The following is a 57,091-nucleotide window of genomic DNA, read 5'->3' as shown; positions in this document are numbered from 1 at the left end:
AAGGCGTCGCCGATCGCGTCGACGACCGGTCGGCGCACGGTCAGCGGCCTGGCTTCGGTGGGGAGCATGATGATCAGGTCGGCGGTGCGCATCGCCTCGGGACCGTGTTCCACCGAGAGGAGCAGGCCGAGATCGGTGCGCAGGGCGCCGCCCTCGCCGGCGCAAACGGTGAGGGAGAAGCGGGGTAACCCCAGGTGGGACCGGTCGGCGAAGACCTGGCTCACCGCGCCTAGCGCGAACGAGCTCACCCCCTCGGTGGCGAAGACGACCACGCGGAAGGGGCCGCCCGAAGCGGCGGCGGACGGGCGGTTCGGCGGGCGATGTCTCTTCTCCGGGTGGCATCGGCCGACGTCGGACCGCCGCAGCTGCGTGATTCCGGTCACCGGTGGTTCCTCTCACGTGGAGTCGGTTCCGTACGGTGAACGCGCGAAATCGACGCCCCCGCACGATCGCTCCGCTGAGCCTAGGAAGGCCGGGTGGCCGGTCGCTGTACCGCACCTGGAGCCCCTGCTTCCGCACGCCTCCACGAGCCGGCCCGCTGACCTCGGACGATGCCCGTCGATCGCGGCCCACCGGCAAAAGTCGCCGCCACCGGCAGAACCAGGGGTCACGGACGACGGGATCGAGAGGGCTGTCTCCGGTCACGAGCCGGCGCGTCGCGCGTTCCGGATCGGCCGCTCCCGCGAACCGGGAGGCACCTTCCCGGCCGGAAAACCCCGGGCGAAGCCCTTCATGATCACCTAGACTCGTCTCAGGCAGGCGGTGGTGCGACGATCGGACGCTCGACGACGGCGCCGAGGTGCCGGCGGGAGGCTCCATGACGTTGGGCGAGTTCCTGCTCGCGCATCGCGAGCGAGCGGGCATCACCCAGCGGGAGCTCGCCGACCAGGCCGGCATCAGCGTCCGCACGCTGCGCGACATCGAGCAGGGCGTGGCCCGGCGCCTTCACACCCGATCCGGACGCAAACTGGCAGAGGCGGTCGGTCTGTCCGCCGCCGAACTCGACATGCTCCAGGCGGCCGGCCCGCCTCCGACGCGGCCGACCAGGGAAGCGGTTCTCCGCGTCGACCTCCTGGGGCCGCTGACGATCCGCGCGCACGGGCGCGACGTCGACCTGAAGCCTTCCATGCAGCGCCGTCTCCTCGGCCTGCTCGCGCTCCAGGCCAATCGCGTCGTCACACACGCCGAGATCGTCGACTTCCTCTGGGCAGAGGAGATCCCCGGCACCTACCTGAACCTGGTGCACACCTACGTGTCGCGTCTGCGGCGGTTCTTCGACGGAATCGGCGCGGGGGAGGAGCTGATCAGCCGCACCGGCGCCGGCTACCGCCTCACCCTGGCGACCGGGCAGAGCGACGCGCTGACGTTCGCCGACCTGGTGGACAGGGCCTCGGCCCACCGCGTCGCGGGGGAGCCCGAGCAGGCGGAGGACGCCTACGGTACGGCGCTGTCGCTGTGGCGAGGGCAGGCGCTGGCCGACCTCGCGCCGCTCGCGCCGCACCACCCGGACGTCGTCGCGCTGTCCCAGCGACGTCTCACCGCGGTCCTGGAGTACGCCGGCCTGGCCCTGGACCTCGGGCACCACCAGGCCGCGCTGACCCGGCTGCGGGAGATCGTCCACGCCGAACCGCTGCACGAGGGCCTGAACGCGCTGATCGTGCTCGCGCTGGCCGGGTCCGGGCAACGGGCCGCTGCGCTGCGGCTGTTCCAGGACCTTCGGCGCCGGCTCAGGGACGACCTCGGCATCGAGCCGGGCCCCGAACTGCGGGACGCCTACCTCAGGACCCTCCACAACGGAGCCGGGCCCGCCGCGCCGACGCCCGCCCCTCCAACGCACACCCCTGCGACGCCCGCCTCTCCGGCGTCCGGCCGTGAAGCGGATCATGTTCCGGCCGGGCTTCCGCCGGACATCGCCACGTTCACCGGCCGCGAGCGTCAGATCGGCGAGCTGGACGCCTATCTCGCCGCCGTGGACGGGCATCCGGCGGCGGCCAAGGTGTCGGTGATCAGCGGCATGGCCGGGGTGGGCAAGACGGCACTCGCCGTGCACTGGTCCCATCACGTGCGTCACCGCTTCACCGACGGACAGCTCTTCTACAACCTGCACGGCTATTCCGACAACGCCGCCAAGACGGCCGCGGACGCGCTGACCGGCTTCCTGCTCGCCCTCGGGGTGGCGCCGGCGGCCGTCCCGTTCGATGTCGACGCTCGGGTCTCGCTGTTCCGGTCGATGACGGCGAACCGCCGGATGCTGCTGGTGCTCGACAACGCGACCAGCCCCGAGCAGGTCCGTCCGCTCATCCCGGCGAGCCCCCACAGCGCGGTCGTCGTCACCAGCCGCAACGACCTGTCCGGCCTCACGGTGTACGACGACGCGCTGATCGTGCACCCGGACGTGCTCACCGACGAGGAGGCCGTCGCCCTGCTGACGAAGGTGGTCGGCGCGCGCGCCGGCGGGACGTCTCCCGAAATGATCCGCGACCTGGCCCGGCTGTGCGCGCACCTGCCGCTCGCCCTGCGTATCGCGGCGGCGAACATCAGCCGGGGCGCCTACGGCACGGTCGAGGACTACGTCACCGCCCTCCGCGAGGGCGACCGGCTCGCCGAACTGGCGATCGGCGACACCAGGAACACGGCGGTGGAGACGGCGTTCGCCCTCTCCTACGCGGCGCTGCCGCCGCGCGCGGCCCGGCTGTTCCGATTGCTCGGCCTGGTGCCCGGCACCGACTTCACCCTCGGCGCTGCCGCCGCGCTCAGCGGTCTCACCGCGACACAGGCCAGGCAGGAGGTCGGCAGGCTGGCGGCCGCCCACCTGCTCGACCGGTACGCGCCCGGCCGTTACCGCTTTCACGACCTGCTGCGGTTGTACGCCGCCGAACGTGCCCGCGACGAGGAGACGCCCGAGGACCTGGCGGCGGCCGGGCGGCGCCTGTACGACTGGTACCTGCTGAACGTCCGGGCCGCCGTCGAGCGGAGCCACCCCCACTGGGCCAGACTCCCGCTGGCCACGACGCCCGAGGGGGTGGTCGCGAGGTCCGAGGGCGTGACGGCGGGGGACGTGCCGTCCGAGGCCGTGACGGCCGTCGCGTTCGCCGATCTCGCCTCGGCGGCGGCATGGCTCGCCGCCGAGCATCACAACCTCGTCGCCGCCGTCCACCAGGCGGCCAGAACCGGTCCACGGCGCTCGGCGTGGCTGCTCGTCGACGCGATGCGCAGCCATTTCTGGGCGAGCGGCAACACGAGCGACTGGCTCTCGTGCGCGCAGACGGCCGCGACGGCCGCCCGCGAGGAGGGGGACGTACCGGGAATGGCCTCGGCCACACTGGCCCTGGCGAACGCGCACGTGTTCCTGGAACGAGATGACGCGCTCCCGTTGTACACCCAGGCCCTCGCGCTCGCCGACCAGGGCGAGTGGAAGGAGGGCATGTCCTCCATCCGGAACAACCTGGCCGGCCACTACCTGCGCGCCGGGCAACTGGACGACGCCGCCAGAAGCCTGCGCGAAGGCATCAAGCTTGACGAAGAGGACGGGCGGTCAGCCTGGCTGGGCGTCAAGCACGTCAACCTCGCCGCGGTGTACGCCCCGCTGGGCCTTCTGGACGCCGCGTACCGCCACCTCACCCAGGCCCTTGAACTCCACTCCGACCCCGACGGCATGATCGCGCTCAACCTCGGCGAGGTCTGCCATCTGCAGGGAAGGCTCGACGAGGCGCTCGAACACCTCACCCGGGCGCATGCCCGCTGCGTGGAGGCGGGATCCCAGGCCGTCGAGCTCCCCTGCCTGGTCGTCCTCGCCGAAGTCCACTGCGACCTCGGCCGATACGACGCGGCGACGGCCCTCGCGCGACAGGCGCTGGACCGCGGCCGCGACAGCGACGACCGCCTCGCCGAGGCGATGGCCCACAACGCTCTGGGCAGGCTCCACGAGCGCACCGGCCGCCACGCCCAGGCCGTCGACCACCACCGCCGCGCGACGGAACTGGCCGGCGAGGTCCACTGGCTCGTCAGGACGGCCGGCCTCATCGGGCTGGCGAACGCGGCCCGCGGCCTCGGCAGGGCCGACGCCGCGTCCCACGCCGAGCAGGCTTTTCGGATCGCCCGCGAGCGGTCCTTCCGCATCATGGAGGGGCTGGCCCGTACCGCCCTCGCCGACATCGCCCTGACCGGCGGAGACCCGGTCGAGGCGGTCCGGCAGGCGCGGCTCGCTCTGGACGTCCACCGCCGCACCGGCCACCGCCTGGGCGAGGCCCGCACCCTCGCCACCCTCGCCAACGCCGCCCCCGACGCCCTCGGTTACCGGGAGCAGAGCGCGCGGCTGTTCCACGAGATCATCCCAGGATGAAACCGTGCGGACGATACGGCCGGCCGGTCATGACCGCCCGCCGCGAGCCCCGTGCTCGTGCCGCCGCCGTTCAATGCTCGGTCATCCGGACAGAGAGGTCCCGTAGAGCCGGTCGAGTGCGGCCCAGTGCCGGGTGGCGGCCGCCTCGTCGTAGGTGGGGTTGTCCGGTACGGCGAAGCCGTGACCGGCTGGGTAGATCTCCACAGTGTGGTCGACCCCGGCGCCGCCCAGCGCATCGCGCAGCAGGCCGGCCTGTTCGGTGGTGAAGGAACCGTCGTTCTCGGCACCGGCCACGTAGACGGTGGCGGTGATGCGGCCGGCCGCCAGGTGCGGGCTGGAGGGGTCGTCGGCGACGGCGAGCCTGCCGCCGTGGAAGGACGCCGCGGCCGCGATCCTGTCGCCGAGGCCGGTCGCGGCGATCAGGGACATGCGCCCGCCCAGGCAGTAGCCGGTGGTGCCGATCGCGGTCCCGGACACCTCCGGTCGGGCCAGCAGGAAGTCGGCGTAGGCGCCGGAGTCGCTGACGATCCGATCGTTGGTCAGCACACCGGCCAGCTTGCCCATCCGGGCCCGCTCCTGATCGTCGGTGAACAGGGTGGCCACGTCGAACGGCGCCCACTGCCCCGCCCGGTAGTAGGTGTCGGGGATGAGTGCGACATAGCCCATGCCGGCCAGCCGGTCACCCATCCGCAGGAAGGTCTCCCGCGTTCCGCCCGCGTCGGGGAAGACCAGCACGCCAGGCCAGGGGCCGTCCCCGTCGGGGAGGTGCAGGGTCGCGTCGCTGTGGCCATCGGGTGTGGGGATCTGGGTGTCTACGCGTGGCACGCGGCCGCCTTCCACGAGTCGTCGAATCCGATCACTGGACGCTAGCAGGGCCCGGGATCGTGCGACGTGAGAGGGGCGGGTCTCACGCGGCTCACGCCGACGGTCGCGCTGATGGTCCGCGTGCCGTCCGGCGTTCGCGGGGTGACCTGGCTTAGGGTGGCAGTGCCCACGACACGTGATCACCGGTGGTGCAGGTCGATCTCCCCCTTGCTGTGATAGCCGAGGTCCAGGAGAAGCCCATGTCCCACAGACATGCCACCACCGGGTGCGTCCTAATGATCACCGCGGTCGCCCTGAGCGCCGTCCCGGCCGGGGCGGACGGCCGGGGAGCGGGCCTCCGGGCCACGGTGCCTCCCCCTCCGCCACCGCCGGGCATGCTGGAGGCACTGCAGCGTGACCTGGGGCTCAGCATGAAGCAGGCCCAGGCCCGCCTGATCAACGAGGTTCGCCTGACCCCGATGGAAGCGCGGTTCCGCCGCGAGCTCGGTGACCGCTTCGGCGGCGCGTGGCTGCGGGGGACCACCGCGCAGACCCTGGTGGTGGCCACCACCAGCCCCGCCGACATCCCGCGGATCATCGCCGCGGGCGCCCAGGCCGAGGTCGTCACCAAGTCGCTGGATCAGCTCACCAAGATCAAGCACAAGCTCGACCAGGCTCTCCCCGTGAAGCCGCCGGTGGCGAGCGTGCGTTACGTGGACGCCAAGACGAACAAGGTCGTGATCCTCGCCCAGAAGCCCGAGGCCGTCGACACCCTCATCGAGGGTACGGGTGTGGACAAGTCCGCGGTGGTGGTGCTGCCGTCCACCGAACAGCCCCGGCCGCTGGACGACCTGGTGGGCGGCACCGCGTTCTACATCGGCATCACCGACCGCTGCTCGGTCGGTTTCCCGGTGCGGCACGGGACCCAGAACGGTTTCATCAGCGCCGGGCACTGCGGCAAGGCGGGCCAGACCACCACCGGATTCAACCGGGTCGCCCAAGGCGTCTTCCAGGCCTCCACCTTCCCGATCGCCGACTACGCCTGGGTCCTGGTGAACGCCAACTGGAAGCCCCGCCCGGCGGTGGACGACGGGTCGGGCGGCACCGTGCCCGTCGCCGGTGCCAAGGTGGCCATCGAGGGCGCCTCGGTCTGCAGGTCCGGCTCCACCAGCGACTGGCACTGCGGCCTCATCCAGCAACGCGACGCCACCATCACCTACGCCCAGGGGAACGTCTTCGGGATGACCCGCACCAGCGTCTGCGCCGAACGCGGCGACTCCGGCGGTTCGTTCATCTCCCTCGACCAGGCCCAGGGCGTCGCCTCCGGCGGTTTCGGGGACTGCGGCTCGGTCGGCACCACGTACTTCCAGCCGATCGGCCCGATCCTCGCCGCCTACGACCTGACCCTGGTCACCACGGCCGATCCGCCGCCGGCCGGCGCGGCATCCGCACCGGCCGGCGGCGGCTGACCACCGGCCCGATCCTCCGGGCGAGACATCAGAAGGCCGTCACCGCACCCAGGGTCTTCGTCAGCTCGCAGTTGTTGGTGAAGGTCCGCAGCGACAGGACGAAGTGGTCGTCCCAGACGCCCACCGACGAGACCGTCACCGGTTGGTACTCCGCGGAACACACCAGGAGCCTCGGAGGTTTGATCCTCTGCAGATCACCGGACACCGGTTGCAGCAGCGAGCATGCCTCCTGCGTTCGCGGGTGTGTCCCCCCTCCTCGCGGTGAGCACTGCAGAACCACGGACCGCGACGGCGGCACCAGAATCGGACCCTGGCCGACCACGAGTACCAACGCCCTGGCCTGCGGCGCCGGCGCCGGCGCGCCCGGCTTGGCGGCAGAGCCACTTGGCGGCGGCTCAGTGCCGGATCCGGCGTTCGCGGCCGGCAGGCCGAACCCGGCCGCCGCGGCAGAGCCCGCGACGAGACAGGCCACCCGCACCAAAAGACGTCCCACCACATCCCCCGATCGTGTGATGTCCAACTGCCCCCCAGTTTGACGCGCGGCGCCCCCCAGGAAAAACAGCAACGCCACGACCGTGAGCCAACATTGCACCTGATCAACGGCAACATCACCAGATGCCGACCAGGTTCACTCCATACCGCTCCCTGGTCGAATCGCCACGACGTTTCGCCAGTGGTGCACGGTCCACGTGATTCTTTGCGGCTCTTAAAGATCGTTTTGGTGTCGTCTCGGGCAGACCCCTGACCGCGCGGTCTCGAAGATCGGTTCTGCGCGCTCACGCGCCGGTCGGCGCAGGCCGGCCGGACCGACGAGAGCTTGGACGCGCCTCCGGCCGGCGGTGCACCCGAAGCCGGCGTTCACGAAAGGAAGCCCATGGCGACAAGAGGTCTCACAGGCGCCGTCCGCGGGGTCACCTCACCATCCCGGCTGGTACGCGCCTTGGTTCTGACCTGTGCGACCAGTGTCCTGTTCGGTGTGGCCGGGCCCGTCGGCGCGAGAGCGGCCACGCCGCCGCCCGTACCGCTGGGGGCCGCCGCCGCCTTCGCGGTCCTCGCCGGGTCGACGGTCACCAACACCGGCCCCACCACGGTCAACGGTGATCTCGGGCTGAGCCCGGGCACCTCGGTGACCGGCTTTCCCCCCGGGCATGTCAGCGGAGCCGCACACGTGGCCGACGCCGTCGCGCTGCAGGCCAAGAACGACCTCTCCACCGCGTTCGACGACGCCACCGCGCGCCCGGTCACCGCGACCGTCCCGGTGGAACTCGGCGGCGGCACCAAGACACCAGGCGTGTACGACTCTCCCGCGGGCACGTTCGGGATCACCGGAACGCTGACCCTCGACGCCCAGGGCGACCCGAACGCCGTGTTCATCTTCAAGGCCGCGTCCACACTGATCACGGCGTCGGCGAGCGACGTGACCCTCGTCAACGGCGCGCAGGCGTGCAACGTGTTCTGGCTGGTCGGCAGCTCCGCCACGCTCGGCACCAACTCCACCCTGCGAGGGAACATCCTGGCCCAGGCTTCGATCACCGTCACGACCGGCGTCATCGTGGAAGGCCGGGCCCTGGCACGCACAGCCGCGGTGACACTGGACACTGACACGATCACCCGCCCGAGCTGCGGCGAGTCGGCCACCAGCACCGCCATCACGCTGACGTCTTCTGCGAACCCCACACCGGTGAGCCAGCGTGTCAGCATCGTCGCCACGGTGAAGACCACGACCGGCACGGCGATCCCGACGGGCCTGGTGGTGTTCACCGACGGCCAGAAGACCATCCTCGGCGCCGTCGCTCTCGACGGTACGGGGCGCGCGGTCCTGAACATCGCCACGCTTCCCGCCGGGATCCATCGGATCAAGGCCGTCTATGTCGGCACGGCCGCGTTCGTCGGCAGCTCTTCACCGGCGATCGTTGAGTACGTCCTGCCGGGCTGATCGCGTAAAAACCTACTAAACAAGTAGGTCTTGACGGGAATGTGCGGGTTGTGTTGAGGTGAGCGTGTACATCGCCCCAGAAAGGCGGCCCCTCATGCCCGTCGAGTTCCTCGGCATCGGCGGGACCGACGACGGCTCCGAAACCTCGCCGTGCTCCGGTCCCTCGTTCGACAAGCAGTACACGCTCCGCCGCGCCCTCAAGACGTCCGCCACACTCGACCAGAAGCACCACGCCTTCACGGTGATCCCCCTGGTCCGGGAGGGGGTCGCCGGACGGGACCGCGACAGGGCGGCCGTACCCGGCTCGGTGGGATCATGACGCTCTCCGGCACCCAGGCGGCGCCGGCCGCCCGGCGGGACGAGATCTCGCTCAGGGTCGTCCCGACCCGCCATCCGCTGCGCTGGGCGGCGAGCGCCCTCGCCCTGCTGCTGTTCGCGATGGCGGCCAACTCGCTCTTCACCAACCCCGCGTGGGAGTGGGAGGTCGTCGGGGAGTACCTGTTCGCCCCCTCGGTCCTGCGCTCGGTGGTGCTCACCCTTGAGCTGACCGCGCTCGGCATCGTCCTCGGGTTCGCCCTGGGCACCGTGCTGGCCCTCATGCGCCTGTCGCCCAACCGGCTGCTGTCGTCGGTGGCCTGGGGGTACGTCTGGCTCTTCCGGTCCGTCCCGTTGATCCTGCAACTGCTGTTCTGGTACAACCTGGCGCTGCTGTACCCGCGGCTGTCGTTCGGGGTCCCCTTCGGGCCCGCCTTCTTCGACGTCGGCACCATGGACCTCATCGGCCCGCTGACCGCCGCGGCCCTCGGCCTGGCGCTGCACCAGGCCGCGTACGCCGCCGAGATCGTGCGGGGCGGGCTGCTGTCGGTGGACCCGGGCCAGCGGGAGGCCGCGGCGGCGCTGGGCATCCCGCGCGTGCGGCGGCTGTTCCGGATCATCCTGCCGCAGGCGATGCGGACCATCGTGCCGAACGCGGGCAACGAGATCATCGGCCTGGTCAAGGGCACGTCCGTCGTCTACATCATGGCGCTGCCCGAGCTGTTCTACCAGGTGCAGGTGATCTACATGCGCAACGGCAGGGTGATGGCCCTGCTCCTGGTGGCGGCCGTCTGGTACCTGGCCCTGACCACGGCGCTGTCGGCCGCGCAGTTTTACGTCGAGCGCCACTACGGCAGGGGACGCTCGTGACGGCGATGGTGGAGCTGCGCGACGTGCACAAGAGTTTCGGCCCGCTGCACGTGCTGCGCGGAGTGAGCCTGAGCGTGCGGCAGGGCGAGGTGGCCGTGATCCTCGGCCCGTCCGGATCGGGTAAGTCGACGTTGCTCCGCACGATCAACCATCTGGAGAAGGTGGAGTCGGGCACCGTCGAGATCGAGGGCGAGCTGCTCGGCTACCGGCGGTCGGGCGACCGGCTGCACGAACTGCACGAGCGGGAGATCCTCCGGCAGCGTACGAAGATCGGGTTCGTCTTCCAGAACTTCAACCTCTTCCCGCACCTCACCGTGCGGCAGAACGTGGCCGAGGCGCCGCTCTCGGCCCAGAGGCGGCCACGGGCCGAGGTCGACGCCCTGGTGACCCGGCTGCTCGACCGCGTGGGCCTGGCGGAGAAGGCCGGCGCCTACCCGCGCACCCTGTCGGGTGGCCAGCAGCAGCGGGTGGCCATCGCCCGGGCGCTGGCACTGGAGCCCAAGGTCCTGCTGTTCGACGAGCCGACCTCGGCGCTCGACCCCGAACTCGTCGGCGAGGTCCTGGAAGTGATGAAGGACCTGGCCCGCAGCGGCACGACCATGCTCGTCGTCACCCACGAGATCGGCTTCGCCCGCGAGGTGGCCGACACCGTCGTCTTCATGGACGCCGGCCTGATCCTCGAACAGGGGCCGCCGTCCCAGGTCCTCGACGGTCCCCGCCACGAACGCACCCGCGCCTTCATCGGCAAAGTCCTCTGACCCTAGGAACCCTCATGCGCCTCTCTCCCAGGCGGGCCTCCGTCATGCCCGCACTCCTCCTGGCCCTCGCCGTCGCCGCGTGCGGCACCGAGCCGGCGGTCCCGCCCAAGGCCGCCGGGACGAACGCCGCCACGAACGCCGCGAACGTGGCGGGCAAAAAGATCAACACCGGCCCCGACCAGAACCGCGTACGCGCGGAGAAGGTCGACGCCATCGCCGCGAAGGTGCCCCCCGCCGTCGCGGCGGACGGCAAGCTCGTCGTCGGCTACAGCGGCGAGGGCGCCCCGCCGCTGAACTTCCTCGCCGACGACGACACGACGTTCATCGGCGTGGAGACCGACATCGCCCAGCTCGTGGCCGACGTCCTCGGCCTGGAACTGAAACCGGAGATCAGCTCCTGGGAGAACCTCTTTCTCGGTGCGAAGTCCGGGAAGCTGGAGGCCGTCTTCAACAACGTCACCGTCACCGAAGAGCGCAAGGACCTCTACGACTTCGCCACCTACCGCGTGGACCAGCTCGCCTGGCAGGTCCCGGCGAACAGTCCCATCAAGGCGATCACCAAGCCCGCCGACATCGCCGGGCTGCGCGTCTCCGTGGGGTCGGGCACCAACCAGGAGAAGGTCCTGCTCGACTGGGACGAACAGAACAAGGAGGCCGGTCTCGCACCGGCCGAGATCCAGTACTACACCAAGTACGGCGACGCCCTGCTCGCACTGAAGTCGGGCCGCATCCAGGCCTACTTCGGGCCGAACCCGACCATCGCCTACAACATCGCGGTGAGCGGCGACTCCCGTATCGTCGGCACCGCCTCGGGCGCGGGCCCCGACCTCCAGGGCCTCATCGCCGCGATGACCAAGAAGGACAACGGCCTGGTCAAACCCCTCAACGAGGCCCTCAACACGGTCATCAAGACCGGAAAGTACCAGGAGGTCCTCGCCCGCTGGGGCCTGTCCAACGAAGCGATCCCCACCTCCCAGATCAACCCCCCCGGCCTCCCCCGCCAGTCAAGCTGACCCCCGGGCACGCGCGGTCAGGGCCCGCGTGCAGGTGGTACCGACCGGCGCGTGGCGTTCGGGCACCGGCTGGTCGCGGTTGTTTATCGAATGTGCAATTCGACGTGGAAGTGGGGGGAGCTGACGCTTAAGTATGGGTTCGGGGTCTCCCAGGCAGCCAGGAAAGGACGCCTATGACCACGGGACTGGAGGCGGACGCCGGTCAGGACGACATCCAGTTGTCGCTCCTGGCGGGGGAACGCGCGCTGTACGCGCAGGGTGACCTCGGTACCGGACGCAAGTGGTTCGACGTCGCCTACCGCGAGGCCGAGCGACGGAACGACGCGGTGGCGATGGCGTACGCCGTCCTGGGCCTCAGCGGGCTGTGGGTGCACGAGCACCGGACGGCCGTGGACACCGCCCAGGTGCGCGCCAGGCAGCGGCGCGCCCTGTCGCTGATCGACCCGCGGAGCACGCTGGCGTTGCGGCTGCGGGCCAGGCTGGCCGCCGAGGAGGTCTTCCTCACGGGCGCCCACGAGGGGATCCTCTCCATGGTCGCCGAGGCGAGGAGCTCGGGCGACGCGGTGGCGCTGGTCGAGATCCTGAGGATGGCCCACCACTGCCTGCTCGGACCCCAGCACGCGGCACTGCGGGCGGAACTGGCCGAGGAGATGATCGGCGAGGCGCCCCGCACCGGGCGGCGCAGCGACCTGCTGATGGGGCTGATGTCGCGGACCGTCGACCTGTTCCTGCGGGCCGACCCCCAAGCAGAGCGCGCGCTGGAGGAACTGCGCGCCCGGGTCGACCGCGACGAGAACCTCGCGGTCGGGTACGTCGTCAGCGGGATCGAGGCGATGCTCGGCATCAGGACCGGCCGGTTGGAGCAGGCCGAGGCCCTGGCCACCGCCTGCGCCGAACGCGGGGCGGCGGCCGACGACCCCACGGCCAAGGCGCGGCACATCGGTCAGATAGGGACGATCCGCTGGTACCAGGGGCGTCTCGCCGAGATGCTCCCGGCACTGTCCGAGGCGGTCAACTCGCCGTTGCTCGGCGCGCGGGACAATTCCTTCTTCGCGATCCTGGCGGCGGCGGCCGCGGCGGCCGGGGAACGGCGCCTGGCGGAGAGCATGCTGGCCCGGCTGTGCGGCAGCGACCTGGCGGAGGTGCCGCGCTCGTCCTGCTGGCTCGTGACGATGTACGGCGTCGCCGAGGCCGCGTACTCCCTCGACGACACCGAGACCTCGGCCAAGGTGTACACCCTGCTGACCCCGTACGCGCACCTCCCCATGATCGCCAGCGTGGGGGTCACCTGCCTGGGGTCGGTACACCACTCCCTGGGCATGGCCGCGCTGAACTGCGGAAACGCGGACAAGGCCGTGGAACACCTGCGGGCCGCCGTACACGACAACATGGCGCTCGGGCACTGGCCGGCCGTGGTCCTCTCCCGCGCGCGCCTGGGGGAGGCGCTGGCGCTCCGTGACGGCCCGGCCGACGAGACGTCGCGCCGGGAGCTCGGGCTCGCGGCGGGCGAGGCGCTGGCGCTGGGCATGGCTATGCCGGTCAGGAAACCGCTTCCCGACGACGGCGGCTGGATCACTCCGGTGGTGGCCCATCGCCGGGGCGGGGAATGGCAGCTCGAAATGAGCGGCCGGGCGGTCCGCGTCGGCGACAGCGTGGGGATGGGCCACCTGGCCTGCCTGCTCGCGAACCCCGGCCACGAGATCTCCGTCATCGACCTCGCGGCGGGCCTTCTGACGGTCGGTGCCGCCCACGGCGACGGACCTGACCGGCCGCCCTTGGACGAGCGGGCCATGACCGACTACAAGCGGCGGCTCTCAGCGCTTCAGGACGAGATCGATGAGCGCGAGGCGTCGGACGACCCCGAGCGCGCGTCCGCCGTGCGCGCCGAGCGCGACCGCCTCGTCGACGAACTGGCCGGCGCCACCGGCCTGGCCGACCGGCCACGCCCCTCCACCGTCAGCCAGGAACGCGCCCGCACCTCCGTCGGCAAGGCCATCCGCCGCGCCCTCGACCGCATCACCAAACTCGACCCCACCATCGGCCACGAACTCCAAGCCACCATAGAAACCGGCACCCACTGCTGCTACCGCCCCCGCTGACCGCCTCGCGGGGGGTTGACGGTTCGGGAGGGGTGTGTGAGGTGGGGTGGTGGGGGTAGCGGTGTGCGTGGAAGGGTGTGGAGATCGGGAGGTGGCGGGCATGCCGCGGGGTTCCAGTCCTAAGCGGGAACGGCAGTACGAGCACATCAAGGAAAGCGTCAAGCAGCGCGGGAAGAGCGACGAGCTGGCCGCGGAGATCGCGGCCCGTACGGTGAACAAGGAGCGGGCCCGCGCGGGGGAGTCGCGCACCGCCAGCCGTACCTCGATCCAGGACATCTCGTCCTCCCGGCGCGGGGGGCTTCGCTCGCATTCTGGGGCGGGCGGGCGCACCAAGGAACAGCTCTACGCCGAAGCCAAGCGTCGCAACATCAAGGGCCGCTCCAGCATGACCAAGGCCCAACTGGAGAAAGCCCTCGATTGAGCCCCGCGCTGAGGCGCCATTTCAGGGGTCAGGCGGGTGGGTGGGGGCGTGCGCCTTTCTGTCCGGTTGTTGTTTCCGGGGGTGGGGGGAGTCGGCGGCGGGTGGCTTTGTGGGTGTGCCAGATGGCGATGTAGGCGGCCATGGCGGCGGTGAAGCCGGTGGTCGCTCCTAGGAGGGCGCCGCGTACCAGGTCGTAGAGGCTCGCCGTCGCGCTGTCGTCGAAGACTCGGAGAGCGGCGCCCGCGATGGCCGCCGCCGATGCGACCGCGAGGACCAGTACGCGTGGCCGGGCCGCTGTTCCGGCCGGGGGGTGCGGGTGGAGTGGGGTGCGGCGGTACCAGGTGGTGAACCAGATTGCCAGGGTGGCGATGCCGCCGAGGGAGCTGGCGTACATCACCACATTGAACACGCGATGTACTCCGACGACCGGCTCGCGCAGCGCCGCCCATCGGGTGACGGCGAACCCGTCGAAGTGCGTGAAACCATCCCAGAGCAGGTGAGTCGCCGCGCCGGTCAGCAGCGCGGCCACCACCGCCTTCCACCGGTCGTTCAGTGGTGTGGTGACTGGACGGGGGTGCGTGCCTTGGTGGTCGGGGAGGCGGGCGCGGAGGTTCGCGGGGGTCAGGGCGGTCAGCGGGGCCCGCAGGACCAGGTGGAAGAGGACCAGGGCGGCGAGTCCGGTGGGCAGGTCCACCAGGACGGCGCCCCACCAGCTGTGCGTCACCTGCGAGGAGAAGGGCAGCGGCACGTAGTACGGCAGGTCGGGGATCATCGCCCCGGTCGCCACCGCGGACGCCGGCAGCCATCGGGCCAGCGGGAGGGCGACGACGGCATGGCTCACGGTGAACGGCACTCCCCATTGTCAGCCGTGAAAAGTGGTGTGGGATTCCCCGGGGGTGGGGTTCGTGTGAAGCGAGGGGTGACGATTCTGGGGGTGGGAAAGCCGGGGGACGGTGGTGTGGAGGTGGGGGACGTGTGGCGGCAGGGGGATTGATCTTTGGGGGGTTAGGATCACGTAGCGTGGCCGACTAGTTACGTAAGCGTATTCAGGCAGTACAAACAGGGGGATGGGGCACGCCGGCGGTGGTGTCCTCGAGTCTGGGTCCGCGCCGGCCGCGAGGTCCGGATGGGCCTTGAAGTCTGGACGGGTTTCGAAGTCCGAACGGATCTCGAAGTCTGGACGGGGTTCGAGGTCCGAGCGGTTTCGAGGTCCGGACGGGTCTTGAAGTCCGAATGGGTTTCGAGGTCCAGATGGGTTTCGAGGTCCGAGCGGGTCTTGAAGTCCGGATGGGGGCTTGAAGTCCGGATGGGGGCTTGAAGTCTGGATGGGGCTTGAAGTTCCGGAATCGATGTTGAAAGTCCGAAACGATCTCGAACGCTGAAGGCAGGTACCGTGAATCCTGTTCCACGTGGTTCGAGGCCGGAGCCCGTGGCCTCTGACGAGGTCACTCGCTCCGGTTCGCTTCCGGTCCGTCCGCTGGGGCGGATGCGGCAGCGCATGGTCGGTCTCATGGGGCCCGCCTTCGTGGCGGCCGTCGCCTACGTGGACCCGGGGAACTTCGCCACCAACGTGGAGAGCGGCGCGAGGTTCGGGTTCCTGCTGCTGTGGGTGGTCCTTTCGGCGAACGTCGTCGCGATGCTGCTGCAGTACCTGTCGGCCAAGCTCGGTATCGCGACCGGGCGCAGCCTGCCCGAGTTGTGCCGCGACCACTACCCCCGCCCGGTCGTGTGGGCGCTGTGGTTCCAGGCCGAGATCGTCGTGATCATGACGGATCTGGCCGAGTTCATCGGCGGCGCGGTCGCGCTCAACCTGCTGTTCGGCATGCCCATGTTCCAGGGCGGCATCCTGATCGCGGTCGCCTCCTTCGTCGTCCTCGCGATCCGCACGGCACGCCACCGGCGGTTCGAGGCGGCCGTCACCGCGCTGCTCGCCATCGTCGTCGGGGCCTTCCTGTACGCGACGCTGAACGCCGACATCCCCCTCGGTGGCCTGGCGGCCGGGCTCGTCCCCCGGTTCGACGGGTCGGCGAGCCTCCTGCTGGCGGCCGGCATCGTCGGGGCCACCGTGATGCCGCACGCCGTGTACCTGCACTCGGCGCTCACCCAGGAACGGTTCGAGGGGGACCACGGCCTGCACCGCGACACCCTGATCCGCGTGCAGCGGATGGACGTGGTGCTGGCGATGGGCGTGGCCGGTCTGGTCAACATGGCGATGCTGGTGTCCGCGGCCTCGATGTTGCGGCGGCCCGGCGTGGAGCCGACGCTGCACGGGGCGTACGCCGAGTTCACGCAGGTCTCGGGCGCGCTCACCGCGATGCTGTTCGCGATCGCCCTGCTGGCCTCGGGGCTGGCCTCCTCCAGCGTCGGCGTGTACGCGGGGCAGGTCGTGATGCAGGGCTTCCTCCGCCGCCGCATCCCCCTGCCGGTGCGCCGGCTGGTGGCCGTGGTGCCCGCGCTGGCGGTGCTGGCGTTCGGCGTGGACCCGACCCACGCCCTGGTGCTGAGCCAGGTCGTGCTCTCGTTCGGCATCCCCTTCGCCCTGATCCCGCTCCTGCTGCTCACCCGCCGCGCCGACGTGATGGGCGACTGGGTGAACCGGCGGGCGACCACGGTGGCCGCCGGGTGCGCCACCGCCGTCATCGTGGCACTGAACGTGGTCCTGGTGTTCCTCGCGCTGCCCTCGCTCTGAGGGCCCGCGCCCGCACCCTGACGACCTGCGGCGGGCATGACTGAATCGGTTCATGTCCGGGCCCGCGTTCGCCGCCGCCCGGGCCGTCCTCCTCGCTTGCGTACGCCTCGAACGCGTTACGGCTATTGACAGAGCGGACACGCCGTATTTACGTTCTCGGTACTTATCCGGTTCAGCAAATAGGCGCGGGTCGCTTGTGGGAGCGCTCTCACGAGGCCACATCGGGGCTTGGCACACACGCGGACCTCCGCCGCGAGGCGGGGGAAGGAGAGACAGATGCGACAGCGGGTGCGGATCATGGTCCCGTTACTGGCGGCCGGCATGCTCGCCGTCGGCTGTACGGGCGGTGGATCGACGCCGGCCCCTCAGGGCTCGGGAGCGGCGAGCGCGCCGGCGGCCGACCAGGCCAACCCCAACGACCTGCCACGCAACGAGACGCTCTACACCAGCGGCACGCAGTGGGGTCCGCCGGCGAACTTCAACCCGCTCCGCGAGTGGGACTCGGCGACCGGCACGAAGGGCCTGGTCTACGAGACGCTGTTCCACTTCGACCCGAACGCCGGCAAGCTCACCCCGTGGCTGGCCCAGAGCGGATCCTGGACCGACGACACGACCTACGAGGTCAAGATCCGTCCAGGCGTCAAGTGGTCGGACGGGCAGCCGTTCACCGCCAAGGACGTCGCCTTCACCTTCGGGCTCGGCAAGATGGAGACCATCCCGTACCACCAGTTGTGGGAGTGGCTGAAGGACGTCCAGGCCGTCGACGACCAGACGGTGAAGTTCACCTTCAGCACGGCCAACTACCAGGAATGGGACTTCAACCTCTACAACCGGGCCATCGTGCCCGAGCACCTGTGGAGCAAGCTCTCGGAGGAGGACGTGCTCAACGGGGTGAACGAGAACCCCGTCGGCACCGGCGCCTACAAGTTCAGCAGCCACGACCAGGACCGCGCCGTGCTCCGCAGGCGCGACGACTGGTGGGGCAAGACGGCGCTCAACATGGAGCCCAAGCCGAAGTACATCGTCGACGTCGCCACCCCGAGCAACGAGGTGTCGATGGGCCTGCTCCTGCAGAAGGGCCTGGACCTCAGCAACAACTTCCTGCCCGGCGTCGCGAACCTGGTCAAGGGCAACTTCGGCCTGACCACGTTCTACAAGGACCCCCCGTACATGCTGTCGGCCAACACCGCCTGGCTCGTGCCCAACACCACCAAGAAGCCCATGGACGACGTGGCCTTCCGCAAGGCGCTGGCCACCTCGGTCGACGTCAAGAAGATCGTCGAGGGCGTCTACGGGAACCTGGTCAAGGCGGCCAGCCCCAGCGGCCTGCTGCCGCAGTGGGACCAGTTCGTCGACCAGGGCGTGGTGAGCCAGAGCGGCTTCTCCTTCGACAAGGCCAAGGCCAAGCAGATGCTCGCCGCCGCCGGCTACAAGGACACCAACGGGGACGGGCTGGTGGAGAACAAGGACGGCTCCAAGCTCAGCTTGAGCCTCATCGTGCCGTCCGGCTGGACCGACTGGATGGAGGCGGCGCGCTCCATCGCGGCCAGCGGCAAGGAGGCGGGCATCGACATCACCCCCGATTTCCCCGACTACAACGCCCTGGTGGAGAAGCGCGGCAAGGGCGACTTCGACCTGGTGATCAACAACGAGCGCCAGCTCTCCAACACGCCGTTCACTTACTACCAGTACCTCTTCCAGCTCCCGGTGCAGAAGGTGCAGAACACCGTGAACTTCGGGCGGTACGAGAACAAGAAGGCCTGGGACCTGGTGCACGACCTGGACAAGGTCAAGACCGACGACATCGAGGGGATGAAGGCGGCGGTGTCGAAGCTGGAGAAGATCCATCTGGACGAGCTGCCGGTCATCCCCCTCTGGTACAACGGCCTGTGGGCCCAGTCGAGCACCAGCACGTGGAAGAACTGGCCCTCCTCCGCCCAGGGCGCGCCCAAGTTCGCGCCCGCCATGTGGCGCAACTGGCTGGAGATGGGCGGGTTCGAGGCGCTCACCCAGCTCCAGCCCGCGGCCTCCTGACCGTCTGATGCCGCCCCCTCCCGCCGCGCGCGGCGGAGGGGGCCTTTCCCGGAGGCCTTCGTGCGCCGATATTTCGGTCGGAAACTGCTCATCTACGGGCTGACGTTCGTCGTCGCCGTCACGATCAACTGGATGATCCCGCGCTTCATGCCCGGTGACCCGGTCGCGAGCATGCTGGCGCGGGCCAGGGTGTCGCAGCCGGAGGCCGTGGAGGCGATGCGCGCCTACTACACCAGCCTGTTCGGCTTCGACCAGCCCGTGTGGCAGCAGTACCTCGGCTTCTGGGGCGCGCTGCTCCGGGGCGACTTCGGCATCAGCATCTGGGTGTTCCCCACGCCGGTGAGCACCGTCATCATGGGCGCCGTGCCGTACACGCTGGCGCTGATGATCCCCTCGGTGCTGCTGAGCTGGGTGGTGGGCAACCGGCTCGGCGCGTACGCGGCCCGGCGCAAACTCCTGGACAACACCGTGCTGCCCGTCGGCTACGTGCTGACCGCCACGCCGTACATGTGGCTGGCGGTCCTGCTGGCCTGGGGGTTCGGCGTGATCCTCGGCTGGTTCCCCGTCGCGGGAGGCTACAGCTTCTCCACGCGGCCCAACTGGTCGCTCGACTTCGTCCTGGACCTGCTGCACCACTGGGCGCTGCCGTTCGCGTCGCTGTTCCTGGTGGCGCTGGGCGGCTGGGCGATCGGCATGCGCAACATGATCATCTACGAGCTGGAGTCGGACTACGCCAACTACCTGTCGGCGCTCGGCGCACCGCAGCGGCTGATCAGGAGATACGCCTTCAGGAACGCGGTGCTGCCGCAGATCACCGGACTGGCGCTGCAACTCGGCGTGCTGGTGGCCGGCGCCCTGGTCACCGAGATCGTCTTCTCCTATCCGGGCCTGGGCAGCCTGATACTCAAGGCCATCCAGAACCAGGACTTCTTCCTGCTGCAGGGCACGTTCCTGTTCATCGTGCTCGGCGTCCTGGTCGCCAACTTCGTGATCGACATCGTCTACGTCGTGGTCGATCCGCGTACGAGGGCGGGAATGGCAGGCGCGACGGCATGACGGCCCTTCAGGAAGTGACGGCATGACGGCCCTTCAGGAGGTCCAGACCCGCGAGGTCCCCGCCACGCCGCCGGGCGCCTGGCGGGAGGCCCTGCACTTCGCGGTGCGCAACGCCAAGCTGGTGATCGGGCTCGGCATCGTGCTGGCGCTGCTCGCGCTGGGGCTGCTCGGCCCCCTGCTGGCGGGCGCGCCGCCCAACGAGTACGTCGGCCCGCCGATGCAGTCGCCGTCGGGAGAGTACTGGTTCGGCACCACGACGTTCGGCCAGGATGTCTTCGTCCAGTTCGTGTACGGGCTGCGCACGACGTTCCTGGTCGGGGTGCTCGGCGGCGGCATCGCGGCCGTCGTGGGCATGGTGGTGGGCTTCGTCGCCGGCTACCGGGGCGGCCTGGTCGACGAGGTCCTGAACATGCTGACCAACGTCATCCTGGTCCTGCCCGCCCTGGCCGTCCTGCTGATCGTCAACGCCTACCTCGGCATCCGCAGCGTCGGCGCGCAGGCGGTGTTCATCGGGCTGACGTCCTGGCCGTGGGCGGCGCGGGCGATCAGGGCGCAGACCTTCTCGCTGCGCTCCCGGGACTTCGTGGACCTGGCCAGGCTCAGCGGGGCGACCACCCGGAAGATCATCGTCCGGGAGATCGCGCCGAACATGAGCTCCTACCTGTTCATGACGTTCATCCTGCTGTTCGGCGGTTCGATCCTCATCGCCTCGTCCCTGGACTTCATCGGGCTCGGGCCCACCGAGGGCGTGTCCCTCGGGCTGATGCTGCAGAACGCGAGCCAGTGGAGCGCGATGCAGCTCGGGCTGTGGTGGTGGTTCGTGCCGCCCGGCGCGGGGATCACGGCGGTCGTCGGCGCCCTGTACGTGGCCAACGTGGGCCTCGACGAGGTCTTCAACCCGAAGCTGAGGGAGACATGAGCCTGCGGGTCACCGATCTGAAGGTCCACTACCAGACCCTGAAGGGCGAGGTGCGCGCGCTCGACGGGGTCTCGTTCGAGGTGGGGGACGGCGAGATCCTCGGGCTGGCGGGGGAGTCGGGCTGCGGGAAGACGACCCTGGGCAAGAGCCTGATCCGGATGGACGGCCGCATGCGCCACATCGGGGGCCGGGTGGAGCTCGACGGGGAGGAGCTGCCGGTCGGGGACGACCGGCGGATGAACCCCTTCCGCTTCCACAAGGTCTCGCTGGTCCCGCAGTACTCCATGAGCGCCATGAACCCCACCCGCAAGATCGGCAGGATGGTGGGGGAGCTGCTCAGGTCCCGTGGGGTGCCGCTGGACGCCGAGAAGCTCGCCGCCCGCCTCGACCTGGTGGGACTCTCGCCGGAGGTGCTCGGCCGCTACCCGATCGAGCTGTCGGGCGGCATGAAGCAGCGCATGGTGATGGTCATCTCCACGCTGCTCGACCCCTCGCTGCTCATCGCCGACGAGGTCACCTCCGCGCTGGACGTGTCCACCCAGAAGGGCGTGGCCACGGCGCTGGCCGGCTTCCGCGACAACGGGGTGGTGAACAGCATGATCTTCATCACCCACGACATCTCGCTCACCTACCAGATCGCCGACAAGATCATGATCATGTACGCGGGCAAGGTGGTCGAGCGGGCGCCCGCCAAGGTGATCGTCGAGGCGCCTCGCCATCCGTACACGAAGCTGCTGATCGACTCGCTGCCCGAGGTGGGCGTGCGGTACGCCGACCGGCGGCTGTCCGGCATCCCCGGCGGCCCCCCATCCCTGCTCGACCCGCCGACCGGCTGCCGGTTCAGGGACCGCTGCCCGCTGGCCTTCGACAAGTGCGCGCAGGAGCCCCCGGCGGCGGAGATCGAGCCCGGCCACGTCGTCGCCTGCTGGAAGGCATGATGCTGAAACTCGACAACGTCACCAAGGTCTACCGGACCGGCGCGTTCGGCGGCGGCAGCACGACCGCCGTGGGCGGGGTGAGCTTCGAGGTCGGTCCCGGCGAGGTCGTCTCGCTGATCGGCGAGAGCGGCAGCGGCAAGAGCACGCTCGGCCGGATGATCCTCGGCCTCACGCCGGTGACCAGCGGGTCCATCACCTGGAACGGGACCGCCGTCCGCCCGGCGAAGTCCTACTACCGCGAGGTCCAGGGCGTCTTCCAGGACCCGTTCAGCACCTTCAACCCCGTCTTCAAGGCCGACCGCGTGTTCCGGATGATCAAGGAGGTGTACTTCCCCGAGGTGCCGCCGGCCGAATGGGCGGAACGGGTACGGGCCTCACTCGCGGACGTACGGCTCAACCCCGCGCAGATCCTCGGGAAGTTCCCCCACCAGCTCAGCGGCGGCCAGCTCCAGCGCCTGCTCATCGCGCGGGCCCTGCTGCTGGACATCAAGCTGCTGGTGGCCGACGAGATCACCAGCATGCTCGACGCCTCGACCCGGATCGACGTGCTGAACCTGCTCGCCGAGCTCAAGGGGCGCGGGCTCGGGGTGCTGTACATCACCCACGACCTCTCGCTGGGCACCTACCTGGCCGAGCGCACGATCGTCCTGCGGCGCGGCACCGTCGCCGAGATGGGGCCGACCGAGACGGTGTTCACCGGGCCGAAGCACCCCTACACCCGGGAACTGCTCGCCGCCGTGCCCCGGCTGCGCGAGCCCTGGCAGGAGGCCGAACCCATCGAATCCTGCCTTTACCACGACAAGGCGGGCACCGGCGGGCTCCTGGAGGTGGAACCCGGCCACTATGTGGCATGCGCGCGGCTCGCCGGTTGCGCGGGGTAAAGGAGGGGGGTAAGGAGTTGGTGTGGAGCTTTCTGTCGTGGCGGACGAGCTGTACGAGGGCGCGCCCGAGGATTTCGTGGACAGGCGCAAACAGGCCGCCGCCGAGGCCAAGAAGGCCGGGGACGCCGCCCTGGCCAAGCGGGTCGGCGAGCTGCGGCGCCCGACCGTGTCGGCCTGGGCGGTCAACCGGCTGGCCCGCGCGGAGACCGGCGAGCTCGCCCGCCTGCTCGACCTCGGCGCCGAGCTGCGGTCGGCGTGGGCGGCGGGCGGGCATGTCGGCGAGCTGGACCAGCGCAGGGGCGAGCTGGTCGCCGGACTGGTCCGCATGGCGGTGACCCTGGCGTCCGAGGCCGGGCGCCCGCTGCGCGAGCCCGCCGTACGGGAGGTCGAGGACACCCTGCACGCCGCGACGATGGATCCGGCGGTGGCCGACGAGGTACGCGCCGGATGGCTGTCCCAGCCGCGGAGTTACGCCGGGTTCGTTCCGGTCGGCGAGCCCGCCCCGCCGGGTGCGGGATCGGCGGGGCCCGCCGTGAAGCGGCCGGCCAAGGCTGCGGGCGAACGGCGGGCGGGCACGAAACGCGATCCCCAGGCGGAGGAGGACGCGCGGCGGCGTGCGGAGGAGGAACGGCGCAGGCGGCTGACCGAGCAGGCCGACGCCGCGGCGGCGGAGGCGCGGGAGGCCGAGCAGGCGCTCGCCGAGTGGGATGAGGAGGTCGAGCGGGCCGGGCGGGCCCGGGCGGAGCTCACGGCCGAGGAGGAGCGGCTGCGGCGGGAGCTCAAGGCCGTACTCGACCGCCAGGAGGTGCTCACCAAGCGGGTGAGCGGGGCCGAGCGCGAACGGAACCGGGCCGCCCGCCGCGCCGCCGACGCACGCCGCCACGCCGAGGAGACCCGCAAGAAGCTGTGACGGCGGCCCTGGCACGGTGAGCCGTGGGGCCGGACGTGGTGGGCGGGGGCCGGGTGCGGGCGGGCCGCTCTCGGTGGCCCCGGCGCGGGGGTGGGAGGGCGCAACGGGGTAGGCATGGGGGTGAGGCCTCGTCGCCTCGCACGACCCGGCCGGTCCGGCGTACCCGGAAGCCAGGGCGGCGCACGGCGGAACGGCCGTGCCGAGCACAAGGGGAAGTCTGCGATGAACAAGTTCTCTCTCGTGGCCGTGGCCCGCCAGCAACTGGAACGGGCGGCGACGTCGACCGCCGGGCACGCGGCGGACACGGTCGTCGGCGGGCACGAGCACATCCTGCGGCACACGGTGATCGGCCTCACGGGAGGCACCGTCCAGGGCGAGCACGAGGTCCGGGGCGAGGCGACGCTGTACGTGCTGTGGGGGCGGGTGCGCGTGGTGGCCGGGGAGGTCTCGTGGGACGCGCAGGCCGGGGACCTGCTCATCGTGCCCGACGTCCGGCACCACATGGAGGCACTGGAGGACTCGGCCGTCCTGCTGACGGTCGCCATGGCCCTGTGACGGCCCCGTCCCCGGTGTCCAGGCCGAGGGCGGGGCCGCGCGGGTCAGGCGAGGGCGGGGCCGCGCGGGTCAGGCGAGGGTGGCGGCGTGGGGGTCCCAGCCGGCCGGGAGCGGTTCCGGTTCGGCCGTCGTGGTCGACAGGTGCCGGAACCCGCCGAGGCCGGCCGACTCGATGAGCGCCGTCATGGCCTCCAGCACGTGCAGGGCCAGCGTGCCGGACGCGCGGTGGGGCGGGCCGCCGCGCAGGGCGCGTGCCATGTCGACGACGCCGAGGCCCCGCCCGGTCGTGGTCCCGGAAATGGGCAGCTCGCGCCACTCGGAGTCCCCGGTGGCCCGCACCTTGAGCGGTCCCACGAAGGTGTTCGGGTCGGGCAGCGACAGCATCCCCTCGGTGCCGATGATCTGGATCATCGTCACGCTGGCCGGGGAGTCGAAGCTGAACGTCGCCGAGGCGCTCGCGCCGCCCGTGAAGTCGAGCAGCGCCATGACGTGCGTCGGCACCTCGACGCCGAAGCTCGTGCCGAGCTTCGGCCCCGATCCGATCACCCGTGTCGTACGGGCCTGCCGGGCGGTGGCCACCACCTTGGACACCGGGCCGAGCATGGCGACCAGCGTGGTGAGGTAGTACGGGCCCATGTCGAACACCGGCCCGGCGCCCGGCTGGTAGAAGAACTCGGGGTTCGGGTGCCACGGCTCGGGCCCGGGGCTCTGCATCACGGCGTTGGCGGCGATCGGCGTGCCGATCAGGCCGGACGCCAGGGCGCGCTTGGCCGACTGCAGCCCCGCGCCGAGGAAGGTGTCGGGGGCGTTGCCGACGAGCAGCCCGCGCGAGGCCGCCTCGGCGAGGAGTTTCTCGCCCTCTCCGGGGTCGAGCACCAGCGGCTTCTCCCCGTACACGTGCTTGCCGGCGCGCAGGGCGGCGGTCGCGACGGCCGAGTGCGCGGCGGGGACCGTCAGGTTGACGATGATCTCGGCCTCGGGGATCGCCAGGATGGTGCCGACGTCGCCCCAGGCGGGGACGTCGTGGGCGCGGGCCTTGGCCTCGGCGCGCTCGGCGTCGATGTCGGCGACCCCGACGACACGGACGTCGGGGAAGGAGGTGAGGTTGCGCAGGTACGCCTCGCTGATCGCGCCCGCGCCGACGACGGCGACGCCCACGGGTCCGGTGCTCATGCGCGCCCCAGCCCGGTCGTCAGGTACGCGTGGCTCTGGGCCAGGGCGTCGATGATGTCGGTGGCGCAGCTGTCGAGCTCGACGATCCGCCACGCGTCGGGGGCGGCGGCCAGGATGTCGGGCACCGGCATGACGCCGTCGCCGACGGCCGTGTGCGGTTCCCCCTTGACGACCGGGCCGTCCTTGACGTGCAGGGCCAGGACGCGGTCGCCGAGGCGTCCGAGCAGCTCGGGCACGTCGGCGCCGCCCACGGCGGCCCAGTAGGTGTCGATCTCCAGGAAGACCGCGGGGTCGAGCTCGCCGGCGAGCACCTCGATGGCGTGCCTCCCGTCGATCTTCGGCTCGATCTCCCACCAGTGGTTGTGGTATCCGAGCCGCATGCCGTACCCGGCCGCACGCTCCGCCAGGCCGTTGAGCAACTCGGCGGTGCGCGCGACGCCGTCGCGGGTGGTGAACTCCTGCTCAGGGATTCCTGCGGGGACGATCACGAGGTCGGTCCCGATGACGGCGACGGCGTCGAGGACGAGGTTCGGGTTTTCGGTGAGCAGCGCGTGGGCGTGCGTGCTGGAGACGGTGAGCCCGAGGTCGTCCGTCACCTGCCGGAAGCCCTTGGGGTCGTCGGTCGGCGCGAACGACTCCACGGCGCCGTAGCCGATCTCCGCGATCCGCCGTAACACGTCGTCGCGGTCGGCCTTCATGTGATCACGCACTGTGTAGAGTTGCACGCCCAGCGGCTTCACCATGGGGGTCGGATCCTCCTGGCTCACGTGGCGGAGTGCCGGCGCGGGTGCGCCATCCGCATCTCCGATTTGATCCGGTAAAACGTTAAAACGCTGCTTATGGAATGACAACGGGAAAGTTGCCTGGCCCGTCCGCGAGAACGACCCTACCGAACGTTGTTCCGGCGGATTAGCCTCGGTCGTGTGACCCGACCCGAGACCGCGTCCGTGATCGAGGCCCTCGACCGCGACGGCTACGTGATCGTGCCGGACGTGCTGGCCGGGGACGAGGTCGCCGGGATCCGCGCCGGGCTCCAGACCCTGCTGGCGGCGACCCCGACCGGCCGCGACGACTTCGAGGGGCACCGCACCCGGCGGATCTACGCGATCTTCGCCAAGACCCGGCTGCTGGACGGCCCGGCGACCCACCCGCTGGTGCTCTCGGTCCTGGACCACTACCTGTACGACTACCAGCTCAGCGCGCCCACCGGCATAGAGATCGGGCCGGGCGAGGTGGCGCAGCCGCTGCACCCCGACGACGGCGTCTACCCGATCCCCCGGCCGCACCGCCAGCTCGTGATCAACGTGATGTGGCCGCTGGACGCGTTCACCGAGGCCAACGGGGCCACCCGCATCGTCCCGGGCAGCCACCGCTGGGGGGACGAGCGCCCGGAGCCCGGCGCGCCGGTGATCAGCGCCGAGATGCCGGCCGGCTCCGCGCTGATCTACCTCGGCACCCTGTGGCACGGCGGCGGCGCCAACCGCACCGACCGGCCGCGCCTCGGGGTCGTCATGCACTACGCGGCCGCCTGGCTGCGGCCCCAGGAGAACCACCTGCTCGCCGTCCCGAGGGACGTCGTGCGCGGGCTGCCCGAGCGCCTCCAGGAACTGCTCGGCTACAACATCTGCCCGCCGTTCATCGGCTACGTGGACGGCCGGCACCCGCGCCGCCTGCTGCGGTGAGGTGGGGAGACCGGCCCGGCCTCCCCACCACTCGCTACGACAGGACCGCCCTCCTCGCGGGGCGCTCCGACCTGCCGGGTGCTACGACCCGGCGCTCCGACCTGCCGGGTGCTACGACCGGCCCGAGACGGCACCGGCGGGCTCGCTCGGCGCCTCCTCGATGGGCGGCACTGACGGCCTGGCCGCCCGGCGTGCCGTCCGCCGGGCCCGGCTCTTCTCCTTGCGGTTCTCGACCATGGTGTACAGGGTCGGGACCAGCACCAGCGTGAGCAGGGTCGAGCTGATCAGGCCGCCGATGACGACGATGGCCAGCGGCTTGGAGATGAACCCGCCCCCGCCGGTGATGCCCAGCGCCATGGGCAGCAGCGCGAAGATGGTGGCCAGGGCCGTCATCAGGATCGGCCGGAGCCGCCGCCTGCCGCCCTCGACGACCGCCTCGTGCAGGGGCATGCCCTGTTCGCGGTACTGGTTGATCAGGTCGAGCAGGACGATGGCGTTGGTGACCACGATGCCGACGAGCATCAGCATGCCGATCATCGCGGCCAGGCCCAGCGAGGTGCCCGTCGCCAGGAGCAGGCCGATGGCCCCGGTCGCGGCGAACGGGATCGACACCAGCAGCACCAGCGGCTGGATGAGGCTGCGGAACGTCGCCACCATGACGAAGAACACCAGGGCGATGGCCGCGACCAGCGCCAGCCCGAGGCTGCCGAACGCCTCCGCCTGGTCGGCGCTCACGCCGCCGATCTCGTAGGTCGCCCCGGCCGGGAGCGAGAGGGCCGCCAGCTTGGTCCGCAGCTCGGTGTTGGTGGCGCCGAGGTTCGCGCCGGTCGCCTTGGCCGAGACGGTGGCGCTGCGGTCGCCGTCGATGCGCGTGACCACGACCGGCCCGTTCACCTGCCTGACCGTCGCCACGTCCCCGACGGTGACCTTCCCGACGATCTTCAGGTCGCGCAGGTCGCCCAGCGAGGCGGGCGTGTCGCCGCCGCGCAGGATGACGTCGGCCGTGGTCCCGTCCATGGCGAGCTGGGTGACGGTCGTGCCACGGAACGCCTGCGAGACGGCCTGGCCGACGGCGATCTCGCTGAGCCCCTTGGCGGCCGCCTTCCTGCGGTCCACGGTGACGTCGACGCGCGGGGCGGTGTCGGCCACGCTGCTGGTCACTTCGGTGACGTCGGGGACGCCCTGCATGGCCCCCTGCACGGCCTGGGTGGCGGTGCGCAGGGTGTCGAGCTGGGCCGCCCGCACGACGACCGCCAGGGAGTTGCCGCCGAAGCCGCCGGCCTGTCCCACGGTGATCTCGCCGGCGTCCTTGAGCGCGCCGAGCCGGTCGGTCAGCTTCTTCTCGACCGCCCCGGCGTCGGTGCCGTCGCGGAGCGTCAGGGAGTAGCTCGCCCGCGCGGTGCCGCCACCCCCGCCTCGACCGGCCGCGCCGCCGAACACCCCGCCGCCGCCACCGCCCACGGTGACCTGGTACGACTCGACCTCGCTGGTGGAGGTGACGACCTCCTCGACCTTCTTGGCCATGGTGTCGGCCGCCGCGAGGGACGTGCTGACCGGCAGGGTCTGCCGGACGCTGATGGTGTTCTGCCCGGAGTTGTCGATGAAGCTGGTCTTGAGCATCGGCACCAGGCCCAGGGTGACCACGAAGATCACCAGGGCGACGGCGACCGTGGTGATCCGGTGCCGGGTGGCGAAGCGGATCACCGGGACGTACAACCGCTGGAGCGGGCTGCGGCGCTCCTTCTCGTCGGCCGCCCGCCGGATGGCCTCGGTGTCGCCGGCCTTGGGCCGCTTCATGAACCAGTAGCTGAGCACCGGCACGACGGTCAGCGAGACCAGCAGCGAGGCGAGCAGCGCGACCGTGACGGTGATCGCGAACGGGCTGAACAGCTCGCCGACCAGGCCGCCGACGAAGGCGATGGGCAGGAAGACCGCGACCGTGGTCAGCGTGGAGGCGGTGACCGCGCCCGCGACCTCGCGCACGCCGTTCTCGACGGCGTCGCGCTTGTCCTCGCCGTACGACAGGTGGCGCTTGATGTTCTCCAGGACGACGATCGAGTCGTCCACCACCCGCCCGATCGCGATCGTGAGCGCGCCCAGGGTCAGCATGTTCAGCGAGAAGTCCTGCGTCCACAGGGCGATCAGCGCGATCAGCACCGACAGCGGGATCGACACCGCCGTCACGATGGTGGAGCGCAGCGAGAACAGGAACAGCAGGATGATCAGCACGGCCATGGCGAGGCCCAGCAGGCCTTCGGTGGTGAGGCTCTCGATGGCCTGCTCGACCGACGGCGCCTGGTCGAAGATCACGGTGAACCGGACGTCGTCGCCGAGGCCCTTGGCCAGCGCCGGGAGCTTGGCACGCACGTCGTGCGAGATCGCCACCGCGTTGCCGTCGGGCTTCATGGTGACCGAGACGCCGAGGCTGGGCTTGCCGTTCGTGCGGGTCAGCGTCGTCGCGTCGGCGAGTGCCAGCTTCACGGTGGCCACGCTGCCGAGCCGCACGGGCTTGGGGGCGGCGACCGGGCGGACCGGCGCCACCTGGCCCTGGCCGCCGGCCCCGGCCTGCCCGGCGGGACGCCGCTGCGCCTGCCCTTGCCCCTGGCCCTGCGCCTGAGCCTGGCCCTGGGCCTGGCCGGTGGCGGCGGGGGGCAGGTAGAGGTCGCGGATGTCCTTGACCGAGCCGAGTGTCGTGCCGACCTGGACGCTGAGCGACTGGCCCGCCTTGGTGAGCGTGCCCGCGGGCACCGGTGTGCCCGCCGACTGGATCGCGGTGGCGATCGCCGAGGCGGTCAGCCCGTGCTTGGCCAGCTCGTCATCGTCCGGCGTGATGGTGACGACCTGGGCGCGGGTGCCGCTGACCGTGACGTCCCTGACGCCGGCCACGCCGCTGAGCGCGGGGACCACCTGGTCGTTCAGCTTGTCGGCGAGCCGCTGCTGGTCCTGGGTCGAGGCGGCGGCGAGCTGGAGCACCGGGATGTCGTCGGTGCTGCCCGCGACCGCCTGCGGGTCCACGCCGTCGGGAAGCTGCGCCTGCACCCGGCTGATCGCCTGCTGGATCTGGCCCTGCGCCGCGTCGATGTCGGTCCCGTAGTCGAACTGCACCTGGACCGTCGAGCTGGACTCGCGGGAGGTGGAGTTCACACCGGTGACGCCGGTGATGCCGCGGACGCTGTCCTCCAGCGGCCGGGTGACGTGGTCCTCGACGATCTGCGGGGCGGCCCCGGGGTAGGTGGCGACGACCGACACGGCGGGGAAGGACAGCGAGGGCAGGAGCTGCTGTTTGAGCGCCGGGATCGTGTACACGCCGAAGGCGGCCACCACGATCGTGATGAGTGCGACGAGCCCGCGGTTGGCGAGGCTCAGTCTGGCGAGTAAGGACATCGGTCCACTTCTTGTCGGTTCGGCGAGGACGGCGGGCCGTCCGGGGGAGAGGGGGGTGACGGCTCGCGGCCGGGGTGTCCCGGCCCGTACTCCTAGGCTCATCGCCGCCGGAGGTGTGGACGTCCACCGTTGGGAGGGTCTTGGCCTACCGCGAACGCCGTAGGCGATGGGGGTGTCTACCACGCCCGCCGGTACCGCGTCATCCCGCCCGCGGACGCACCAGGCCGGTCTCGTAGGCGATCACGACGAGCTGTGCCCGGTCGTGCGCGCCGAGTTTGATCATCGCACGGTTGGCGTGGGTCTTGGCGGTCATGCGGCTGATCCCGAGCCGGTCGGCGATCTCGTCGTTGGTCAGACCGTACGCCACCAGCGTCATCACCTCGCGCTCGCGGTCGGTCAGCACCGCGAGGTCGTCCGGCGCGTGGTCGGCCCTGGCGCCCGGCGCCGACAGGAAACGGGCGATCAGGCCCTTGGTGGCGACCGGCGACAGCAGGGCGTCGCCGCGCGCCACGACGCGGATCGCGTCCTGCAGCTCGCCGGCCTCGACGCCCTTGCCGAGGAAGCCGCTCGCCCCGGCGCGGAGGGCGGCGAACAGGTACTCGTCGATCTCGAAGGTCGTCAGCACCAGGACGCGCACCGCGGCGAGGTCGGCGTCGGAGGTGATCGCCTGGGTGGCGGCCAGGCCGTCCATCTCCGGCATGCGGATGTCCATCAGGACGACGTCGGCCCGGGTGGCGCGCGCCAGCCGCACCGCCTCGTGGCCGGTGTGCGCCTCGCCGACCACCTCCAGGTCGGGCGCGGAGTCGACCAGGACGCGGAACCCGGCCCGTACCAGAGCCTGGTCGTCGGCCAGCAGCACACGAATGGGCGCGAGGTCGGTCACCGGGCGCCCGCCCGCGTCACGGCGTTCGCCCGCGGCGCGTGGGCGGTCACAGGGCGCTCGTCCGGGGGGCGGGCAGGACGGCGTGGACGCGGAAGCCGCGTCCCAGGGACGGCCCGACGCTGAACGTCCCGCCCACCGACAGCGCCCGCTCGCGCATCCCGAGCAGCCCGTGGCCGCTGGTGGTCACGGCGTGGTCCTGGCCGGGGAGGGCGTGGTCCTTCCCGCCCCGGCCGTCGTCGCTGACGTCGACGGTCAGGTCCCGCTGCCCGTAGGTGATGAGCACCCGCGTGCTCGCCGCGCCCGCGTGCTTGCTCACGTTGGTCAGCGCCTCCTGCACGACGCGGAACGCGGTCAGCTCCACCGGCGAGGGGAGCGGCCGGGGGGTGCCCTGCAGGTGGCAGTCCACCTTCAGGCCGGCCGTCGTGAACGAGCTGATCAGCTCCGGGAGGCGGTCCAGGCCAGGGGCGGGCTCGGTGGGCAGCTCCTCGGTGCTGCCGGGCCGCCGCAGCAGCCCGACCGTGGTGCGCAGCTCGTCGAGCGCGGCGCGACCGGCCTGGCGGACGTGGCCGAGCGCGACGCGGGCCTGCGCCGGCTCGTCGTCGAGCACGTGCGAGGCGACCTGGGCCTGCACGTTGATGAGCGCGATGTGGTGGGCGAGCACGTCGTGCAGCTCCCTGGCGATGCGCAGCCGTTCCTCCATCACCCGCCGCTCGGCCTCCTCCTCGCGGGTCTGCTCGGCCCTGAGCGCGCGTTCCTCGACGGCGGCGACGTAGGCCCGGCGGCTGCGCACCGAGTCCCCGGCGGCCGTCGCCATGGCGATCCACGCGAGCTGCCCGGCCAGCTCGGGCCCGAACCAGGAGACGTCGGTGAAGATCAGGCGCACCACGGCGAGGACCAGCGCGGAGATCGCGCCCGCGATCCAGGCGACGCGGCGGGGATTGTGGGTGGCCAGGGTGGCCATCGCGACGGCGGGCACCAGGTCCAGGGCGCTGCGCGCGCCGTTGACGGCCAGGTGGACGGCGAGCGCGCCCACGGTCACGGCGAGGACGGTGCGCGGCCAGATCCGGCGGAACACCAGGGCGCCGCACATCACCCCGCCCAGCACGACCGTGGCCGTGGTCAGCGGCAGGGCGTACTTGGGGTGGCCCGCCTGGGGGCCGGTGGCGGTCACCGCGAAGGTCAGCGCGGCGATCACCAGGTCCACCAGGTAGGGGCGGGCGCGAATGGCGTTCCGCAGCGCGATGAGACGACTCACGCCACTACGTTAGGGCTGACCTGCCCCGTTTTCCTCGTCCGTGGGGAGAATCCGGCCCTACCGCGATCGCGGTACGCCCGCCGGGCGGCGGGCCGCGCCGGTTGTGCCGGTGCCCAGGCTTCGACGAGATCGCGGCCTGTTGTGGAATTTTCACGGCAACTATTCATAATCAAGAAGCGTGATCGGTGCGGAGACCGTAACCAGTGCTAGATGAAGGCGGCTGAGTCAGGACATGTCGGCAAAGCTTTTTTGACCTTCTCGTGAACGTGACTTTCTCGACCAGAGGTGCAGTGTGTTTCTGCAGGTCACAGGGTCGACGGGGTGTGGGGCCCCGCGGTGTGGCCGACGACGACCGATCTTCGCCGCCAAGGCGGTCTACGGACAACGGCGAGTCGTACGGTGACAAGTAAGGAGACGACATGGCCAAACCGAGGGAAGCCCCCGGCCTGATCGGTGAACTGGCCGCGGAGTTCGCGGGCACGCTGATCCTCATCCTGTTCGGTACGGCCGTGGTGGCCCAGGTGGTCGCGGGCGGCATCGGAGACCACGACAGCATCGCCTGGGCCTGGGGGCTCGGGGTCACACTCGGCGTCTACACCGCGGGCCGGATCAGCGGCGCCCATCTCAACCCGGCCGTCACCATCGCGCTCGCGGTCTTCAAGGGCTTCGAATGGCGCAAGGTGCTCCCCTACTCGCTGGCGCAGACCGCGGGGGCCTTCGTCGCCGCGCTCCTGGTCCGGTGGAACTTCAGCGAAGTGCTCTCCATGGTCGACCCGGGTCACACCATCAAGACCCAGGGCGTCTTCTCCACCCTCCCCGGCAACGGCACCCTGCCCGTGCACGAGTGGGGGGCCTTCCGCGACCAGGTCATCGGCACCGCGATCCTGCTGTTCCTCATCCTGGCCGTCACCGACCTGTCCAACAGCTCCCCGGCCGCCAACCTCGCCCCGTTCGTCGTCGGCCTGATCGTCGTCGCCATCGGCATGGCATGGGGCACCAACGCCGGCTACGCCATCAACCCGGCCCGCGACTTCGGTCCCCGCCTCGCGTCCTTCCTCACTGGGTACGGGACGGCGTGGCGAGATCAGTACGGGAACCTCTACTTCTGGGTGCCCATCGTGGCGCCGGTCATCGGGGCGGTGATCGGGGCCGGCCTCTACCAGACGCTCGTGGCCCGCTATCTGCCCACGACGCTGGAGCCCGAGCCGGGTACCGTCCCCACCGAGAGGGAAGCCGTCTGAGGCGCGAGATGCCCCACCCGGCCACAAAGGAGGCAACATCACATGCCTGAGTTCGTAGGAGCAGTCGACCAGGGTACGACGAGCACCCGCTTCATGATCTTCGACCACGGTGGCAACGAGGTCGCGCGCCACCAGCTCGAACACGAGCAGATCCTCCCGCAGGCCGGGTGGGTCGAGCACAACCCCGTGGAGATCTGGGAGCGCACCCGCGCCGTCGCCGAGACCGCGCTCGGCAAGGCGAACCTCTCGGCGTCCGACCTGGTGGCGCTCGGCATCACCAACCAGCGCGAGACGACGGTGGTGTGGAACCGCAGGACCGGCCGGCCGTACTACAACGCCATCGTCTGGCAGGACACCCGCACCGACCGCATCGCCAGCGCGCTGGAGCGCGAGGGCAAGGGCGAGGTCATCCGCCGCAAGGCCGGGCTGCCCCCGGCGACGTACTTCTCCGGCGGGAAGATCAAGTGGATCCTCGACAACGTCGACGGCGTGCGCGCGGCGGCCGAGGCGGGGGAGGCGATCTTCGGCAACACCGACACGTGGCTGCTGTGGAACCTCACCGGCGGCACCGACGGCGGCGTCCACGTCACCGACCCGACCAACGCCAGCCGCACGATGCTGATGAACCTGGAGACCCTCGACTGGGACGACGAGCTGCTGTCGTTCTTCGGCGTCCCCCGCGCGATGCTGCCGGAGATCCGGCCGTCCTCCAACCCCGACCTGTACGGCGTCACCCGCGCCGACGGCCCGCTGCGCGGCGAGGTGCCGCTGGCGGGCGACCTCGGCGACCAGCAGGCGGCGACCGTCGGCCAGGTCTGCTTCGGGATCGGCGAGGCCAAGAACACCTACGGCACCGGCAACTTCCTGCTGCTCAACACCGGCAACGAGCTGGTCCGCTCCAAGCACGGCCTGCTGACCACGGTCTGCTACCAGTTCGGCGCGGAGAAGGCCGTGTACGCGCTGGAGGGCTCGATCGCGGTGACCGGCTCGGCGGTCCAGTGGCTGCGCGACCAGCTCGGTATCATCTCGGGCGCCGCGCAGAGCGAGGGGCTCGCCCGGCAGGTCGAGGACAACGGGGGCGTGTACTTCGTGCCCGCGTTCTCGGGGCTGTTCGCGCCGTACTGGCGGTCCGACGCGCGCGGCGCGATCGTCGGGCTGTCCCGGTTCAACACCAACGCCCACATCGCGCGGGCCACGCTGGAGGCGATCTGCTACCAGTCCCGCGACGTCATGGAGGCCATGGAGAACGACTCGGGCGTCCACCTCGACGTGCTGCGGGTGGACGGCGGGGTGACGGCGAACGACCTGTGCATGCAGATCCAGGCCGACATCCTGGGTGTGCCGGTGTCCAAGCCCGTGGTCGCCGAGACGACGGCGCTCGGCGCGGCGTACGCGGCCGGGCTCGCGCTGGGCTTCTGGAACTCCACCGAGGAGCTCAAGAGGAACTGGAACGAGGACAAGCGCTGGCTGCCGACGTGGTCGGACGAGCAGCGCGCCGAGGGGTACGCGGGCTGGAAGAAGGCCGTGGAGCGCACGATGAACTGGGTCGACGTCGACTGACCTACGCCCAGGCCCGCCCGTCCTGGAGGCCCGACCGGTACCCGCCGGCCGGGCCTCCGGTCTTTTCGGGGCACCCGATTCGCGGAGTAGCTCCTGGAAATAGGGCTGTTTACCGGAAATTCGTACTTTGTTCTGACTCTGCGCCGGCCGGGGTGGCGGGCGCGGGGGGGCCGTCCGCGCTGGTCGGTGGCGTGCGGCCAAAGGCCAGCGGCATCTCCTGACCAATCTGACCGATTCGTGTCATCAAAGCCTGATATTTCCTGACATTCCTTGCGGTGGAATTGTCCGTTCTGTCTCATCAACCCCCCGTGGACCCGGAACTCTCCCTCTGGGCCGGGTCCGGAGACAGAAGGAGAGACTCGTGAGACGAGTCGCGATCCTCGCAACGGCCACCGCCGTGATGTTCACCGTCACCACCGTGACGACCAGCCCCGCCGCCAACGCCCTCACCCCGCCGAACATCCCCTCCGCGAGTACGGCGAGCTCGGAGCTCGCCGCCCTCACCGTCGACGTCGAGAGGAACGCGGGCACCTACGACCGCGACCTGTTCCCGCACTGGATCACCATCTCGGGCGCCTGCAACACCCGGGAGACCGTGCTCAAGCGCGACGGGACCAGTGTGGTGACCAACTCCAGCTGTGCCGCGACCTCGGGCAGGTGGACCTCGCCGTACGACGGCGCCACCTGGACCGCCGCCTCCGACGTGGACATCGACCACATGGTCCCCCTGGCCGAGGCCTGGCGCTCCGGGGCGTACGCGTGGACCACCTCCAAGCGCCAGTCGTTCGCCAACGACCTCACCAACGCCCAGTTGTGGGCGGTGACCGACAACGTGAACCAGTCCAAGGGCGACTCCGACCCGGCGAGCTGGAAGCCGTCGCTCACCTCGTTCTGGTGCACCTACGCCCGCGCGTACATCGACGTGAAGTACGAGTGGGGCCTGACCGTCCAGAGCGCCGAGAAGTCGGCGCTGTCCACCATGCTCGGCACCTGCTGACCCGCCCGCGCCGGCCCGGCCGGCGCTGAGGTCCGCCCAGGGCGCCGTCCCCTACGGCGCCGAGGTCCGCTTCGGGCCGCCGTCCCGCCTGCGCGGGGCGGCGGCCCGTCGCCGTTGGCGGCTCGGGATTGACAACCGGAGTGATCGATCCGCATCATATAAGCGGAGTTTCGACTCCGCTTCATCCGACCTGCCAAGGAGCGACCCATGTCCGAGACGCCCGCCCCCGCCGCGCCGCGCGAGGTCTTCGAACGGCTGATCGCCGGGATCTCGGCCCGTGCCTGGCACGGGCTCGCCGACCTGTACGCGGAGGACGTCGTGATCGAGATCCCGTTCGCCCTGCCGGCCCCGACACGGATCGAGGGCCGCGACGCGGTCCGCGCGCACTTCGACAACGGGCCCGGCGCCGACCTGACGATCCAGGTGCGCGACGTCGTGGTGTACGAGACCACCGACCCCGAGGTGATCGTCGCCGAGTTCGTCTACGACGGGCGGGTTGCCTCGACCGGGCGGGAGTTCACGGTGCCCAACATCCAGGTGCTCAGGGTCCGCGACGGGCGGATCGTGGCGTCACGGGACTACCACCACCACGTCGCGCTCGCCGACGCCTTCGACCGCCTCCCGCAGGCCGTCGAGGCCTTCACCGGCCAGGGCCTTCACAAGCCGTAGGCCAGGGAGTTCACCAGTGGTAGGAGGTGAAGCCGGCGTGGATCCTCGGGGCCAGTGCCCGGTGGCGCGGCTCGTGCACGGCCCGGCCGCACTCCGGGACGACCGGGTCGCCGCGCCCGGTGTCCAGGTAGGCCTCGGCCACGTAGCCGCCGCCCGGGAGCATGTCCCACACCTTGCTGGTCCCGTACGTGCCGGTGACCTCGTCCCCCACCTTGTGGCAGACGATCGTGACCCGCTGGCCGTCCCGCCGCCTGCCCACGACCTTGCTCGTCGCGGACGGCTCGGCCCGCACGTTGACGTGCTCGCCCGTCACGGTGTTCACGGTGACGGTGCGGTCGCCCGGCACGCGCGCGGCGGCGTGACCGGCCGCCGCGGTGAGCACCGACCCGGCCAGTGACGCCACGGTGAGGGACGCGGTGGCGGTGATGGATGTGCGCATGGTGACACCTCTTCCCGTCATGTGCCGCCGCCGGTTCGACGGCCCCGAAATGACTACTTATTCGAGTCATGTCACTACGTGACGCCATCGGTCCAGCAAGACGCGCCCACGATGGGGAATTCAGGAAGAACCGGTCACCTGCCACACCACCGGGCACGAAGGTCTTGACGTTGACGTACGCGTCAACGTCCAGGATCGGGCCACAGGTCCGGCCGCCGGCCGGCGTTCGTGGAAGGTCCGTGATGTCAGCCTTTCGTTCCCATGAGGTCCGTCTCGCCGCCCGGCCGCCGGGCGCGCCCGGCCCGGAGCACTTCGCCGTCGCCGAGGTGGCGGTGCCCCGTCCCGGCCCGGGTGAGGTCCTGGTGCGCAACCGCTGGATGCCCGTGTCCGCCGTCATGCTCTCCCTGGTCACCGGCGCCGGGCCGATGCCGCCGTACGAGGTGGGCCGGGTCCTGCACGGCCCGGCCATCGGCGAGGTGCTGGCGTCGGGCGACCCGGACCTGTCCCCGGGCGACCACGTGTCGCACGGCCTGGGCTGGCGCGAGCACGCCGTGGGCGAGGCGGGGCTGTTCCGCCGGATCGGCCCGGTCACGACCTCGTCCGACGCGGCCGTCCACCTGGGGCAGGGGCTGACCGCCTACGTCGGGCTGCGGGACGTCGCCGCCGTGCGGCCGGGGGACACCGTGTTCGTGACGGGGGCCGCCGGGGCCGCCGGGAGCGCGGCCGGGCTGATCGCCCGGCTGCTCGGCGCGGGCCGCGTCGTCGGCGGTGCCGGTTCGGCGGCCAGGGCGCGCGAGCTGACCGCCGCGCTCGGCTTCGACGCGGCCTTCGACCGGCACGACGGGCCGGTGGCCGCCCTGCTCCGGCAGGCCGCTCCCGGCGGGGTGGACGTGGTCTTCGACACCGTGGGCGGCGAGCATCTGCGCGCGGCCGTCGGCGCGGCCCGGCCCGGCGCCCGTGTCGCCCTGTGCGGGGCACTCGCCCACCAGCTGGGCGGCGCGCGCGCCGAGACCGGGCTGGACCTGATGACGCTGATCGGCCGCAGGGTGACGCTGCGGGGCTTCACGGCGTCCGACCACCCGGAGTCGCGCGCGGCCTGGATCAGGGACGCGGAACGGTGGCGGCGGGAGGGCCGGCTGGCGTTGCCGCACACCGTCGTCGACGGGCTGGCCGGCGCTCCCGGTGCCCTGCTCGGCCTGCCCGCCGCCGAGGCGGTGGGCGTCACCCTGATCCGCCTGTGACCGTGGCGTGCGGGCGGCGGTCCGACGCGGGCGGGCACGCGGGTCCGTTGGAGGCGGGTGGGCGGCGGGCCGGGCCGCGTGTGACCATGGCGTCCATGCGGATATCCGACGTGGCCCGCGCCGCGGGCACCACCCCCCGGGCGCTTCGCTGGTACGAGAAGGAGGGGCTGCTGTCCCCTTCCCGCACCTCGGCCGGCTACCGGGAGTACGACCCCGGGGCGGTGCTCCGGGTGCGCAACATCCGCGAGCTGCTCGCGCTCGGCTTCACGATCGAGGACGTGCGCGCGTTCGCCGATCTGCTCGACCTGCGGGTGCCCGACCGCTTCGCCGGGCCCGGAGGCACCGGATGCGCCGTCGCGCTGGAGACGGCGCGGCGGCGGCTCGCGGTCCTGGACGAGCGGGTCGCCGCCGTCACGCGCGTCCGCGACCTGCTGGCGGAGCGCCTCGCCGAACCCGGCCGCTGAGGGGTCAGTGGCGGCCCCGGCCGGAGACCAGGTCGCGGATCCGGTCGGCGGTGCCGACGAAGGGGCTGGTCGCCTTGAGCAGCCCGGGGTGCGGTGGTGTGTGCGGGTGCGGGCGGGTCGGTGCCATCCGCCGGGCTCGGTCGATCTTGGTGCCGAGCTCCTCGGCCCGCTCCGGGGTGAGGACCAGGCGCAGTTCCGGCCAGACCTGCTCCTCCTCGAACGCGAAGTGCTCGCGGGCCTCGTCGATGAAGCAGTCGAGCATCTCCTCGTACCTGAGCTTGGAGGGGTCGTAGCCGATCAGGTCCTCCAGCAGGAACTTGGCCCGCCGTTCCTGCCTGATCGCCTTGTCGGCCAGCTCCCGGCCGCCGGAGACCAGTTCGCGGACGGCCGGCCAGAAGTACTCCTCCTCCAGCGCCTCGTGCTTGGACTCCTCGGTGATCAGGCGGTCCACCTGCCGCTTGCGCACGACCAGCCGCTCGGACTCGCTGACGCCCACCAAGGGGGCCCCTGCCTCGATCTCGGCCAGAAGATGCCTGACCTCGTCATGGTCGCGGCGCAGAACTTCGAACACGTTCGCCATGGCCTGCCTCCCAATGCCGGTGGCGGCTCTACTCCTTCCTCTGGGCCCTTGCCGGTATTTACGCAGGTAAACGCATGTTTGTGGTGAAATATGAAGTTTGTCGGGATGTCGGATGCAGTGGGCGGTTCAGCCCTTGTCGGCGCCCTCGTTGGCGCCACGGATGAAGTAGCGCTGGAAGATCACGAAGATGACCGCCACCGGGATCGTCGCCAGCACCGCCGCGCCGAGCTTGAGCGGGTACTGCGTCCCGACGCCGAGCGAGCCGCTGACCAGGTCGGCCAGCCCGCGCGGCAACGTGAACAGGCTCGGGCTCTGCACCGACACCAGGCTGTGCGGGAACTCGTTCCACGTCCCCTGGAAGGAGATGATCGTCAGCGTGATCAGCGCCGGGCGCGCCATCGGCAGGACGACCGACCAGAACGTGCGGAACACCCCCGCGCCGTCGATGCGCGCGGCCTCCTCGACGCTCACCGGGATCGACTCGAAGAACTGTTTCATGATGAAGACGCCGGCCGCGTCCGCGATCACCGGCAGGATCAGGGCCGAATAGCTGTTGTACAGCCCGAGCTGGTTGAGCACCAGGAACTTCGGGATGAACAGCACCACGCCGGGCACCGCGATGATCGCGACGATGGCGGCGAACATGGTCCTGCGGCCCCGGAAGCGGAGCCGCGCGAGCGCGTACCCGGCGAGCGAGTCCAGGAAGACCCGCCCCACGGTCACGATCACCGTCACCAGGATCGAGTTGCCCAGCCACAGCGGCAGGTCGGTCCCGAAGAAGACCCGTTCGTAGCCGGCCAGTGACAGCGGCGAGGGGATCGGCGACAGCGGGTTCGCCGCCGCGTCGGCCTCGGTCTTCAGCGAGTTCGCGATCTGGATGACGAACGGGTACAGGAAGACCAGCGAGAAGAAGACCAGGACCGCGTACCCGGTGAAGGTGGAGACCATGCTCCGGCCGTCCCCCGGCCGGTGGGTGATCGCCTGTGCCGTGCGCCGGCCGGTTCTCCGGGACATGTCAGGAGCTCCCTTGCTTGCGCGGGCCGGCGCCGGCGTCCGCGACCCGGTCGCGCATCACCCACCGCTGGACCAGCGTCATCACCACGATGATGAGGAACAGGACGAACGAGATCGCCGTCCCTGACCCGTAGTCGAAGTCGCGGAACGCCGTCCGGTACGACAGGTACGCGGGCGTCAGCGTGGTCTTCGCCGGGTTGCCCTGGCTCATCACGTACACCTGGTCGAACACCTGCCAGGTGCCGATCAGCCCGAGGGTCAGCACCAGGAACAGCGTGGGCCGCAGCATCGGCAGGGTCACGTGCCGGAACCGCTGCCAGGCGCCGGCCCCGTCGATCAGGCTCGCCTCCTCCAGCGTGACCGGGATGTCCTGGAGCGCGGCCAGGAACATCAGCATGAACGTGCCCGAGGTCGTCCAGACGACGAGGATGATGATCGTGCACATGGCGACGCTCGGCCCCGACAGCCAGTCCCACCACGTCAGCCCGAACGGGCCCCCGCCGGTCAGCGCCGCCGGGGGAGCGGCGCCGTCGACCAGGCCGAGCCCGCCGAGCAGCAGGTGGAGCACGCCCCGCGAGTCGGAGAACCACTCGGGGCCGCTGATCCCGAACATGCTCAGCAGGCTGCCCACCGCGCCGGAGTTGGCGAAGATGAACAGGAACACCACGCTGACGGCCACCGAGCTGGTCACCGACGGGAAGAAGAACGCGCTGCGGAAGAACGTCTTCCCCTTGAGCATCCGCCCGTTCACCACCAGCGCGAGGCCGAGCGCCAGGGCGGTCTGCACCGGCACCACGATCGCGACGTAGTACACGTTGTTGCGGATGCTCGTCATGAAGTCCTGGCGGGCCAGGTCGTCCTGGGTGAACAGCCGGACGTAGTTGCCGAGGCCCACGAACGGCGCCCGGCCGGTGAACGGGCTGCCCTGCCCGTTCCAGGAGGTCAGGCTCACCCACATCGCCATCAGGATCGGCAGCAGCATGAACACGCCGAGGATGACCACGACGGGCGCCAGGAACAGCCAGCCCGCCAGGTTCTGCCTGGTGGCCGAGCCTCTGCCGAGGCGGCGGCGGTCGATCGCGGACGCGGCGTCCACCATTTCCTCTCCTTCCCGCGGGGCCCTCCCGGGACGGCCGCCCGCCCGTGGGGGGCGGCCGGGGCCGGGAGGCCGCTCAGTTCCCGAGAGCGCTCTGGGCGTTCTTCTGCAGGCGGGCGAGGATCGTCTTGGGCGCGGTCGTGTCGAGCTGCTGGAGGCCGGCGTCGAAGTCCGCCAGCACGCTGTCCATCTTGGGCGCGTTCACCGGCCCCTGGGCGTAGCCCGCGCCGTCGGCGAACGCGGCGTCCTCGGGGAACTCCTTGACGAACTGGTCCTTGGCCGACTCGCGGGAGGGCATCACGCCGAACGCGCGGGCGAACTCCATCTGCTGGCCGGTCTTCGTCATCGCCTCGACGAAGCTGATCGCCTGCTCCTTGTGCCTGCTCTTGGCCGCGACGCCCCAGCAGTTGGTGAACGAGAGCGTGCCCTTGCCCTTGGGACCGGCGGGAAGCTGGTACGCGGCGTAGCCGACGTCGGGGTAGTCCGCCTTCATGGCGCCCTTGATCCAGTTGCCCTCGATGGTCATCACGGCCTTGGCCTTGCCGAACGCCTCACCGGCCCAGCCGGAGTCCAGCTTCTTCGGGAACTTGGCCAGCCCGCCCTTCAGCAGCGACTGGACGTAGTCCAGGGCCTTGACGTTCTCGGGGCTGTCGGCCGTCGCCTGCTTGCCGTCCGGGCTGGTGATCCAGCCGCCCGCCTCGACCATGAAGGCGCCGATGCGGTCGCGGGTGTCGCCCAGCGCCAGCGGCACCATGCCCTTGGCCTTGATCTTCCCGGCGACCGAGGTGAGCTGCTCCCAGGTGGTGGGGACGTCGGAGTCGCCGAGCCCGGCCTTCTTCCACAGGTCCTTGTTGACGATCAGCGCCAGCGTGGAGAAGTCCTTCGGCACGCAGTAGAACTTCCCGTCCCGCGTGAACGTGGTGCGCAGGCTCTCGTAGAAGTCGTCCGGGTCGGAGATCTTGTCCCCGTACGGCTCCAGCGCCCCGACGGAGGCGTAGTCGGCGAAGCGGGCGGCGTCCACGTAGAAGACGTCCGGCGGGCTGTCCCCGGCGAAGGCCTGGCCGAGCTGCTGCGTGAGGTCCTGCGCGGGGGTCACGGTCGCCTTGTTGCCGCTGGCGGTGGCCCAGGCGGCCGCCGCCTTCTGCACGGCCGAGGTCTCGGCCGCGCCGGAGGAGCCGATGAGGATCTGCAGCGAGGCCGGCCCGCTGCTCTGCGTGGTGGTGCCCTGGCCCGCGGTGTCGTCGAAGCCGCTGCCACAGGCCGCCGAGGCGAATAGTGTGCCGCACGCGGCCGACGCCAACGCCGCGGTCCGGAGGTAACTGCGTTTCATCGCGCTGTCCTGATCTTCGTGATGGGTGGTGGAAGAGGTCCTGGGCCGGTCACGCCGACTGGCGGCGCACCAGCGTGGGCTGGTGCAGTACCTGTTCGGGCGGTGCCTCCCGTAATGGGGACGCGGACCCCCCGGACCCCGCGTCCTGACGTCCCCCGACGTTCTGTTCGCGCTCCCGGCCCGCGGCCCCCCGGCCCCGCGCGTCCCCGTCCAGCAGGCGGACGAGGATCGACACGCAGCTCGCCGCGACCTCGGTGATCGGCTGACGGACGCTGGTCAGCCCGACCGCACGGGCCACCGGCGTGTCGTCGAAGCCGATGACCGGGATCCGCCGGCCCGCCTGGAGCGCGCCCAGGGCGAGCGAGTCGCTCACGCAGACCAGGGCGGTCGCCGGGCGGCCGGCGTCGATGAGGGCGTGCGCGGCGGCCTCCCCCTGGGGGACGCCGTCGTCGGTGCGGTGGTCCAGCTCGGCGATCTCCGCGGGTCCCGCGCCCGCGTCGGCCAGCGCCCGCGCCCAGCCGGCCCGGCGGTCGTCGCCGACGCCGGATCCCCCGGGCCAGCCGAGGAAGCCGATGCGCCGGTGGCCGGCGTCCAGCAGGTAGCGGGTCGCGAGCGCGGTGCCCGCGGCGCCGTCGACGTCGACCCAGGGGTAGCGCCGCTCCGGCGGGACGCCCCACGGCCGGCCGAAGGTGACGAACGGGATGCCCAGCTCCAGGAGCCTGGTCGTGCGGGGGTCGCCGTAGTCGGTGCTGGTGAGCACGAAGGCGTCGGGCTCGTGGACGCCGAGCAGGTCGTCGAAGGTGGCGAGCTCCGCGTCGTGGTCGTCGGCCGTGTACAGCAGGACGCGGTACCCCGCGCGGGCCGCCGACTCGGTGAGCCCGTGCAGGTAGCGGTCGAAGACGAAGCCGTTGATGCCGTCGTCCTGGGCAGGCTCGATGCGCGAGGCGATCAGCATGGACCTGCCGGTGCGCATCTGGCGGGCGGCCTGGCTGACCCGGTAGCCGAGGGCCTGGACGGCCTCCTGGACGCGGAGGCGCGTCTCCTCGCGGACCACCTCCGGGGAGTTCAGCACGTTCGACACCGTCTGCCGCGACACCTTCGCGTGTCGTGCGACGTCGGCGATCGTCACCTTGTCAGCCATTGGCACCTTTCGAGCATTTGATCGTTCAACACGGACTATGGCACGATTGGATCGTTCAAGTAAAGGCGATGTTTCGTAAGCTGCAAGCGGAGGTCATCCCGCCGTGCGGCGCAGGCTCGACAGGACCCAGGGGGCCATCGGTGTTCGACCAAGGTGCAACGCCCGAAGCCGAGGACCTCGCCGCGTGCGTGGCGGACCTCGAAACGGCTCTCGGGGACCCCCCCGCCACGCCTCCCGATCCCGCACCTCCGCTCCAGCCCCTGCTGCATGATCTCGTCAGCGCCGTCCTGGCCCCGACGAGCGCGCTCAGCGGCGCGGACGGGCAGATCCGCGCCACGGGCGCGCAGGGGTTCTTCCACGCGGACTCGCGGGCGCTGTCCCAGGTCAGGCTACTGATCGACGGACGTGAGCCCGAGCCCATCGCCCATTCCCTCACCGGTCCGGGCGGCGCGCGGTTCGTCTCGCTGGCCAGGTGGCTCGGCGACCCCGGCCCCGACCCGACCGTGCGCGTCGACCGCGTCCGCGAGGTCACCGCGGGCGGCATGGCCGAGACCCTCGACATCGTGTCCTCGGCGGCCACGGGTGTGACCGCGACGGTCACCCTGGAACTGGCGTGCGACCTCGCCCCGATCGAGGTGGTGAAGTCCGGCAGGCGCGGCGACCCGGTGCCGGCCGTGGACGGCGGGCCGGGCACGCTCACCTGGGCGTCCCAGGGCATCACCGTCACCGTCACGGGCGACCACGCCCACGCCGAGGACACCGCCGGGGACGGGGCACGGCTGCGGTGGGAGATCGCCCTGGCTCCCCGGGGCCGGGTCACCCTGCGCTGGGAGGCCGCCGTGGACGACCCGGGGGCCGTCGTGACGACGCCCGCCGGCCCCGTCGAGTGGGGCCGGCCGCGTGTCACGGCCGCCGACCACCGCATCGTCCGCCTGCTCGACCGCTCGCTCGACGACCTGCGCTCGCTGCGCCTGGCCGAGGCCGGCGCCCCCGGCGACACGTTCCTCGGCGCGGGCGTCCCGTGGTTCCTCACGCTGTTCGGGCGCGACAGCCTGTGGGCCGCCCGGATGCTGCTGCCGCTCGGCACCGGCCTGGCCTCGGGCACCCTCCGCGTCCTCGCGCGCCACCAGGGCGTCCGTGCCGACCCCGAGTCCGGCGAGGCGCCTGGGAAGATCATGCACGAGCTGCGGCGGCACGAGTTCACCGTCGAGGGCAACGGCCTGCACCTCCCGGCCACCTACTACGGCACCATCGACGCCACCCCACTTTGGGTGAGCCTGCTGCACGACGCCTGGCGCTGGGGCATGCCCGAGGGGGAGGTCGCCGCGCTCCTGCCCGCCATGGAGGCCGCGCTCGGCTGGCTCGGCGGCGACGCCGACGCCGACCGCGACGGCTTCCTTGAGTACATCGACACCAGCGGGCACGGCCTGGCCAACCAGGGCTGGAAGGACTCCGGCGACTCGGTGCGGTTCCGCGACGGCCGCCGGGCCGAGGCGCCCATCGCCCTGGCCGAGGTCCAGGGATACGCCTACGAGGCGGCCCGGCACGCGGCGGCGCTGCTCGCGGCCTTCGGCCGGCCCGGCGCCGACCGCTGGAACGAGTACGCCGACGCGATGGCCGAACGGTTCCGCGCCCGCTTCTGGGTCGACGGCCCGTACGGCCGGCACCCCGCGCTCGCCCTCGACAGGGACAAACGCCCGGTCGACTCGCTGACCAGCAACATCGGCCACCTGCTCGGCACCGGCCTGCTGTCGGACGAGGAGTCGGCGACCGTCGCCGGGCTGCTGGCCTCGCCCGCCATGGCCGGCGGCTTCGGCCTGCGCACGATGTCGTCGCGGGACGGCGGGTTCAGCCCGCTGTCGTACCACTGCGGCTCGATCTGGGCGCACGACACCGCGATCGTGGTCGCGGGGCTCGCGCGGGCCGGGTTCGGGGCCGAGGCGGCGCGGCTGGCCGAGGGCCTGCTGGCGGCGGGGGAGGAGTTCGGCTACCGGCTCCCCGAGCTGTTCGCCGGCGACGACCGGGAGGCGGTCCTGCGGCCGGTGCCCTACCCCGCCGCGTGCCGCCCGCAGGCGTGGTCGGCGGCGGCGGCCGTCACGATCGTCCACGCGGCGCTCGGCGTGTATCCCGACGTGCCCTCGGGCGTCGTGGCGCTCCGCCCGATGGCCGGGGCCCCGCTCGGCGCGCTGTCGGTGGACGGTCTGCGGATCGCGGGCGCCGAGGTCGCCGTCTCGGTCGACCGGGACGGCGCGGTCACGACGTCGGGCCTCCCCAGCGGGCTCACCGCCGTGAAGGGCAGCGGTCCGGACGGTTCCTGACGGCCGGTTGTCAGGGCCATCTTGGCGATCTGTCGGAAATAGGAGTCAGATTCGCGGGCTGAGTCACCGTCAGGCGGGAAGGCATCCCGGGGAGGGGGCGGCCGGAGCCACGGCCGCCTCCCGGCACCCCCGGTTCCCCCGGCAGGAGGAGGTCCCCGTGACAGTGACCGGCCCGCGCCCCGCACCCGGCCGCTGTCGGTCGGCGGCGAGTACGCCGCCAGCGCCACCTACCTGACCGAGGCGTCCAGCCCGCGCCGCCGGGGGTTCTCCTCCAGCTTCCAGTACGTCTCCATGACCGTGGGCCAGCTCATCGGCCTCGGCCTGCAGATGGTGCTCCAGCAGACCATGAGCGACGCGGCCCTGCACTCCTGGGGATGGCGGATCCCGTTCGTCGTCGGCGCCGCCGGGGCGGCCGTGGTCTTCTACATCCGGCGCGGCCTGCTGGAGACCGAGGCGTACGAGGAGGACGAGGGCGTCGAGGCCGCGAGCCGCGGCACCATCCGGGGGCTGCTCGCGCACAAGCGGGAGTTCGCGCTGGTGGTGGCGCTGACCATGGGCGGCACGGTCGCGTACTACACCTACACCACCTACCTGACGAAGTACCTGTCCAACACCGCGGGGCTGTCCAAGCCGGACGCCACCCTCGTCAGCTTCCTCGCCCTGACCATCTTCTGCGTGCTCCAGCCGCTCGCGGGCGCGCTGTCGGACCGCATCGGGCGGCGGCCCCTGCTGGTCACCTTCGGGGTCGGCTCGATGCTCGGCACCGTGCCCATCCTGACGGCCCTGCGCGGCGTCACCACCGTCGGCCAGGCCCTTGTGCTGTCGGTCGCCGCGCTGGTCATCGTGACCGGCTACACCTCGATCAACGCGTGCGTGAAGGCCGAGCTGTTCCCGACGCACGTCCGCGCGCTCGGCGTCGCCCTGCCGTACGCGATCGCCAACGCGCTGTTCGGCGGCACGGCCGAGTACGTCGCGCTGTGGTTCAAGAACGCCGGGGCCGAGTCGGGGTTCTTCTGGTACGTCGCCGGGTGCGCCGCGGTGTCGCTGGTCGTCTACCTGACGATGCGCGAGACCAGGGACACGGCGCTGCGCCGGTCCGAGCGGAGCGGCGACGTGCCCCAACCGGCCTGACCCGCGCGGCGGGCCGTACGTGCCCCCGCCTGGCACGGGCGGGCCGGGCGTCAGGTCGCGGTGTCCACGGCGACGATCGGCAGGGCCGGCTCCGGCCGCGCCTCCGTCCCGGCGGCCTGCACCCGCTCGGAACGGGCCAGGTCCTCGTGGGCGGTGGACAGGATCGCGATCCCGAGGACCAGCGTCCCTGCGCCGATGTAGAAGGGGACGTGCACGTTGGTGTGCTCGACGAGCTTGCCGGCGGCGAAGGGCGCGAGGCCGCCGCCGATGAACCGGACGAACCCGTAGGCGGCCGAGGCGATCGGGCGCTCGACCGGGGAGACGGTCATCACGGCCTGCGTGGTGACCGTGTTGTTCACGCCGATGAAGACGCCGGCCACGATCACCGCGACGACCAGCACGGCGGGGTGCGTCGTCCAGATGGCGATGACCAGCACGGTCACGGCGAACAGCGCCAGGTTGGCGTAGAGCGTGCGGGCGATGCCGAAGCGGCGCTGCAGCCAGGGCGCCCCGAAGACGGCGAACACCGCGACCAGGACCCCCCAGCCGGTGAAGACCAGGCCGAGCCGGATCGCGTCGAGCCCCATCGGGAAGGGGGCGTAGCCGAGTACGGTGAAGAACGCCCAGTTGTAGCAGAGCGCGGCCAGCGACATCGTCAGCAGGCCGCGGTGCCGCAGGGCGCGCAGCGGCTCCAGGATGCCGATCCTGCGTTCGGGCAGCGGCATCGGCCGCACCAGCACGGCGGTGGCGATCATGGCGATGGCCATCAGGGCCGAGACCCCGAAGAACGGGCCGCGCCAGCTCACATTGCCCAGCAGCCCGCCGAGCAGGGGGCCGACCGCGATGCCCAGCCCGAGCGCGGCCTCGTACAGGATGATCGCGCCCGCGAAGCCGCCGCTGGCCGAGGCGATGATCACCGCCAGGGAGGTGGCGATGAACAGGGCGTTGCCCACGCCCCAGCCCGCGCGGAACCCGACGATCGACCCGATGCCGGGGGAGGCGCCGGCCAGCGCGCTGAACACGACGATCAGGCCGAGGCCGCCGAGCAGCGTGCGCTTGGCGCCGACGCGGCTGGAGACCCAGCCGGTGATCAGCATGGCGACGGCGGTCACGACCAGGTAGCTGGTGAACAGCAGGGTGACCTGGCTCGGGGTCGCGTTCAGCTCGCTGGAGATCGCGGGCAGGATCGGGTCCACCAGGCCGATGCCCATGAACGAGACCACGCAGGCGAACGCGACCGCGAACACCGCCTTGGGCTGCCGGAACGGGCTCACGCTCGCGCCGCCGGGATGACCGCTCATCAACAGTGCTCCATTCGAGAGGACGCGGGGGATCAGATGGCCCGGCGGGCGGCCGTACCGCCCGTACCGGCCGCAGCGGGGGTACCGGCCGCGCCGGCCGTACGGTCCTCGGGCAGCAGGCTCGTCAGGCGGTCGATGGCGGGCAGGGCCGCGACGAGCAGCGCGCGCTCGTCCTCGGTGAGCTCGGCCAGCAGCGCGGTGAGCTGGGCGGCGCGCGCCTCGCGGCGCCCGGCCAGCGCGGCCCGTCCGGCGTCGGTGATGTGCACCTGGACGACCCGCCGGTCCTCGGGGTCGCCGGCGCGGACGACGAACCCGGACTCCTGGAGGCGGGAGACGAGCTGGGTCATCGCGGGCTGGGTCACGCCTTCGCGGGCGGCCAGGTCGGTGAGCCGGCAGGGGCCCGAGCGTTCCAGGGTGGCCATCGTGGCGACCGAGGTGAGCGACAGGTCGCCGCGCGTGCTCAGCCGCAGGACGAGGCGCGTGAGCCGTTCCAGCGCGGCCGTGACCTCGGCGCCGGAGGGGTCACGCGTGCTCGTCGTCCCGGATAATTCCATAAGGGACTTATATCAATGTGTTATGTATATGTCCAAGCGAATGCCGAGGCTCGGCGCTCAGGGGTTCAGCGGCGGGGGTGCTTGAACTTGATGTTGCCCATCCCGACGTGGCCGGAGACACGGAGGACCGGCAGCCCGGGGCGCGGCGCGTCGGTGACCTTGTTGACGACGCTTCCCATGCCGGTCGTCACCTGCTCGACCCGCACGCTCCACCCGCGCGGCACGATGACGAGGATGTTCCCCGCTCCACACGTGGCGGCCAGCGTGACCTCGGAGTGGGCGCAGGTCGCCTGGGTGAAGTCGATCTTGATGTTGCCCCACGCGCAGTCGGCGGTGATGTGCCTGGGCACGACCCAGTGCCCCACCTGCTGGGCGTTGCCCGACCGCACCTTGAGCACCAGCGGTTCGTCGGTGGAGGCCAGGACGCCGTTGGTCGGCAGGTCGGCGATCAGCACGTCCAGCTCGGCGTAGGTCTTGGACTGGTACGCCCGTTCGAGGCGCTGGTCCAGCTCTTCGAGGGAGATCCGGCCCTCGCCGGCGGCGATCCGCAGTCTTTCGGAGACCGCCTCACGATCCACATCCGAAGCGCGCAGATTACCGGTTACATCCGTCATGTCACCACGGTAGCCGAGGATGCCGATCTGTCAGAGTCTCCGTACGGTAGAGATCATGGCCGCGGGCACGGGACAGGACGGGCGATTGTGCGGTACGACGGGAGGCGTGGCGGAACCTTCTCGCACTACCATCTCGGCGGACCGGGATCCTGTAGGTGTGATCGGCACCGGAACGGTGGAGATGGACGATTGTGAGCGACGGCCGCTTCCGCCGGCCGTGGGCCGCCTCTTCGACGACGGCGGCGAGGGACGCACCCTCGCGGTGGAGCTCCCGGCGGGCGCGGTGGTGTGGCCCGACCCCACCTACGGCCAGTTCCAGGCGCGGCGTCGTCCCGCCTTCTGGCTGAGCCAGGGGTCGGTCTCCGCGTCCTTATGGGCCAGGCTGCGGGCCGAGCACCCGAACTCCGGCCTGTGGCCGGTCCTGCTGGAGGACTCCGTCCAGCCGTGGTCGGTCGGGCAGATCGCCCCCGACGCCGCCGCCGAGATCGACAACTACACCGTGGACGCGTTCATGGCGGAGGTCTGGGCCGACTGGGTCGAACGGGCCTCAGAGGAGCAGATCGAGATCCTCGACCCCTTCGGCGCCCAATGTCCCGGCCCGGCCGGCCCCGGCGAGATCCAGGCCGACCCCGGCGCGGTGGCCGACCAGTACGCGACGATGCTCGCCACGCAGGGGACGCCCGTGGGGCTGGCCGCCGTCGAGCGGGGGGCGGACGCGCTGGCCGTCATGGGCTGGCAGGGCGCCCTGCACCACAACGAGTGGAACGTCCCCCTGGCGGCCGTGGTGCGGAGCTGGGAGGACCGCTTCGCGGCCCGCCTGGTCGGGCTGGGGTTCAACACCCTCGACCTCAGCGTGGCCGCGCCCCCGGTCACCTCGCGGCACGCCCTGCGGGTCGCCGCCGAGCACTGGGCCTTCTGCCCCGACGCGATCATCCAGGGCGCCGGCACCCTGGTCGACTACGCCGAGCAGATCCGTGGCAAGCACATGTGGTCCTTCTGGTGGGACTGACCCGGCCGGAACCGGGTTTTCGGCCACGCATGGTGCCGGGACGCTTGCGAAGCGCCGTCAGGCGGTGTCAAGGACGCGGGTACGAAGCACTCGGAGCGGGCATGAGATGATGTCCTGGTGCTTCGCCGCATCTGGGCGTGACGGGATCGGAGGCGGGGTGCAGGACACCGTCGCCAGGCGGGCCGGTCACGCGCGCCCACGTGCGAGGCTGAGTGGTTGCCCCGTCCAAGACCAGGAGGTCCGCATGACTGCCGACGCACCGGAGCCGGAATCCGAAACCCCGGACGACGAGTTGAAGCGCAAGTTCCGGGAGGCCCTGGAGCGCAAGCGCGCCACCCAGGCCGAGACGAACGAGACCGGCCGGGGCAAGGATCCGTCCAAGATCCACGGCGCTCACGGCCCCGCCGCGAGCAAGCGCTCCTTCCGCCGCAAGAGCGGCGGCTGACCCACCCCGGCCGCCCCGGCGACCGGCCCCGTCCCCACCCACGGCCCGACTACCCCCACCGGTAGCCGGGCCGCGTGCCGCCCCGGCCCCGCCGCCTAGGGCCGGCGGAACAGCTCGACCATCGCCGCGTACCCCTCGCCGCCCCGCCCTCCGGCCACCGCGCGCCCCGCCAGGGCCTCGACGAACCTCGGAAGCTCGGTACTGACACCGAGGGACTCGCTCTCGCGCACCAGGTGTTCCATCGCGGCCAGATGAGTGCCGAGCGTGGAGTCGAGCGCCGGGTACTCGCCGTCGTCGATCTGCCGCGCGTACCCCGGCACCCACCCGGCCACCGTCTCGATCAGCGTCTTCGCGACCGGGGCGAACGACGTCGCCTCCACACCGGCGGCGCCGAGCAGGGCGGCACCGTGCAGGAACCCGTTCAGGATGTTCCACATCACGCTCAGCGCCGCCACGTCGTACAGCGACGACAGGCCGTGGTCACCGCCCAGGTACGTCGTTCCCGCGCCCAGGCTCCGCAGCACCGGCTCGTGCGGGTCGAACGCCTCGCGCGGCCCGCTGTACAGGACGACGGCGTCCGCCGTGCCGATGGCCTCGGGGACCGCCAGGACCGCGCCGTCGAGATAGGCCACCCCCCGCTCCGCCGCCCACCCGGCGGTCTCACGCGCCCCCCGCGAGGTGCCGGAGGTCAGGTTCACCAGGACCCGGCCGCGCAGCGCCTCACCCAGCGGGCCGACCACCTCCCGTACCGCCTCGTAGTCCGAGAGGCAGACGACCACCAGCGGACCGGCCGCGACGGCCTCCGCCGCCGACCCGGCGAGCCTCGCGCCCCGCTCCACGAGCGGGCCGGCCCTCCCCGCCGTACGGTTCCACACCGTCGTCGGATGCCCCCCGGCCACGAACGCCCCGGCCAGTGCCCGGCCCAGCAGGCCCAGGCCGATGACCGTCACAGGAGTACGGCCGGCATCGTGATTCCCCATCGTGCGCTCCCTCGAAGCAGGGTCGGTGGTCATGGCAGAATCATCAACGTTCACACCGATATGAAGGTCAAGGAGAAGGAGCGGGCGTGCTCATCGGGGAACTCAGCCGGCGTACCGGGGTCCACGCGCACCAGTTGCGCTACTACGAGACCCAGGGCCTGCTCGAACCCCGGCGCGGCGCCAACGGCTACCGCGACTACCCCGCCGACGCCGTCCTGACCGTCACCCAGATCAGGAGCCTGCTCCGGGCCGGGCTCTCGACCCAGGAGATCGGGTACATGCTGCCGTGCGCCACCGGCGCCGCCCCCGACCTGGAGTCCTGCCCCGAGCTCGTCGCCGTCCTGCGGGCACGCTTGCGCGGCCTGGACGAGCACATCGACACCCTCGCCCGCTCGCGTCAGGTCCTCCACGACTACATCGACGCCACCGACCGGCGCGCGCCACGCCGGACCTGCGACGCCTCACCGGCCTAGGGTTGGGAGCGCTCCCACCTGATCGAGGGTGCGGGAGGGATGGGGCGTGACCGGAGGGGCGTGAGGGACCGGTGGTGCGGGGACGGCGGGAGGCTGGGCCGTCTTCGGTGGGCGGCAGGGAACAATCATGTATCAAGCGGTTCACATCATCGACTTTCGCCCGTAACCTTATGGGAGCGCTCCCATTAAGGAGGAGCAGGTGTCCCTCACCTCCCGCGCGAACCGCACGTCCGCACCCGGCGTACTCGAACGCCTCCCGCTGCGCACGGCCGAGTGGATCCTGTCCGCCGAGGCCCGGAGCGCACAGGCGGCGCGCGCGCTCGTCGGCGCGGAGCTGCGGCGCTGGGGCGCCATGAGGCTCGTCGACGACTGCTCGCTGATCGTGAGCGAGCTGGCGACCAACGCCATCCGGCACGGCGGCACGGCGTTCTCGCTCCGGCTCGGCAGCGACGGTTCCTGGGTGTACGGCGAGGTGTTCGACGCGGGCGACGGGCTGCCCTGCCAGGCACCGGGGGACCACGACGCGACCGGCGGCCGGGGCCTGCTGATCGTGAGCCTGCTCGCCGACGACTGGGGCGTGGTCAGCGCGGACGGCGGCGGCAAGACCGTCTGGTTCGTCACCGGGCTCGGCGGCGAACCCGAAGCCTCCTGACCCGGACTCCGCCGGTGCGAAGGCCGCATCCGCCCGGTGCGGAGGCCGCAGGAGGAGGTCCTCGCGCCCGAGGGACGAGAAGCGTGGCGCGTCCGATCCGCGGGGGCCAAGAGTGGTACGGCCGCTCCTCGCGCCCGTGAGCGGGGTGCTCAGGCGGGCGCGAGGCGGCCGGTGGGTCAGCGGAAGGCGTCCAGGCCGGTGAGGGCGCGGCCGAGGGTGAGGGCGTGCACCTCTTCGGTGCCCTCGTAGGTGGCGACCGTCTCCAGGTTCACCATGTGCCGCATCACCGGGTACTCCAGGGTGATCCCGTTGGCGCCGTGGATGCTCCGCGCCGCCGCCGCCACCCGCTGCGCCGCCCGGACGTTGGCGAGCTTGCCGAAGCTGACGTGCGAATGGTGCGCGAGCCCCGCGTCCTTCAGCCGCCCGATCCGCAGGGCCGTCATCGTGGCGTGGTTGACGTCCACGAGCATGTCCGCGAGCTTGCGCTGGGTGAGCTGGAACGCCCCGATCGGCCGGTCGAACTGCACGCGGGTCTTGGAGTAGTCGATCGACGCCAGCAGGCAGGCCCTGGCGGCCCCCGCGACGCCCCACACGATGCCGTACCGCGCCTCCGACAGGCACGAGAGCGGCCCCTTGAGCCCTTCCGCGCCCGGCAGGATCGCGTCCCCGGGCAGCCGTACGCCGTCGAGGACCAGCTCGGAGGTGATCGACGCGCGCAGCGACAGCTTCTTGTGGATCACGTTGGCGGTGAAGCCCGGTGCCGAGGTGGGGACGAGGAAGCCGCGGATCCCCTCGTCGGTCGCCGCCCAGACGATCGCGACGTCGGCCACCGACCCGTTCGTGATCCACATCTTGGTGCCGTCAAGCACCCAGTCGCCGCCGTCGCGCCGCGCGCGGGTGCGCATCGAACCGGGGTCGCTCCCGGAGTCGGGCTCGGTCAGGCCGAAGCAGCCGAGCGCTTCGCCGGTCACCATGCGCGGCAGCCACTCGTCCTTCTGCGCGTCCGTGCCGAACCTGTGGATCGCCGTCATCGCGAGCGACCCCTGGACCGAGACGAAGCTGCGCAGCCCGCTGTCCACGGCCTCCAGCTCCCGGCAGGCCAGGCCGTAGCTCACGGCGCTGGTGTCCGCGCAGCCGTACCCGGACAGGTTCATGCCGAACACGCCCAGCTCGCCGAGGCCCTTGGCCAGCCCCTTGGGGTCGGGGATCGTGCCGGCGTCGAACCAGTCGGCCACATGCGGGAGCAGTTCGGCGGCCGAGTAGTCGCGCACGGCGTCGCGGATCGCCCGCTCCTCGCCGGACAGCTCGCCGTCTACTTCGAGAAAGTCATGAGGGTTCATACGCGGTCACCGTAAGAGGGTCACGGAGGTGCACGTCGCTGCCGCTCCTGTTACAAGCACCCAATCACAGCCGCGCGCCGGTGCCACAGGCGGAGGTGGCGAGCCCGTCGTACGCGCGCGCGCCCGGCGGGAGGGGCCGTGCGCTCAGTCGAGGTCCTGGCGGCGGCGCGTGCGGGGGCTGAGGCGTTTCAGCAGGCGGTCGACGGAGCTGCCGAAGGGGTTGTCCTGCACCAGGTAGGTCCAGGTGGCCGTGGGCCGCTTCAGGCCGGCCTCCAGCGGGTCCATCCCGTCCGCGGTGATCGGCGCCGTGCGGAACGTCTCGACCGACCGGAGCTCGACCTCGTCCAGCAGGTGCCGGTACGCGGCGGTGCCCTCGCGGTTGAACTCGTCGATCGGCTTGAGTTTGTGCCCGAGGGCGCGCAAATGGATGCCCTCGCGCACGTCGGACATGAAGCCCAGATGCTCGGTCCAGCAGCGGTCGAGATGGAAAAGGACGATCTCCCGCGCCGCGGCCTGCAGCACGTCCTCGCCCACGAGGTCGCTCAGCTCGCTCCAGCGCTCCGGCGCGGCGGCGGCCAGGGCCTCCCCGGCGGCGTCGCCCCGCAGGACCTTCTCGCGCTGCGCCAGCACCAGGTCGCGCTGCCGCTCCAGCAGGCGGGTGTAGCGCCAGGTGTTGCGGTGGATCTCCAGGTGGGCGCCCTCGGCGACCCGCTGGGCGTGGCCGACGACGTACCCGGCGCGTTTGTGGCGGACCACGCCGTCGTCGCCGGCGGCCGGGAGGGCCTCACCGGGGGCGTACTGCGTGATCAGGTCGTCTTCGAGGCTCACCAGGAACACCGAGCCGCCGGGGTCGCCCTGGCGCCCGGCGCGGCCCCTGAGCTGGTCGTCCAGGCGGCTGCTCGCGTGCCGGCCCGAGCCGATGACGTACAGGCCGCCCAGCTCGGCGACCCCCTCGCCGAGCCGGATGTCGGTGCCGCGCCCGGCCATCTGCGTGGACACGGTGATCACCGCACGCTCGCCGGCGCGCGAGATGATCGCGGCCTCCTCGGCGTCGTTCTTGGCGTTCAGCACCACGCAGTCGAGGTCCCTGGCCCGCAGGTCGTCAGCGAGGCGCTCGGACTCGGAGACGTCGAGCGTGCCGATCAGGATCGGCCGGCCCGTCGCGTGCACGTCGGCGATCTCGGTGGCCAGCGCCCGCTCCTTGTCGGCGACCGTGCCGAACAGGCGGTCGGGCTCGTCGGTGCGCACGCACGGCGTGTTCGGGGGGATGACGGCGACCTTCAGGCCGTAGAACTCCCTGAGCTGCTCCTCGACCGCCACCGCCGTGCCCGTCATGCCGCACAGCTTGGGATACCTGCGGATCAGGCCCTGGACGGTGATGGAGTCGAGGATCTCGCCGGTCTCGCTCGCCGGGAGCGCTTCCTTGGCCTCCACGGCGGCCTGCAGGCCGTCCGGCCAGCGCTGGAGGGTGGCCACCCGGCCGCGCGACTGGCTGACGAGCTGGATGCGGCCGTCACGCACGAGGTAGTCCACGTCGCGGGTCAGCAGCGCGTGGGCGTGCAGGGCGAGGTTGACCCGGGTCAGCACCTCGGGGGTCTCATACAGGTTGATGCCGCCCAGTGCCCGTTCGACCGCGTCGGTGCCCTTGGCGGTGAGGTAGACGTTCAGCGCCTGGTCGTCGAGCTCGTAGTGGTATCCACGGGATAGTCGCCTGACCAGCTCCGCGGTCTCGGGCGCGTCGGCCCCCGGGTCGGCCGCGCCCGCGAGCACGAGCGGGACGCGGGCCTCGTCCACCAGCACCGAATCGGCCTCGTCGATCAGCGCGACGGACGGCTCGGGGACGATGACGGCGGCGGGATCGGTCGCCACCCGGTCGCGGAGCACGTCGAAGCCGATCTCGCTGACCGACGCGTACATCACGTCCTTGGCGTACGCCTCCCGCCGCTCCTCGGGCGTCGAGGACTGGCCGATCCAGCCGACGGACACGCCCAGGGCCTCGTAGAGCGGGCCCATCCACTCGGCGTCGCGCCGGGCGAGGTAGTCGTTGACCGAGATGACGTGGACGGGCGTGCCGCGCAGGGCGAACCCGGCGGCGGCGATGGCGCCCGACAGGGTC

51 protein-coding genes (2 of these 51 only partly in view) are annotated in these 57,091 nt (G+C 71.4%); 30 read left to right on the top strand and 21 right to left on the bottom strand.

Annotated elements, in window-relative coordinates; all coding sequences use genetic code 11:
- On the bottom strand, positions 1 to 383 hold the start of the coding sequence (locus NYZ98_RS16665; RefSeq protein WP_262843694.1) for a GlxA family transcriptional regulator. The gene continues 685 nt to the left of window position 1, outside the view; 383 of the gene's 1,068 nt are visible here — the first part of the coding sequence; its start codon is at positions 381 to 383; the stop codon falls past the left edge of the window.
- 434 nt (positions 384 to 817) lie between these two features.
- On the opposite strand from NYZ98_RS16665, the gene NYZ98_RS16660 reads away from it, so the two are divergent.
- Complete coding sequence (locus NYZ98_RS16660; protein ID WP_262843693.1) at positions 818 to 4,342, top strand: BTAD domain-containing putative transcriptional regulator; 3,525 nt, start codon at positions 818 to 820, stop codon at positions 4,340 to 4,342.
- An 81-nt stretch (positions 4,343 to 4,423) separates the two neighbouring features.
- Here the strand turns inward: NYZ98_RS16660 and NYZ98_RS16655 are convergent, their stop codons facing one another.
- Positions 4,424 to 5,167, bottom strand: coding sequence for a dienelactone hydrolase family protein (locus NYZ98_RS16655; RefSeq protein WP_262843692.1), 744 nt, complete (start codon positions 5,165 to 5,167; stop codon positions 4,424 to 4,426).
- A 239-nt stretch (positions 5,168 to 5,406) separates the two neighbouring features.
- Between NYZ98_RS16655 and NYZ98_RS16650 the strand changes: the two genes are divergently transcribed.
- Positions 5,407 to 6,615, top strand: coding sequence for a S1 family peptidase (locus tag NYZ98_RS16650; protein ID WP_262843691.1), 1,209 nt, complete (start codon positions 5,407 to 5,409; stop codon positions 6,613 to 6,615).
- Positions 6,616 to 6,643: 28 nt separating this feature from the next.
- On the opposite strand, the gene NYZ98_RS16645 is transcribed toward NYZ98_RS16650, so the two are convergent.
- Entirely contained in the window at positions 6,644 to 7,087 is a 444-nt protein-coding gene (locus NYZ98_RS16645; protein ID WP_262843704.1) for a subtilase-type protease inhibitor, read from the bottom strand.
- Positions 7,088 to 7,555: 468 nt separating this feature from the next.
- On the opposite strand from NYZ98_RS16645, the gene NYZ98_RS16640 reads away from it, so the two are divergent.
- From NYZ98_RS16640 to NYZ98_RS16610, 7 genes are all read left to right on the top strand, one after another.
- The gene (locus tag NYZ98_RS16640) at positions 7,556 to 8,551 is read left to right on the top strand and encodes an ice-binding family protein (RefSeq protein ID WP_262843690.1); all 996 of its coding nucleotides are present in this window, start codon (positions 7,556 to 7,558) and stop codon (positions 8,549 to 8,551) included.
- A gap of 94 nt (positions 8,552 to 8,645) precedes the next feature.
- The gene (locus tag NYZ98_RS16635) at positions 8,646 to 8,870 is read left to right on the top strand and encodes a hypothetical protein (RefSeq protein WP_262843689.1); all 225 of its coding nucleotides are present in this window, start codon (positions 8,646 to 8,648) and stop codon (positions 8,868 to 8,870) included.
- On the top strand, positions 8,867 to 9,736 hold the full coding sequence (locus tag NYZ98_RS16630) for an amino acid ABC transporter permease (RefSeq protein WP_262843688.1): 870 nt from the start codon (positions 8,867 to 8,869) through the stop codon (positions 9,734 to 9,736). Before NYZ98_RS16635 ends, NYZ98_RS16630 begins: the two co-directional genes overlap by 4 nt.
- A gap of 5 nt (positions 9,737 to 9,741) precedes the next feature.
- Positions 9,742 to 10,494 carry an amino acid ABC transporter ATP-binding protein gene (locus tag NYZ98_RS16625; RefSeq protein WP_262843703.1) on the top strand — a complete coding sequence of 251 codons (753 nt, stop codon included), beginning with the start codon at positions 9,742 to 9,744 and terminating at the stop codon, positions 10,492 to 10,494.
- A 14-nt stretch (positions 10,495 to 10,508) separates the two neighbouring features.
- Entirely contained in the window at positions 10,509 to 11,507 is a 999-nt protein-coding gene (locus tag NYZ98_RS16620) for an ABC transporter substrate-binding protein (RefSeq protein ID WP_262843687.1), read from the top strand.
- 173 nt (positions 11,508 to 11,680) lie between these two features.
- The gene (locus tag NYZ98_RS16615) at positions 11,681 to 13,606 is read left to right on the top strand and encodes an ATP-binding protein (protein ID WP_262843686.1); all 1,926 of its coding nucleotides are present in this window, start codon (positions 11,681 to 11,683) and stop codon (positions 13,604 to 13,606) included.
- 100 nt (positions 13,607 to 13,706) lie between these two features.
- Complete coding sequence (locus NYZ98_RS16610) at positions 13,707 to 14,027, top strand: hypothetical protein (protein ID WP_262843685.1); 321 nt, start codon at positions 13,707 to 13,709, stop codon at positions 14,025 to 14,027.
- 28 nt (positions 14,028 to 14,055) lie between these two features.
- Here NYZ98_RS16610 and NYZ98_RS16605 read toward each other — a convergent pair whose 3' ends face one another.
- Positions 14,056 to 14,868 (bottom strand): DUF4184 family protein, encoded by an 813-nt coding sequence (locus NYZ98_RS16605; protein WP_262843684.1) that lies wholly within the window; start codon positions 14,866 to 14,868, stop codon positions 14,056 to 14,058.
- A 552-nt stretch (positions 14,869 to 15,420) separates the two neighbouring features.
- Between NYZ98_RS16605 and NYZ98_RS16600 the strand changes: the two genes are divergently transcribed.
- The 8 genes from NYZ98_RS16600 (at position 15,421) to NYZ98_RS16565 (ending at position 24,009) form a co-directional block, all read left to right on the top strand.
- The gene (locus NYZ98_RS16600) at positions 15,421 to 16,716 is read left to right on the top strand and encodes an Nramp family divalent metal transporter (protein WP_316249572.1); all 1,296 of its coding nucleotides are present in this window, start codon (positions 15,421 to 15,423) and stop codon (positions 16,714 to 16,716) included.
- 276 nt (positions 16,717 to 16,992) lie between these two features.
- A complete protein-coding gene (locus NYZ98_RS16595) occupies positions 16,993 to 18,750 on the top strand; it encodes an ABC transporter substrate-binding protein (protein WP_262843682.1) in 1,758 nt (585 codons plus the stop codon).
- A gap of 60 nt (positions 18,751 to 18,810) precedes the next feature.
- Complete coding sequence (locus tag NYZ98_RS16590) at positions 18,811 to 19,806, top strand: ABC transporter permease (protein ID WP_262843681.1); 996 nt, start codon at positions 18,811 to 18,813, stop codon at positions 19,804 to 19,806.
- Positions 19,807 to 19,828: 22 nt separating this feature from the next.
- A complete protein-coding gene (locus NYZ98_RS16585) occupies positions 19,829 to 20,725 on the top strand; it encodes an ABC transporter permease (RefSeq protein ID WP_262843680.1) in 897 nt (298 codons plus the stop codon).
- Complete coding sequence (locus NYZ98_RS16580; protein WP_262843679.1) at positions 20,722 to 21,663, top strand: ABC transporter ATP-binding protein; 942 nt, start codon at positions 20,722 to 20,724, stop codon at positions 21,661 to 21,663. Before NYZ98_RS16585 ends, NYZ98_RS16580 begins: the two co-directional genes overlap by 4 nt.
- Positions 21,663 to 22,544, top strand: coding sequence for an ABC transporter ATP-binding protein (locus NYZ98_RS16575; RefSeq protein WP_262843702.1), 882 nt, complete (start codon positions 21,663 to 21,665; stop codon positions 22,542 to 22,544). The genes NYZ98_RS16580 and NYZ98_RS16575 overlap by 1 nt, the downstream gene beginning before the upstream one ends.
- Before the next feature lie 22 nt (positions 22,545 to 22,566).
- Positions 22,567 to 23,454: a hypothetical protein gene (locus NYZ98_RS16570; RefSeq protein WP_262843678.1), complete on the top strand. Its 888-nt coding sequence runs from the start codon at positions 22,567 to 22,569 to the stop codon at positions 23,452 to 23,454.
- A 222-nt stretch (positions 23,455 to 23,676) separates the two neighbouring features.
- Positions 23,677 to 24,009 (top strand): cupin domain-containing protein, encoded by a 333-nt coding sequence (locus tag NYZ98_RS16565; RefSeq protein WP_262843677.1) that lies wholly within the window; start codon positions 23,677 to 23,679, stop codon positions 24,007 to 24,009.
- A gap of 69 nt (positions 24,010 to 24,078) precedes the next feature.
- Here the strand turns inward: NYZ98_RS16565 and NYZ98_RS16560 are convergent, their stop codons facing one another.
- Complete coding sequence (locus NYZ98_RS16560) at positions 24,079 to 25,182, bottom strand: Gfo/Idh/MocA family protein (protein ID WP_262843676.1); 1,104 nt, start codon at positions 25,180 to 25,182, stop codon at positions 24,079 to 24,081.
- A complete protein-coding gene (locus NYZ98_RS16555) occupies positions 25,179 to 25,925 on the bottom strand; it encodes a sugar phosphate isomerase/epimerase family protein (protein ID WP_262843675.1) in 747 nt (248 codons plus the stop codon). Before NYZ98_RS16555 ends, NYZ98_RS16560 begins: the two co-directional genes overlap by 4 nt.
- A 180-nt stretch (positions 25,926 to 26,105) precedes the next feature.
- Here NYZ98_RS16555 and NYZ98_RS16550 point away from each other — a divergent pair, with 180 nt between their 5' ends.
- A complete protein-coding gene (locus NYZ98_RS16550; RefSeq protein ID WP_262843674.1) occupies positions 26,106 to 26,864 on the top strand; it encodes a phytanoyl-CoA dioxygenase family protein in 759 nt (252 codons plus the stop codon).
- 111 nt (positions 26,865 to 26,975) lie between these two features.
- Here NYZ98_RS16550 and NYZ98_RS16545 read toward each other — a convergent pair whose 3' ends face one another.
- The 3 genes from NYZ98_RS16545 to NYZ98_RS16535 form a co-directional block, all read right to left on the bottom strand.
- On the bottom strand, positions 26,976 to 30,248 hold the full coding sequence (locus NYZ98_RS16545; RefSeq protein ID WP_262843673.1) for an efflux RND transporter permease subunit: 3,273 nt from the start codon (positions 30,246 to 30,248) through the stop codon (positions 26,976 to 26,978).
- Between the two features lie 199 nt (positions 30,249 to 30,447).
- Complete coding sequence (locus NYZ98_RS16540; protein ID WP_262843672.1) at positions 30,448 to 31,131, bottom strand: response regulator transcription factor; 684 nt, start codon at positions 31,129 to 31,131, stop codon at positions 30,448 to 30,450.
- A gap of 46 nt (positions 31,132 to 31,177) precedes the next feature.
- A complete protein-coding gene (locus tag NYZ98_RS16535) occupies positions 31,178 to 32,386 on the bottom strand; it encodes a sensor histidine kinase (protein ID WP_262843671.1) in 1,209 nt (402 codons plus the stop codon).
- Between the two features lie 419 nt (positions 32,387 to 32,805).
- Here NYZ98_RS16535 and NYZ98_RS16530 point away from each other — a divergent pair, with 419 nt between their 5' ends.
- The 4 genes from NYZ98_RS16530 (at position 32,806) to NYZ98_RS16515 (ending at position 36,853) form a co-directional block, all read left to right on the top strand.
- The gene (locus NYZ98_RS16530; RefSeq protein ID WP_262843670.1) at positions 32,806 to 33,627 is read left to right on the top strand and encodes an MIP/aquaporin family protein; all 822 of its coding nucleotides are present in this window, start codon (positions 32,806 to 32,808) and stop codon (positions 33,625 to 33,627) included.
- Positions 33,628 to 33,669: 42 nt separating this feature from the next.
- Positions 33,670 to 35,187 (top strand): glycerol kinase GlpK, encoded by a 1,518-nt coding sequence (gene glpK, locus NYZ98_RS16525; protein WP_262843669.1) that lies wholly within the window; start codon positions 33,670 to 33,672, stop codon positions 35,185 to 35,187.
- A 361-nt stretch (positions 35,188 to 35,548) separates the two neighbouring features.
- Positions 35,549 to 36,184, top strand: a complete 636-nt coding sequence (locus NYZ98_RS16520) for an HNH endonuclease family protein (RefSeq protein ID WP_262843668.1) — start codon at positions 35,549 to 35,551, stop codon at positions 36,182 to 36,184.
- 207 nt (positions 36,185 to 36,391) lie between these two features.
- Positions 36,392 to 36,853 carry a nuclear transport factor 2 family protein gene (locus tag NYZ98_RS16515; protein ID WP_262843667.1) on the top strand — a complete coding sequence of 154 codons (462 nt, stop codon included), beginning with the start codon at positions 36,392 to 36,394 and terminating at the stop codon, positions 36,851 to 36,853.
- A 10-nt stretch (positions 36,854 to 36,863) separates the two neighbouring features.
- Here the strand turns inward: NYZ98_RS16515 and NYZ98_RS16510 are convergent, their stop codons facing one another.
- Positions 36,864 to 37,292 carry a hypothetical protein gene (locus NYZ98_RS16510; RefSeq protein ID WP_262843666.1) on the bottom strand — a complete coding sequence of 143 codons (429 nt, stop codon included), beginning with the start codon at positions 37,290 to 37,292 and terminating at the stop codon, positions 36,864 to 36,866.
- A 242-nt stretch (positions 37,293 to 37,534) separates the two neighbouring features.
- Here NYZ98_RS16510 and NYZ98_RS16505 point away from each other — a divergent pair, with 242 nt between their 5' ends.
- Together NYZ98_RS16505 and NYZ98_RS16500 are read left to right on the top strand one after the other, a co-directional pair.
- Positions 37,535 to 38,533: an MDR family NADP-dependent oxidoreductase gene (locus NYZ98_RS16505; protein ID WP_262843665.1), complete on the top strand. Its 999-nt coding sequence runs from the start codon at positions 37,535 to 37,537 to the stop codon at positions 38,531 to 38,533.
- A 95-nt stretch (positions 38,534 to 38,628) separates the two neighbouring features.
- Positions 38,629 to 38,997, top strand: coding sequence for a MerR family transcriptional regulator (locus tag NYZ98_RS16500; protein WP_262843664.1), 369 nt, complete (start codon positions 38,629 to 38,631; stop codon positions 38,995 to 38,997).
- Between the two features lie 4 nt (positions 38,998 to 39,001).
- On the opposite strand, the gene NYZ98_RS16495 is transcribed toward NYZ98_RS16500, so the two are convergent.
- From NYZ98_RS16495 to NYZ98_RS16475, 5 genes are all read right to left on the bottom strand, one after another.
- Positions 39,002 to 39,577: a hemerythrin domain-containing protein gene (locus NYZ98_RS16495; protein ID WP_262843663.1), complete on the bottom strand. Its 576-nt coding sequence runs from the start codon at positions 39,575 to 39,577 to the stop codon at positions 39,002 to 39,004.
- A gap of 126 nt (positions 39,578 to 39,703) precedes the next feature.
- On the bottom strand, positions 39,704 to 40,591 hold the full coding sequence (locus NYZ98_RS16490; protein WP_262843662.1) for a carbohydrate ABC transporter permease: 888 nt from the start codon (positions 40,589 to 40,591) through the stop codon (positions 39,704 to 39,706).
- A gap of 1 nt (position 40,592) precedes the next feature.
- Entirely contained in the window at positions 40,593 to 41,690 is a 1,098-nt protein-coding gene (locus NYZ98_RS16485; RefSeq protein WP_262843661.1) for a carbohydrate ABC transporter permease, read from the bottom strand.
- A 73-nt stretch (positions 41,691 to 41,763) separates the two neighbouring features.
- On the bottom strand, positions 41,764 to 43,017 hold the full coding sequence (locus NYZ98_RS16480; RefSeq protein ID WP_262843660.1) for a sugar ABC transporter substrate-binding protein: 1,254 nt from the start codon (positions 43,015 to 43,017) through the stop codon (positions 41,764 to 41,766).
- Between the two features lie 49 nt (positions 43,018 to 43,066).
- Positions 43,067 to 44,158, bottom strand: a complete 1,092-nt coding sequence (locus tag NYZ98_RS16475) for a LacI family DNA-binding transcriptional regulator (protein ID WP_262843659.1) — start codon at positions 44,156 to 44,158, stop codon at positions 43,067 to 43,069.
- 140 nt (positions 44,159 to 44,298) lie between these two features.
- Here NYZ98_RS16475 and NYZ98_RS16470 point away from each other — a divergent pair, with 140 nt between their 5' ends.
- Entirely contained in the window at positions 44,299 to 46,476 is a 2,178-nt protein-coding gene (locus NYZ98_RS16470; protein WP_262843658.1) for an amylo-alpha-1,6-glucosidase, read from the top strand.
- A gap of 192 nt (positions 46,477 to 46,668) precedes the next feature.
- The gene (locus tag NYZ98_RS16465) at positions 46,669 to 47,607 is read left to right on the top strand and encodes an MFS transporter (RefSeq protein ID WP_262843701.1); all 939 of its coding nucleotides are present in this window, start codon (positions 46,669 to 46,671) and stop codon (positions 47,605 to 47,607) included.
- Between the two features lie 50 nt (positions 47,608 to 47,657).
- Here the strand turns inward: NYZ98_RS16465 and NYZ98_RS16460 are convergent, their stop codons facing one another.
- From NYZ98_RS16460 to NYZ98_RS16450, 3 genes are all read right to left on the bottom strand, one after another.
- Complete coding sequence (locus NYZ98_RS16460) at positions 47,658 to 48,908, bottom strand: MFS transporter (protein WP_262843657.1); 1,251 nt, start codon at positions 48,906 to 48,908, stop codon at positions 47,658 to 47,660.
- A gap of 32 nt (positions 48,909 to 48,940) precedes the next feature.
- Positions 48,941 to 49,462, bottom strand: a complete 522-nt coding sequence (locus NYZ98_RS16455; protein WP_262843656.1) for a MarR family winged helix-turn-helix transcriptional regulator — start codon at positions 49,460 to 49,462, stop codon at positions 48,941 to 48,943.
- 65 nt (positions 49,463 to 49,527) lie between these two features.
- The gene (locus tag NYZ98_RS16450; RefSeq protein WP_262843655.1) at positions 49,528 to 50,076 is read right to left on the bottom strand and encodes a DUF1707 SHOCT-like domain-containing protein; all 549 of its coding nucleotides are present in this window, start codon (positions 50,074 to 50,076) and stop codon (positions 49,528 to 49,530) included.
- A 157-nt stretch (positions 50,077 to 50,233) separates the two neighbouring features.
- On the opposite strand from NYZ98_RS16450, the gene NYZ98_RS16445 reads away from it, so the two are divergent.
- Together NYZ98_RS16445 and NYZ98_RS16440 are read left to right on the top strand one after the other, a co-directional pair.
- The gene (locus tag NYZ98_RS16445) at positions 50,234 to 51,085 is read left to right on the top strand and encodes a DUF4253 domain-containing protein (RefSeq protein WP_262843654.1); all 852 of its coding nucleotides are present in this window, start codon (positions 50,234 to 50,236) and stop codon (positions 51,083 to 51,085) included.
- A 244-nt stretch (positions 51,086 to 51,329) separates the two neighbouring features.
- On the top strand, positions 51,330 to 51,530 hold the full coding sequence (locus NYZ98_RS16440; protein WP_262843653.1) for a DUF5302 domain-containing protein: 201 nt from the start codon (positions 51,330 to 51,332) through the stop codon (positions 51,528 to 51,530).
- A gap of 95 nt (positions 51,531 to 51,625) precedes the next feature.
- Here the strand turns inward: NYZ98_RS16440 and NYZ98_RS16435 are convergent, their stop codons facing one another.
- Entirely contained in the window at positions 51,626 to 52,510 is an 885-nt protein-coding gene (locus NYZ98_RS16435; RefSeq protein ID WP_262843652.1) for an NAD(P)-dependent oxidoreductase, read from the bottom strand.
- Positions 52,511 to 52,596: 86 nt separating this feature from the next.
- Between NYZ98_RS16435 and NYZ98_RS16430 the strand changes: the two genes are divergently transcribed.
- On the top strand, positions 52,597 to 52,983 hold the full coding sequence (locus NYZ98_RS16430) for a MerR family transcriptional regulator (RefSeq protein WP_262843651.1): 387 nt from the start codon (positions 52,597 to 52,599) through the stop codon (positions 52,981 to 52,983).
- 199 nt (positions 52,984 to 53,182) lie between these two features.
- A complete protein-coding gene (locus NYZ98_RS16425; RefSeq protein WP_262843650.1) occupies positions 53,183 to 53,635 on the top strand; it encodes an ATP-binding protein in 453 nt (150 codons plus the stop codon).
- A 176-nt stretch (positions 53,636 to 53,811) separates the two neighbouring features.
- On the opposite strand, the gene NYZ98_RS16420 is transcribed toward NYZ98_RS16425, so the two are convergent.
- Positions 53,812 to 54,975 (bottom strand): acyl-CoA dehydrogenase family protein, encoded by a 1,164-nt coding sequence (locus NYZ98_RS16420; RefSeq protein ID WP_262843649.1) that lies wholly within the window; start codon positions 54,973 to 54,975, stop codon positions 53,812 to 53,814.
- A gap of 144 nt (positions 54,976 to 55,119) precedes the next feature.
- On the bottom strand, positions 55,120 to 57,091 hold the 3' portion of the coding sequence (gene secA2 / locus NYZ98_RS16415) for an accessory Sec system translocase SecA2 (protein WP_262843700.1). It continues 275 nt past the right edge of the window; only the last 1,972 of its 2,247 coding nucleotides appear in the window; the start codon falls outside the window, past its right edge — the gene reads right to left on this strand; the stop codon is at positions 55,120 to 55,122.

It is taken from the genome of Sphaerisporangium corydalis, from assembly GCF_025506355.1.
In the GTDB taxonomy this organism is placed as follows: domain Bacteria; phylum Actinomycetota; class Actinomycetes; order Streptosporangiales; family Streptosporangiaceae; genus Sphaerisporangium; species Sphaerisporangium corydalis.
Note: the sequence above shows the minus strand (reverse complement) of the source record. Positions and strands in the feature narration are given on the sequence as shown.

Coding starts and splice junctions, on each gene's coding strand:
- NYZ98_RS16630 (WP_262843688.1), top strand. CDS start 8,867: ATGACGCTCTCCGGCACCCAGGCGGCGCCGGCCGCCCGGCGGGACGAG.
- NYZ98_RS16575 (WP_262843702.1), top strand. CDS start 21,663: ATGCTGAAACTCGACAACGTCACCAAGGTCTACCGGACCGGCGCGTTC.
- NYZ98_RS16560 (WP_262843676.1), bottom strand. CDS start 25,182: ATGAGCACCGGACCCGTGGGCGTCGCCGTCGTCGGCGCGGGCGCGATC.
- NYZ98_RS16490 (WP_262843662.1), bottom strand. CDS start 40,591: ATGTCCCGGAGAACCGGCCGGCGCACGGCACAGGCGATCACCCACCGG.
- NYZ98_RS16420 (WP_262843649.1), bottom strand. CDS start 54,975: ATGAACCCTCATGACTTTCTCGAAGTAGACGGCGAGCTGTCCGGCGAG.
- NYZ98_RS16660 (WP_262843693.1), top strand. CDS start 818: ATGACGTTGGGCGAGTTCCTGCTCGCGCATCGCGAGCGAGCGGGCATC.
- NYZ98_RS16610 (WP_262843685.1), top strand. CDS start 13,707: ATGCCGCGGGGTTCCAGTCCTAAGCGGGAACGGCAGTACGAGCACATC.
- NYZ98_RS16480 (WP_262843660.1), bottom strand. CDS start 43,017: ATGAAACGCAGTTACCTCCGGACCGCGGCGTTGGCGTCGGCCGCGTGC.
- NYZ98_RS16615 (WP_262843686.1), top strand. CDS start 11,681: ATGACCACGGGACTGGAGGCGGACGCCGGTCAGGACGACATCCAGTTG.
- NYZ98_RS16625 (WP_262843703.1), top strand. CDS start 9,742: ATGGTGGAGCTGCGCGACGTGCACAAGAGTTTCGGCCCGCTGCACGTG.
- NYZ98_RS16555 (WP_262843675.1), bottom strand. CDS start 25,925: ATGGTGAAGCCGCTGGGCGTGCAACTCTACACAGTGCGTGATCACATG.
- NYZ98_RS16440 (WP_262843653.1), top strand. CDS start 51,330: ATGACTGCCGACGCACCGGAGCCGGAATCCGAAACCCCGGACGACGAG.
- NYZ98_RS16475 (WP_262843659.1), bottom strand. CDS start 44,158: ATGGCTGACAAGGTGACGATCGCCGACGTCGCACGACACGCGAAGGTG.
- NYZ98_RS16530 (WP_262843670.1), top strand. CDS start 32,806: ATGGCCAAACCGAGGGAAGCCCCCGGCCTGATCGGTGAACTGGCCGCG.
- glpK (WP_262843669.1), top strand. CDS start 33,670: ATGCCTGAGTTCGTAGGAGCAGTCGACCAGGGTACGACGAGCACCCGC.
- NYZ98_RS16620 (WP_262843687.1), top strand. CDS start 10,509: ATGCGCCTCTCTCCCAGGCGGGCCTCCGTCATGCCCGCACTCCTCCTG.
- NYZ98_RS16460 (WP_262843657.1), bottom strand. CDS start 48,908: ATGAGCGGTCATCCCGGCGGCGCGAGCGTGAGCCCGTTCCGGCAGCCC.
- NYZ98_RS16595 (WP_262843682.1), top strand. CDS start 16,993: ATGCGACAGCGGGTGCGGATCATGGTCCCGTTACTGGCGGCCGGCATG.
- NYZ98_RS16545 (WP_262843673.1), bottom strand. CDS start 30,248: ATGTCCTTACTCGCCAGACTGAGCCTCGCCAACCGCGGGCTCGTCGCA.
- NYZ98_RS16435 (WP_262843652.1), bottom strand. CDS start 52,510: ATGGGGAATCACGATGCCGGCCGTACTCCTGTGACGGTCATCGGCCTG.
- NYZ98_RS16515 (WP_262843667.1), top strand. CDS start 36,392: ATGTCCGAGACGCCCGCCCCCGCCGCGCCGCGCGAGGTCTTCGAACGG.
- NYZ98_RS16650 (WP_262843691.1), top strand. CDS start 5,407: ATGTCCCACAGACATGCCACCACCGGGTGCGTCCTAATGATCACCGCG.
- NYZ98_RS16500 (WP_262843664.1), top strand. CDS start 38,629: ATGCGGATATCCGACGTGGCCCGCGCCGCGGGCACCACCCCCCGGGCG.
- NYZ98_RS16455 (WP_262843656.1), bottom strand. CDS start 49,462: ATGGAATTATCCGGGACGACGAGCACGCGTGACCCCTCCGGCGCCGAG.
- NYZ98_RS16635 (WP_262843689.1), top strand. CDS start 8,646: ATGCCCGTCGAGTTCCTCGGCATCGGCGGGACCGACGACGGCTCCGAA.
- NYZ98_RS16510 (WP_262843666.1), bottom strand. CDS start 37,292: ATGCGCACATCCATCACCGCCACCGCGTCCCTCACCGTGGCGTCACTG.
- NYZ98_RS16585 (WP_262843680.1), top strand. CDS start 19,829: ATGACGGCCCTTCAGGAGGTCCAGACCCGCGAGGTCCCCGCCACGCCG.
- NYZ98_RS16485 (WP_262843661.1), bottom strand. CDS start 41,690: ATGGTGGACGCCGCGTCCGCGATCGACCGCCGCCGCCTCGGCAGAGGC.
- NYZ98_RS16580 (WP_262843679.1), top strand. CDS start 20,722: ATGAGCCTGCGGGTCACCGATCTGAAGGTCCACTACCAGACCCTGAAG.
- NYZ98_RS16495 (WP_262843663.1), bottom strand. CDS start 39,577: ATGGCGAACGTGTTCGAAGTTCTGCGCCGCGACCATGACGAGGTCAGG.
- NYZ98_RS16505 (WP_262843665.1), top strand. CDS start 37,535: ATGTCAGCCTTTCGTTCCCATGAGGTCCGTCTCGCCGCCCGGCCGCCG.
- NYZ98_RS16450 (WP_262843655.1), bottom strand. CDS start 50,076: ATGACGGATGTAACCGGTAATCTGCGCGCTTCGGATGTGGATCGTGAG.
- NYZ98_RS16565 (WP_262843677.1), top strand. CDS start 23,677: ATGAACAAGTTCTCTCTCGTGGCCGTGGCCCGCCAGCAACTGGAACGG.